Genomic DNA, 41,200 nt, shown 5'->3' with positions numbered 1-41,200 from the left:
TTCCTCGAGGCTCGGGTCATTGAATGTCTGGAGTCCGACATGGGGGAATACATCGTCCAACTCGACCACGAGAAGCCTTCACACATCATTATGCCGGCGATCCACAAGAATGCCGGTCAGGTCGCGTCCTTGTTCCACGACAAACTTGGCGTGGAATACACCAAGGACGTTGACCAACTCATTCAGATCGGTCGCAGAGTCCTGCGGCAGAAATTCTTCGAAGCGGACATCGGCGTCTCCGGTGTCAACTTCGCCGTCGCCGAAACCGGCACCCTGCTGCTGGTGGAAAACGAAGGCAACGGGCGCATGACCACCACCGTGCCGCCGGTGCACATCGCTGTCACCGGCATCGAAAAAGTCGTGGAAAACCTGCGTGACGTGGTGCCGTTGCTGTCACTGCTGACGCGCTCGGCGCTGGGCATTCCGATCACCACCTACGTCAACATGATCTCCGGCCCGCGCAAGGAACATGAACTCGACGGCCCGCAGGAAGTGCATCTGGTCCTGCTCGACAACGGTCGCAGCCAGGCTTTCGCCGACAGCGAATTGCGCCAGACCTTGAACTGCATTCGTTGCGGCGCCTGCATGAACCATTGCCCGGTGTACACCCGAGTCGGTGGCCACACCTATGGCGAGGTGTATCCGGGGCCGATCGGCAAAATCATCACCCCGCACATGGTCGGCCTGGCGAAAGTCCCGGATCACCCGAGCGCATCATCGCTGTGCGGTGCCTGCGGTGAAGTGTGTCCGGTAAAAATTCCGATTCCGGCGATCCTGCGGCGCCTGCGCGAAGAAAACGTCAAAGCCCCTGACAGCCCACATCAAGTGATGCGCGGTCAGGGCAGCAAGTATTCGCGCAAGGAACGCTTCATCTGGAACGCCTGGGCGAAACTCAACAGCTCGCCAACTCTGTATCGATTGTTCGGTTTCTTCGCCACGCGCCTGCGTGCGCTGACCCCGAGCAACGTCGGCCCATGGACGCAGAATCACAGCGCGCCGAAACCCGCCGCGCGCTCACTGCACGACATGGCTCGCGAGCATCTGGCCAAACAGGGAGATCGCTGATGAGCGCCAAGCAAAATATCCTCGGCAAGCTGCGGAAAAGTCTGACCGGCACAACGCCGATTGCCGACGATTTCGATGTCGATCTGGTGACGCAGCCTTACACCTACACTGCCGAACAGCGTATCCCGCAATTGCGTAAATTGATGGAAGCGGTGCACACCGAAATTCACCTGACTTCGGGCGAAGAGTGGCCGGCGCTGCTTGCGCAATTGTTGCGTGATCGTCAGTTGCCGAGTTTGTTGATCGCACCGACAACAGCGCATGGGCAGAAAATCACACAGCACTGGATGAACAATCCTGGTCTGCCTGCACTGAAATCCTACGACCGCCCGATGGAAGAGTGGAAAGCCGAACTGTTCAACGACACGCCGGCCAGTCTCACCGGCACCCTCGGCGCCATTGCCGCCACTGGCAGCCTGATCATGTGGCCAACCCGCGAAGAGCCGCGTTTGATGAGCCTTGTGCCGCCGGTGCATTTCGCTCTGCTCAAGGCCAGTGAAATCCGCGACAACTTCTATCAGGTGCAGCAGGAATTCAATTGGGCGCAAGGCATGCCGACCAACGCGTTGCTGGTGTCCGGCCCGTCGAAAACCGCTGACATCGAGCAAGTGCTGGCTTACGGCGCCCACGGCCCGAAAGACCTGGTGGTGCTGATCCTGGAGGACCAATGACGCTTCCTGTGGACTTCCTGCGTGATGCGCAACAACTGATTCCGGCCGAGCGCCGTTTTGATGACCCGTTATCGACTCTGGCCTTTGGTACGGACGCCAGTTTTTATCGGCTGATTCCGAAACTGGTGATTCGTGTCGAGTCTGAAGATGAAGTGGTGGCGCTGCTGAAACTGGCTCAACGTGACCATGTCCCGGTGACCTTCCGTGCGGCGGGCACCAGCCTTTCCGGTCAGGCGATCAGCGATTCGGTTTTGATCGTCCTTGGGGATAACTGGAACGCGCGCGAGATTCGTGGCCAAGGCATGCAGATTCGCCTGCAACCCGGCGTGATCGGCGCACAGGCCAACGCATGGCTGGCACCGTTTGGGCGCAAGATCGGCCCGGATCCGGCGTCGATCAACGCCTGTAAAATTGGCGGCATTGTTGCCAACAACGCCAGCGGCATGTGCTGCGGTACCGCGCAAAACACCTATCACACGCTGGCAGGGATTCGTCTGGTACTCGCCGATGGCACGCGCCTGGATACCGAAGACGCTGCCAGTGTTGCGGCATTTCACACCAGCCACGGTGATCTGCTCGAACGCCTGGCGACGCTGGGCCGCGAGACCCGCGCCAATGCCGAACTCGCCGCACGAATCCGCCACAAATACCGTCTGAAAAACACCACCGGCCTGTCACTCAACGCCTTGGTGGATTTCGATGAGCCTGTGGATATCTTGAGCCACTTGCTGGTCGGCTCCGAAGGCACGCTGGGTTTCATCAGCGCGGTGACTTACGACACGGTGATTGACCACCCGAACAAAGCCTCGGCGCTGATCGTGTTCCCGGATGTCGAGACTTGCTGCAACGCGGTCACCGTGCTGAAAAGCCAACCGGTTTCCGCCGTGGAACTGCTTGATCGCCGCAGCCTGCGGTCGGTGCAGGACAAACCCGGCATGCCCGCTTTCGTACAACAGCTGTCGAACAACGCCTGCGCGCTGCTCATCGAATCCCGCGCCGCCTCTTCCACTTTGCTGCAGGAACAGCTGGCGCAGATCATGGCGTCGCTCAGCGGTTTCCCGGTGGAGAAGCAGGTCGACTTCACCGAAGACCCCGCCGAGAACGCCAAGCTCTGGGCGATCCGCAAGGACACCTTCCCCGCTGTCGGCGCCGTGCGCAAAACCGGCACCACGGTGATCATCGAAGACGTGACCTTCCCGGTCGAACAACTGGCCATCGGCGTCAATCGCTTGATCGAGCTGTTCGACAAACATGCCTACGACGAAGCGATCCTTTTCGGACACGCGTTGGAAGGCAATCTGCACTTCGTCTTCACCCAAGGCTTCAACAATCCGGAAGAAGTCGCACGCTATCAAGCGTTCATGGATGACGTCGCGCAACTGGTCGCGGTGGAGTTTGGCGGTTCGTTGAAGGCTGAACACGGCACCGGCCGCAACATGGCGCCGTTCGTGGAACTGGAATGGGGCAGCGACGCCTATCAGTTGATGTGGCAGCTCAAACGTCTGCTCGACCCGAACGGCATTCTTAACCCGGACGTGGTGCTCAGCGAAGATCCGCAAATCCATCTCAAGCACTTGAAGCCGCTGCCGGCAGCCGACGAGATTGTCGATAAGTGCATCGAGTGCGGTTTCTGTGAACCGGTCTGTCCGTCGAAAGGCCTGACCCTCAGCCCGCGCCAGCGCATCGTCATCTGGCGCGATATTCAGGCGAAAAAACGCGCCGGCGTCGACACCTCCGAACTGGAAAAAGCCTACGAGTACCAAGGCATCGAAACCTGCGCCGCCACTGGTCTGTGCGCGCAACGTTGCCCCGTAGGAATTAATACCGGTGAGTTGGTGAAAAAGCTGCGTGGCCGACACGCGACGCATCAGAAAACCGCTGACTGGATCGAAGGAAATTTCGCCAGGACCCTGCAAGGCGCACGCTTCACCCTGCACGTGGCCAACGGCGCGCGCATGATGCTCGGCGCACCGCGTCTGGCGAAGCTTTCCGCAACGATTACGCGACTGTCCAAAGGTCAGGTGCCGCTGTGGACGAATGCGATGCCGCAGCCAGAGAAGGCGATTCGCTTCAGCCCCAGCGTCTCGGACGCGCGTCCGCGCGTGGTCTATCTGGCGGCTTGTGTGTCGCGGGTCATGGGCCCGGCGGCGGGCGATAAAGAGCAAATGTCGCTGTACGACAAAACCCGTGGCTTGCTGGAAAAGGCCGGCTACCAAGTCGTCTTCCCGGACAATCTGGACAACCTCTGCTGCGGTCAGCCCTTCGCCTCGAAAGGCTACGCCGAACAGGCCGAACACAAGCGTCAGGAGCTGATCAGCGCATTGCTCCACGCCAGTCGCGGTGGTCTCGATCCGATCTATTGCGACACCAGTCCGTGCACGTTGCGGCTGGTGCAGGACGTAGGAGAAACCCGTCTGGATCTGTACGACCCGGTGCGTTTCATCCGTACGCATCTTCTTGATCGACTGGATTTCACCCCGCAAGACTCACCGATCGCGGTACACGTGACCTGCAGCACGCAACATCTGGGCGAAAGCCAGGCGTTGATTGATCTGGCGCGCAAGTGCAGCAACAACGTGGTGATCCCGGAAGGCATTCATTGCTGTGGATTTGCTGGCGACAAAGGCTTCACCACGCCTGAGCTGAACAGCCACTCGCTGCGCTCGCTCAAGGATGCGGTGCAGCATTGCAGCGAGGGGATTTCCACCAGCCGGACGTGTGAGATCGGTCTGACGCAACATGGCGGAATCGACTACCACGGACTGGTCTATCTGGTGGATCGCGTAACCAGGGCGAAGGCCTACTGAAGAAAAATAGAACCCTTGAGTTCGACTGTAGTCCACAGAATAACCCCGACTGATCGGGGTTTTTCTTCCATACGGTTGCCCGTCCTGACGGCCAGCGAAGTCTGGACCCACTCGGTTCAAGGAGATACACATGAAACGTTCTGTACTGTTAGGTCTGTTCGTTACTGCATCGATGATGGCGTCCACTTCGTTTGCTGACGGCAAGCCTGCCGACTTGTGTGATGCCAATATTCAGACCATTGAAAATGGCAAGGGGCAGCTGTCATCAAATCCGGAACTGACTCAGCGCGCTGAAACCAGTGTGGCCAAGGCCAAGGCGCTCAAGGCTCAAGGCAAAATCGACGATTGCATCGCGGAAACCTCGCAAACCATCGTGGAATTGCGCAAATCCACCGGTACCAACAACTGATCAGCGTCCCGGCCAACCTTCGGGTTGGCCTTGTGGGCTGATTGGCGTACACTGCGCATGCTTGTTGCTCAAACAGATGTACTGAGCAATGAGTTCGGGGCCGTTTAGGATTCGACGCCGGTTGCGAAACTCTAGGTGCATGCCGACTTGGTAACAGAAGTCGTAAATCCACTGTTGCAACTACTTATAGTTGCCAATGACGACCAATACGGTGTTGCTCTCGCTGCTTAATTGCAGCTGACAATGCTCCTGGTACCTTCGGGTCCAGCAATCATCAGGGGATGTCTGTAAACCCAAAATGATTGTCATATAGAACAGAATCGCCGTGCAGTACGTTGTGGACGAAGCGGCTAAAACTTACACAACTCGCCCAAAGCACCCTGCCATTCGGGTCGCTGAGGGTTAACTTAATAGAAACGGCTACGCATGTAGTACCGACAGCGGAGTACTGGCGGACGGGGGTTCAAATCCCCCCGGCTCCACCAAATAGCAATCTAGACCTGTCTCAGACAGTCTACGAAACACCCCAAGAAGCCCGCCCTGTGCGGGCTTTCTTGTTTCTGGCTGCATCTCCTCATCTACCCCTACACGAACCGCCCGTGTATCCTGCCGTGTATCTTCTGTAATAATTGAAACTAGGGGGTACAAGGAGTGAAGCGCAGCGAAATCAAGCGCCGCCCACTGGCCGACACGGTGCTGTCGACCCTTGAGCCAGAGGTAAAGGAATACCGTTAACATGACGGGGACAGCTTGTACCTGCGCGTGCGCCCGGACGGGAACAAGTCATGGCAGCTGCGCTACAAGAAAGCTGACGGCAAATGGTCGTGGCTGGGTTTGGGCAGCTATCCCACAGTCAGCGGCGCTATGGCTCGCAAGAAAGCGGCAGAGTTGCGAGCAGACGCGGCGCAAGGCAGCAATCCAATGGCGACCAAGCGCGCCAGAAAAGCGGCTGAGGACGAAGCCGCCGGCCACACGTTCGAGTCACTTGCTCGTGAGTGGTACGCGGCCAAGCGCAAGAGCTGGACTGACGGCACCGCGGTACGAACCATAGGAGCTCTGGAGCTTCATGTTTTCCCCGTCTTTGGCAAAAGGATCTATCGCGAGATCCTGCCAATGGAATGGATGGAGTTTCTGCGGGCGATGGAGCAGAAAGGAATCATTGAGCAGACCAGTCGTGTCCGCGGTATGTGTCGCGAGATTTACGATCTGGCGCGGGTCACCGGTCGCGCAACACACAACCCACTGGAGGGCCTGCACAAATTCCTCCAAACCAAGGCCGCCGAGAACTATGCCCATGTATCCCCGGAAGAGTTACCGCCCCTCTTACGGGCGATCCGAGCGTACCCAAGCGCGACCGATACCCGCATAGGTCTTCACCTGCTATCCATGCTCGCTTGCCGCCCTTCAGAGTTGCGCGAAGCACGCTGGTCCGAATTCGACCTGGAGAAAGCCCTATGGTCGATCCCGGCCGAGCGCATGAAGCGCCGCCGAGAGCACTTGGTGCCACTGCCAACTCAGGCACTCGAGTTGTTGCGAAATTTGCAAGTGCTCACCGGTGCCTACCCGATGCTATTTCCAGGCCGAAGCGATACAACCAAAGCCCGTTCCAATACGGTATTCCTGATGGCACTGCGCCGTCTCGGGTATGAAGGCCGCCAGACTGGGCACGGTTTCCGCCATATCGCCTCGACGATTCTTAACGAGCACGGATTTGACGAAAACCATATCGAAGCCCAGCTCTCTCACGTCAAAGAGGGCATTGCCGGTGTTTACAACAAAGCGATCTACCTACCCCAGCGTACAACCATGATGCAATGGTATGCAGATCACTTGGACAAGCTGACCAATGGGAATGTTGTCGCGATCAAGAGGGCCTGATCCGGGCCTTCCATTGTTCTCATAGACAGATATAGACTGAGCCCCATTACTGTTCAGATAGCCAGTATCAGCCGTCAGCAGCGCTTACTTTTTTCTAGTCAAAGCATGCAATTCGCACATGGCGACCAGCTATCTATAACTAAAAGGAACGCCAGGGGGGCGGAATGACAAAAAAATCCAGCTATGTCTCTCTGGAGACTTCGTGCTCGTTGCTGAAGACAACGAATCCAGCATTGCTTGGCGCTATAGCTGATCAACTCAGCTCTATAGTGGAGCCAGAGTCTGAATTCAATCCTGAAACCATCTACGTGAATGGCAGTTCTGATCCAGACGGTCGCCCTCCAATCACCTACCTAGACATCTCAAGATATTTCAGAAAAGCCACTGGGAAATTTGTGCCAGTGCTTTTCGAAACTCCATTTGAGATCGTCGAATCGCACACCGTGATGGTTAGTCGTGAGTGGCTCAGAGATAAAGTAGAAGCGGCTAAAGAAAGACTCGGACAAATCCAACCAGCCCAAGTCGAAACCGTCCACAGCTCTCAAATTCTTAAGATGGCCAATGCGAGCTTCATCAGCACTTATGAAGATCAGCCCCCAGCCCTTGACTCTGACGGTTACAGAGATCTTCAAAGAAAGCTAGCCATCCAAAATGATCAAAGAAAGGCTCAGGAAGCGGCTAGCAAGGACGCCATAGCTCGACTTCATGCTGAAAGTCGCTTAGCCGTAGTAGAGGCGTTACTCGCTGAAGCTAGAGCCAAAGAGAAAACGCTGTCTGATGAAAATCGGAGCTTCTATAACGAGCTGACTGCAAAAGATCGAAAAATACAGGACCGGGATTTAGAGATACTAAGCCTTACGGAGAGAATGACGACCTTTGCGGCCTGTTTTAACCCCTACTCACCGCTACACCCTGCTGGCCTGAATGAAGCCTTTGAGTGCTGGACCGAACTTACACAGAGTGGCACCTACAACCCATCGGGACCTGGAGGGCGCGGCGCACTCAGTCTCGTCTTGGACTGGCTCAGAGAGCGCGGTGATCTGGAAGTGGGGACGTTAAGGAATCCAAGCGCGAAGGCCAAACGCCTCTCGGTAATTATTGGCTGGCGCGGGACCGGAAGTGGAGCTATCAGATCAAGATAATAGGTCACCCATTTCAAGCCCGCGTATTCATTGGCTATCAGGTTTTAATGGTGGATAAGAAATACAAAATAGGTGACCTATTACCAATAATGGGTGACCTATTCGTTGGATAACGTGCACATTCATTCTGTCTCCCGTCATCTATACAAAGGGGGATAAACAATATGCACACCACGCTATCCAATACTCAGCCCGCCGCTGCGATCACTCACCAATTCGACCCGGCCACGATCATCATCCGTATCAGTGAACTGTCGGTGATCACCGGATACGCCCGTCCGACGATCTACAAGCGCCTTAAAGACGATCCGACCTTTCCCCGCCCCGTTCCGCTGAGCAATAGCAAATCGCGTGGGGCACCTGTCGGCTGGATTTTGGCTGAGGCGCAAGCCTGGGTGCGCCAGCGCATCGCTTTGCGCGAGGTGGCCGCCTAATGAACAAAAAAAAGGCCGACCAACAGACCAGTCACAAAAACACTCAAGTCGAGAATACCAGCGGCACCGCACAACGCGCTCGCCTTTTGGAGCGCCTGCAGCTGGTCCGATTGATACCTTCACCGCCATCCGCGAGCTGAATATCGTTCGCCCGGGGGCGCGCATCAACGAGCTGCGTGACATGGGCCACAGGATCATGACGGAGCGCCTCACGCTGACCGACGATCAAGGTCGTACCCATCGCGGCATGGCGCTCTACTACCTCAGTACCAACCCGCCGGCGGGGGGCACAGCATGAATATCATTCCACTTACCCATGTGGGAGGCGAGCCTCGCGTGGACAGCCGCCAGCTCGCCAAGCAATTGGGCAATCAGCACAAAAACGCCCTTGCATTGATCGAGCGCTACACAGACAAATTCAAAGAATTCGGATTGCTCGCGTTTCAAACGGAGGCAGTGAAAGAGCCAGGGCAGCGGGGTACCAAGCATCTCAAGTACTTCCTGCTCAATGAGGATCAAGCATTCTTCCTGCTGTCGCTGTCCCGTAACACGGACCACGTCGTGGAACTGAAAGCGAGCCTCATCATGGCTTTTCGCGAAGCCCGATATGGATACGCCTCTCAGACGCTGTTAGCCCGCAGGAACGAAGCCAGCATCAGTGGTCGCCGGCTGGCACACTGGCGTTATGACAAGCCAGGCGTGTACGCCCATGTCGCCCATCTGAGAGAACAGCTGAAGCTGCCGATCGACGTGGAGGACTTGCACCCATGAACGCCTTGCTCATTATCGGGGATGAACAGTCGATAACTTTTCTTGCCAGCAGTCGCGCCCGTCGGTGTGGTTCATCTGTCGCTGAAAATTCAGCGACCGGGCGTAGGAACCCGAGAAGCAAAAGGCGCAACAGCGCCCAGATCACTTCTGCAAGCGTTTTTTTTCGCTTGCAGTTCCGTGTTATGGCGGCTGTGTGCGGGCAGGCTTCGGCCTGGCCGGGCTCCTTTTGCCCCGGTATTCCTACCCCGCGCACAGCTGCCACCCAATCCCGTAGGAAGGATCATGGCAGCTCCTCGTTAGCAGAAGGAGCTTTACAGATGCCGGCCCTCATTCCGTCCGCAATTCGCGCCCTTGCTCACCGCCGTATGGCTCTGAGCGCTCTCCGCGCAAACTCGTCCCTCTCCGTCTCTCGCCCGCTACAAACGAGCTGGCGTCCTGCAAAAGATCGCTGGTGCGGTATTGGTCGTTGTGGGGGCTGTGCTGACGTTTGCTTCTGGAGGGACCGCAACACCGCTCACCTCTGCGATGATGACTATGGGGGCGGCCATGGCATTCGGTGGCGTCATTCAAATGCTGAGCCCGGTGGCTAAGGGAATAAAAACTAGCGCTGCGCCCGAAAACATCCCCGGTTATGCCTTCGGCAGTGCGAAGAACACCACGGCCAGCGGCAACCCGGTGCCGCTCTGTTACGGCAAGAGTCGGGTAGGCGGTGCAATTATCAGCGCCGCGATTTACGCCGAGGACCAGATGTGACTGCGATATGCCAGTGCTACAGTTGCAACCTCATGACAAGGAGTTCCCATGCTGAATATCGCCGCTGCAACTGCCCTGGTCTCCCTGATGACAGGTTGCTCTACCTCTTCCGTATCGTTCGACCAGGCCAAGCCTGTGCCTGGTGACAGGGTTATGGCATACGGGAAAAAGCCTGCCGGTCCATACGGAACAATTCAGGTTGCACGAGACACGGGCTTCGTAGCTGGCGGGTGTTTCGTTGCCGTCCATGTTGACGGTCGGCCAGTTGCACGAATCGACACCGGCGAAGCGGTAAGTTTGTACGTTCCCGCCGGTGACCACCTGGTGGGACTTGGTGCGGATGAGCGCGGATCGGGTTTGTGTAGTTGGTCGGGGCCACTCAAAGAGCAATCAGCGGCATTGAAGGCGAGCCAAGTGAAGCGGTTCCGAATCGGTGGCGATACGAATGTCGGCTTAGATATTCGCCCTAGCTCTATTTAACAATCAACTAACGATCGAAGTGGACGATTTGGTCTGAGTAAGGCGATATCGTCTGCCTCGTCGACCGCCTCGCTGGGGAGCTGGCAACCACACCGGTAATTACCGAAAGCAACCTGCTTGGGGATCTGCGTTCTGGGATCTTTCAGCTATGCACTACTGACTAAAGGTATGAAGGCAATGGATGAAATACTTGATGAACTCGGCCGTGCGCTCTCAGAGCGAATCAAGTTCACAGACGAAGAGGACGAGGAGCTGGCCACGCGGCTTGAGAGTGCAATCGAATGCCTCACCAAGCTCGAGTGCGAGCCCTTCAGAGTCGCTCACGCTCAACTCTCGGGTCTACTCCATAAGCATGGAGAGGTAAGTGTGCCTTTTCTGATTTTCATATTCGAAAAGCATTTTCGATCTCTTTCCCATTTGAATATTTTCGAAGTACCGAAGAGAGAACCCTCTAATTTGAGCGAGGAGGAATTTCAAGCCCTGACCTATCGCTGTATGCAGTTCCAACAAAAAGACGGCATTCGTATTTCAACTTACCGCATGCCAGACATTACACCGCTGTCTGCAGAAGAGGTGCTGCCCTGGGTTGAAGACTTGCTTAACTACGCTGCAATTACTCCTACCGAAAACGCATATTTGACCGCCGAAATGGCAATGATCGGCAATTATCTTGGCATGTCCAGAAGCCTCACACTAAAACTAAATCAAGTCGACGAGACTTACTTACAGTTTGAGTCAATCTTGCAGCGACTATGCCTGGATGGTCACCAGCAACTTGCGAGAGATACCGCTGAGGAAGCGTTCGTCTGCTCGCATGCCGACGGTGTACCAGAGTGTGGGCACTATTGCCGCTTCACACTGTTCACTTCACAAATGAATCCAATCGATGCAGCGCTTCACGCCTGCCTGCTTGCAATGACCCTGCAGTCGCTTGAAAGCGTCACAAATACTTTCTACGCTCGCGTACTGATCGGCGTATTTACGTTTTATCGAACCTTTGGTTTTTTCGAGTTGGCCGACTCTTTGCACGATGACATTCAAGCGTTACCGACTTTGAATGAGTATGATCGACAGAGAATCACGCTGGCTTTCTTGAATATGTTGCTACTCAAGCATGACCCGGATGTTCTAAGCCGTGCCACCTCCTACGTGGAAGTCAACTTCGAAGCCATATCGGCTTTTGGTAAGGCGTCGCTGGTACCGTGGCTAGGCATGATCTGCAATCTAAAGACACTTTATCCTGGAACGTACGCCCACCAAGCCCCACTGATTGCACTGGAGTCGTATATCGAGGAAAATTTAGCGACCGCGCAACTTGAGTCTATTAAGGACCTTGTCCTACGAAACCGCCCCAATGCTAAAGAGCAATTGCGCCAAAGCCTTGAACAGTTGACGAAATCGCGCAATATAAGCGACCACGTGTATGAAGCTAATCTGTTGCAAGTAAGGGCCTCGCGGGTTATTGAGAGCTCGCTAGAGGTGGGGGATATCGAAGGCATCCTATTGGGTCATCAAGCAAAATCCGATGGCAGCTTGGCGTTCGACCTTGCCAAACGATTACCTCGACATGCGCTAATTCGCCATGATGCTGAGACCTTGCAACGTGGTGCCGGGCGATTCGAAGATTACCTGAGCCAGACACGGAGTAAGCTACTTGCCCATCCGGATTACCGCTATGTTTGGCTGGGATTTGAGGGAGAACGCGCCTACTTCCTGATTCACGAAGAAGGAAAATTCATTGCGTACGGGTATATTCCCGGATGCACACAATCATCAGTCAAGGAATGGCTAGCGGATATTTTGCCAGACCTTGGATTCAACGACAGTCCGCCTGGTCAGGGGCCTTTCAAGATTCGCGAAGATATATGGAGAGAGGAAAGCGAACGCATTCAGAGCAGCGTGCCAAAATTTCACCTGCCAAGAAGCAGCAAATGCACTGTCGTATTTTCTGATGTGGAGATGTCTTGTTTTCCCCATAACTTGCTGGTTGATCTAACTAGCGAGGGCCAACGTCAAGCCTTGTGTAGTCCGTTGTCTCTGGATCACTACCTCCGCTGTACTCCAAGCGATCTTAATCTATCTAAAGTTAATGTCTGGGCCCCCCTTGCTGAAGAGGATGGCGCTATCGAGCTAGCCTATAGCCGGTTAAGACAGCACATGGACGATCACCCTGCAGACTACAAAGAAGGACTGTTACCCTCATTCGAGTCGGAGGCGGACGTAAAGCTGTTTATCTGCCACGGTGGGCGTGATCCCGATGGTGGCTTCACTGGTCTGTACCCAAGCGATAACAAGAAGTACACAACACCTAGCATCCTTGGTACTGGCAAAGTAGCCGTGCTATTCGTTTGTCACGGCGGGCATATAGCATCTGACCTCTATGCACGAAGCTTCCAAACATTAGCCAAGACCCTTTTGTTTGCAGGTTATGAGGCGGTAATCGCACCTGCATGGAGTCTCAACGTAACTATCCCTGGGCCTTGGACAGAAGTGTTTCTGCATCAGTTAAAGACGGGGCAGAACATTGTCAGCGCTGCATATGAGGCTAACCAGCGGATCAAACAAATCTATCCGGTAGAAAGCGCCTGGGCTGCCATGCACGTGTTTGGCAACCCTCACCTTAGAGGAGCTGAGCTATCGACTTGATGTACGTAAACTTTATTCGCCCGGCTTAAACTAACCGGGCAAGTGATAATTTTTACGTCCTCAATTATCCACGACGCCAGCACGCCAATCAGGCGCTGACCAGATCACTGGTATCCACTCTAGCATCCACGGTTCAGGGCTAATCCAGCGCGGATACCTTAAGTGATGACCATGCGCGGTGACCACCAATGGTGACCGCTCTCCCCCTGGTCACCGACGCACCATATCCCCCTTTCTGAAACACCCAACTGAAGGCTGGCGCCCAGTTCCGGCCGGCGTGTTTCGCGCAGTTCGTCGCGCACTAGGTCAACACGCGAAGCAATCTCCCGGCAAGTTCTTACGCGCCCTTCACGCAGTGTCTTCACGCACCTGGAGTGCGTGAAGGTGAACGTTCCGATGGTGCGGGGCTTTGTGCCGGCGGGATGCAGCCAGATACGTACTCGCCGATGCCTGCCGGCCGCAGGTTCGCACTTCTGGTTCGCACCCTCCTACGCGAGCTGGTGCGAACCCGGCTAGTGGTTACCACGCTAGTTACCAGTGCAAGCGGCTGCCAGTCGCCATTTTCCAATGTGGTTTCCACGTTATTACATTGGTTTCCACTGGCAACCCGTCGCTCGCGCCCTCCCCCTACGGATGAGCTCCGTAGTAAGCTTTCGGTAGACTCGGCGATGAATCGATTTGGGGTTCAGTTAAGCCATTAGTGCTTACTGACAAGGGCAGGCAGCCGTTCGCAGGAAAACCCCCAGTATTCTTCGCCAACCCCGTGATTGCCAGCCCTATCAATGCGCAGTCACGTCAACGACCTAAAAGGATGAAGTTATGGGTGTGATCAACATCACTCGCGGTGAGCAAGATGCGTTACAAGAAGTTGATACAGACGTGCTGGATGAGCTCATCAAGCAATGTGTAGCTGAAGAGTGCCCAAATCCTCTGCAGTCTCTCCGCCTTGAGAGCTGCGGCGCATACGTTGCGTCAGAACTTCGCACTTTCAAAAAAGCGCTGATTACATATGGAAATGCGAAAACTGCAAAAAAGAGAGATGAGACAAAATGTGATGCCCTACGCGCTGGCGATGACTTGACACACGCGGTGTGGCAGATGAAGCACCGGCTTGAAACGGAAGAGAAGGAAGGGCAGCTATTCTTTGTTGACGACCAGATAATACATCCCTCTTTTTTTAGCGAACGACTAACTTTACGAGTAGGTTATCGCTGGCGCAGGACAGTCGAAGATGAGTGGGTATACGACAGCATCACCTTTTCCCATGTTGCGGATTTGCGAAGTGAACTAGCAAATTCTTCCATCTCGAAAAAGACGACTGCCGCCAAACGGGAACAGAAACAGAGAGAGCTAAGTTATCAGTGGCAGTACCTCGTGAGCCTAGGCCTACAAGCTGTCAGAGACTATTTCAGGGAGGGTCGTGATGGGACGTTGATCCCCGCAACATTCCAGGTGAAAGCCGATCGAGGTTTGAATAACTACAGCGCCCAGTTCTGGTTAGTTCAACCTTAGTTTCTGAGTAATCGCGCATGCTTGTCAGCGTGCCTCAATGCGTCAGCTATCAATGAGGACTGGCTATAAGCACCCGAGTTCGCACATAGGTTCGCAACCACCATTGCGCGCGAACCGCCCGCGCTAACTTTCACAACCAAGCCGTAAAACTCAAAGCAGCGCACACGCCCCCGTGACCACCAGCAATGGCGGGGAACGGAGCTTTCCCACGAGATTCACCCCATAAGCAGTGAGTTTGACTGGAAAGACTCAACTGAACAGAAAATTGTTCTGCGAGTCGTCTTGGGCGACCTCTCTCAATGGGAAACACCCCATGGAAGAGTGACATCTGCATATTCAGCTACATTGATTCGCATCATGCGGAGGGATACGGGTATGCCGTCAATGGAAATAGCGCTCGTGGGCGGAGAGCGCGCTTCGCCGGCGCCAGGCCTCAAAGGCGAGTGTCAACTGTGCGGAAAGCCCGCGCAGGCAAAATGCGGTCCAATCATCCGCTGGCACTGGGCGCACGCAGGCCGGCGGCACTGCGACCCGTGGATGGAGAATGAAGACCCATGGCACCGCGCCTGGAAAGCACTGTTTCCATTTGAATGGCAGGAGGTCGTTGCCCACGACGCCAAGGGTGAGAAACATATCGCGGATGTGAAGCGGCCCGACGGGACGGTGGTAGAGCTTCAAAATTCTCCGATGGGCATCGAGGAAATGAACAGCCGCGAGACGTTCTATAGGGAGCGGATGATCTGGATCGTGAACGGGGAGAAGTTCAAGGAGAAAATCCGAATCGGTGACGCTTTGCCTGATCCTTATAATCCGAAAGTCAGAGAATTCAAATTGGCTATGCCGGTTTACGCCCCATGGACAAACGTATGGCGGAAACCCTGCTTGGATGGAGGTGCCTTCGCATACTTTCGTAGGAGCGATATCGCTGCTGCGACTTCACCACGGCCTATGCTGGAGCTCCTCCACGGCAATGACTTTGATGGAGCGGTTCAGGAGTCTTATCGCGGGCAACATACATGGTCGTGGCGGAAGCCACGCGAAGGCTGGTTTTTATCTCAACGAACCGTAATATTTGATCTCGGGGAGAGTGGGATGTGGGCGATTGGGAATATGACCAAGCTCCATGCCTCCAGCGAATCTCTCGCCGCGCCCTGATGGAGTCGCTGCTGTCTGGCGCAACGCCCGACCTCACTTGGTCACTCGTCCCCTATACCGAGTGGGTAATGCTCGAACCTCTTTGACCACGCTTTGACGGAATGTGAGATAGGCGTGAGACGGAATCCAGGCTGGATGGTCGTCCAAGGCTTATTCCGTGCGGGATACGTCAAAGTAGGACGCTTGGCCGTCTCAAACCCCTTACAACCCCTTTGCGGATTTTGGACAGGCTCTGGACGGATTGACGGGCGCATTTTGTTAGGTGCCGGCCGAACGCCCCAGCCATCAAGGGCAGAAAACCACGGAAGGCTGACTTGGTGCTGAAGCAGTCCAGAATGGATGAGCGAGCATCAGTGAAGGAGCGGCCATAAACCTTGACCAGCCTTGACGGAGCCTTGAAGAAACTCTTGACGGGCTCTAGACGGATTGGCGGTTCCCGATGCTGCAGAAGTGAACTGAGATGCGCGGTACATAAGGGCTACGAGCGTCTAAGACCATCAGAGCACCACCAACAGCATCTAGAGTTTTCAGCGCACTCGTCAAAGTGCACCGTCAAGGAAACAACTGATGAAGACCGACTGACACGGATGCTTTGCATTACGGGCAGGCTCGTGCCTTGCCTATTTTTTATGCATGCCCTTCAGAAGCCAATGTCGGCGACATGAAGTGGCGCACGATCAGATCAGTGGTAGGTACTTCCTTGAACTCCAACTGCTGCAGCAAGCTCATCATAATATTCGATGCAGGCAGGCAACGAACCAGCATCCGACGGTTTCCCTGCGCCAGTTGTGAAACCAACTCATTGACAGCAAAGCGTGCCAACCCGCGACCACGCCACTGAGGATCAATCACTAGTACATTCAGATCCATCACGCTTGCATCGGGAGTAGCCATAAGTATCAGATAACCCACTGGAACATCGTCAACTGTGATTGCAATGAGTGATACACGAACCGGCTTTTCTTCAGCTAACGTCTCAATCTGAGATCGCAGTTCGGCTAAATATTCCTCTATTTCTTCAGAAGTCCTTAGCCCAAAAAAATGAGCATTTTCTGCCTCAAATTGCAGCAGACCACCAAGGGCTTTTAGATCATCTACTCGGCCAGAGCGCAGATTGATGCAAGGCTCAGCCTGCTTAAACAAACGTTGAAATAACTTCATGGGCATCCCTGTTTTCTGAAAGTAAATATCCCGCAGGCCAACGCGTATGTGAATCACATATCAAGACATTCAGACGCACATACATTTACAGCTACCTGAGAGTCGCGTGGGCTGAGAAGACGAGTTAGAGCGCCGGCAGGAGAATTCGGTCGACCGCGAGGCTAGCAAAGTGCCACACCAACCGTCCACCAAGCCGTAAAGGATCGATCAATCTCAAGCGCACATATGTTTTGCCTAACAACGGAAGCATGTCGCGACACCTGCCCTACCGAAATGTGAGCTCAGGTTGACTAAGGCTATCTTGGGATAGCACTCGCTACCCCGAAACGAGGTAGTGGAAAGATCACTGGGCGGCACCTTGACCACGCCCGCACCTATGAAGGGTCTAACCAAATCGGCTCCGCTTGGATTCACCCATGACCCGGCTATACAGATCCCCTTAGGCATCGCTTAAACAATGGCTATACACAACCCTCTAGGCATCGATGATTTTTTCGGGCGCAGAATGGTCTCTTGAGCAGTGAGCAGTGAGCAGTGAGCAGTGAGCAGTGAGCAGTGAGCAGTGAGCAGTGAGCAGTGAGCAGTGAGCAGTGAGCAGTGAGCAGCTTGTGCCATGCGCTGAACGTCAATACCAATAAACCAATGCTGATACGCTTTCGTTTTCACAGATGGAGGAAATCCGATGATTGGCCCTGTTATTGCAGCGGCTTCCATCCGTCAGATAAAGACGAATAGAACCCAAATTTTTCACCAATCTTGTAGCGGATTTGGTCAGACGATATAGAGTCACCGTAAACGACAACTCAAACGCAAGCACCAACACACTGAGAAAACGCCCTAGAGGGCTTCAACCATGAAGCGCGCCCCACACCACCGCCACGACCCTTATTCAAAGGAGGACATGCTTTCTCTTTATTTGCATGTGTCGTCGTCGTGCGCACAAGTTGCCGCAGCTTCGAGCAGCGATCTGGAAGCATCCTCTGATGACGCGAAAATTCGAGTTGCTATCAAAGACGCGATTGTGACTCTCGGTGAGCTAAACGAGCTAGCCACCGAAGCTGGGCGTTCTATGCTCAACAATACACCTCCACGTCATGCTATTGAGGATGAGCCCTTTTCCGATATAGCCAGCGCGCTGCGTACTCTGGAGTCTCTCCTGGACAGTAAAGCTGACGTGTACTCAAATGCCCCTAGCGTCTGCGGCGAGTTCAGCGTACTTCGTAGAAATCTGGCTCTAACCAGGTCTCGTATGGCACAAAACTCTATGGTTTTGAGGCAAATGTCCCATGTGCCTGAGGTCTACGAAAGCGCGGTAGATATGAAAGGGCTGGAGGCCTTGGCTTCTGCTTCAACAGAGCGCCTGCATCAGCTTGTGAACTGACGCTGTATGACAATCACTGTCGAATATAGCTCCGACACATACGACGACCTTTTTAAGGATGTGCTCGACCAGTATCCGACACTGGGGAAAAACCTCCTTGAAGATTTCCGTACTTACATAGCATCCAACAGAAATATTCTTCCAGATTATTTTGGTCGCGATACCTCTTACACCCAACCGTACGAGGCTTTTATTGCCTGTTTGATGCATATTCATATTGCGATCCCCCCGCTAGTGTTCTCCAAAAACAAACCGCAATACGACCGCACATGCCCGGGTGATCCAGCAAAGGACGCAGCGTTAGTGTATGTGAATGGTCTGTTAGATGAGGATCACTATGTTCTCATCGCCCTTCTTCATCCGGGCGCTCATAGCAGAGCTCGCAACGAAAAAGTGATGAAACGACTAGCGGCGGTAGCGAAGGATTTCCGCGATACCCACTGACTTCCCAGGCGCCCTCTTCCTTTCCGAAGCCTTCCTGCAACGTTTTCATTTTCTCGAATGTAGTCGAAGCGATGCCTTCCCCTGGAGTACTCACTTCCTTATGTCCTCGAGCGCACTATCGTGAACCGAGATAATCCGGATGGAATCCCTCTCTGTGGGATTGAACCAGCGTCGCTACTTTTTGTAGTCGCTCGCCCAGTGGAAAATCGGGCAAAGATGTACCAGCAACGAGCACTGTGTATCCCTTGGTGTACCCCTAACACCACCGCATCGCATAAAACCATTTAAAAACAGTCAGTTATCACTCACGCTCAAATGACCCCGGCCCACCAACTCTCAACGACAAAGCCTGCCTAGTGCGGGCTTTGTCGCATCTGGCCGTCCCATCCAGCCCCTACCGCCAAAAACCACCCCGCCCACACACCTTAATGCTCATGCCGATGATGCACATCCGGAAAATGCGCATGGCTATGCCGAATCGGCACATGCACATGCGGATGACTGTGCGGCTCCTTTCCATCCCACTCAAACCCGTGTGCATGCTGATGATGCTCGTCGTGTGTATGACGATGCTCATGCTCGAGCAGTTCGTGCTGATGCTCATGAGCATGGTTCTCCATCAAGTGAATCCATACCCCCACGGCCATCAACGCCGCTGCGAGCAGGAACATCAGCGATACCGACTCGCCCAGTAGCAGAATCGAGATCGCTGCGCCCAGAAACGGCGCGGTGGAAAAGTACGCGCCGGTGCGCGCACTGCCCAGCCCGCGCAGGGCGAGGACGAACATCACCAGGCTGACGCCGTAACCGAGAAACCCGACCAGCAGGATCGGCAGCAGCGAGTCGGCTGCGGGCAGTTGTTTGCCGATAAACAAGGCGAGGCTGCAATTGACCACCCCCGCCACAAGACCTTTGCTGCCCGCGATAAACAGTGCATCCGAGGCAGAGACCTTACGCGTCAGGTTGTTGTCGATGGCCCAGCAAAAGCAGGCGAAAGCGACGGCCAGCGGGCCTGTCCAGTCCTGCGCCGACACAGCCTCCTGCGGCCAGGACAACACGACCCCGCCGGCCACGATGGCGAGCATGCCGATCACGATTCGCCGATCGGCATTTTCCTTGAACACGACCCAGGCCAGCAGTGCCGTGAGCACTGATTCCAGATTGAGCATCAGTGACGCGCTCGCGCCGGACGTTCTGGTCAAACCGAACATCAACGCCACCGGTGCCAGCACGCCGCCGAAGCCGATGGCTCCGATCAGCCACGGCCATTCGCCGGCTCCGAGTCCGGAACGCTGCCAGCCTCGATCGCGGGCAAAACGCAGGACGGTCAAACCCAGCCCGCTGCCCAGACAGAGCAACCCGGCCAATAGAATCGGTGAAATCTGTACACCCAACAGCTTGGCGAGTGGCGTACTGGCGCCAAACAACGCTGCCGCAACCAACGCGTAGAGCACGCTCACATTCATGACGGAATCACTCGCTCGGGCCGATGGAATGCCGGTGATGATCATGGCAGAACTCAGGTGAGCATTATGTGAATCGTTCCGCCCGCTGACTACATGCTTGAGATGGCTTTCCGTGATCACCGCGACTGCCGTCCGGTTTTATCGCCACGCCCTCCTTCCCACAACGAACGTCCTAGGAAAATTCCCGCAACACGCGTCGACTTTGATGAACTGGTGGACAACTCCTCAGGGCGTTACGCTCCACGACCACTGCCAACCAGCGGACGGTTTGGCAGCCGCAATTGAAGTGAATGTTTACTCCACGGAGCTACGTCATGAAAAAAACCCCACAGCTTTCGCTGGTTGGCTCGGCACCGTCCGATGCGCCAACGTCCAGCACCCAACCGCCATCGAATACCAGCGAAGCGCACAAGCGGCGCCGTAGCGTCCCGCTCAATCAGCTCATCAGGGTGCGCGACGATGTCGACACACTGACCCTGCTCACCCACGCCAGCGAAATTCTCGATTCCCTCGCGGCCATCAGCGCAAACTTTGCCGATGAGTTCGACGGTTCGAAACGCCATGTGGCGGTGGCGATGAAGCAATTGAGCGCACTGGCCGAGATCCTGATTTGTCGGGCACGGGACAATCTTGATCCGCAGAAACCACAGAACACTACCGGGCCTGAAACCCGCCATTGACGGGAAAAACCCCGGCGCTCGGTTGTGCATCGAACTGCATTGGGGCCGCCCATCGAGATGAATTTTTCTTCACTGCAGCTGCGCGGCCAACCCTTGTACAGTCCGCTCGCTCATTCAAGAAACTACGGTTCGCCCGCGCTCCTGCGGGCTTTTTTTTGCCTGAAACAAAGTCCCTTCTGCGCCACGACTTGCCGTAACCGGGGTGATTGCGCGACTCTGCCTGCAGATTCCACAAGCCGGAGCGCCCGATGCCGCTGTTGACCCTGCCCTGCCGACGCCTGACGCTCTCGATACTGGCTCCGGACCAGGCCGAACTTGAAAGCGAGTTCTACCGACGCAACCTGCGCCACCTCGCGCCATGGTCGCCCATCCGCACCACCGAATATTTCTCTTCCGAGCAGATTCGCCGGCGTCTCGACGTGCAGGCCAGCGCATTCGAGGCCGGGCTGGCCATGCATTTTGCCCTGCTGACCCCGGACGGCCAGCAAATGATCGGCGCCTGCAACTTCAGCGGCATCATTCGTGGTGCCTTTCAGGCGTGTTATCTGGGTTATCACATCGACGAGGCCCAACAGGGTCAGGGCTTGATGCAGGAAGCGCTGGAGGCTGGTATCTCTTACATGTTCGAGACCCAGAATCTGCACCGGATCATGGCCAACTACATTCCGGGCAACGAACGCAGTGCACGCTTGCTGGAGCGCCTGGGCTTCGAACGTGAGGGTTACGCCAAGGCGTATCTGAACATTGCCGGGCGCTGGCAGGATCATGTGCTGACGGCACTGGTCAATCCGCTGTTCGAAACTCCGGACAAGCGTTGGTCGCGACGACTGGCCTGAGCTTCACAATTTATTCAGGATTGCCGCCGTATGCTCAGGCTCCCGCCCCTTCCGGTTGCCTGAAAGCCATGTCGCGTGCCGCCACTTCGCTGTTTCTGCTTGCTGCCCTGCTGTTTTTCTTCGCGCTGGGTAACCATCAATTGCAAGGCTCCACCGAGGCCCGCGTGGCCGGCATCGCCATGGAGATGCATCTGGACGACGACTGGGTGACGCCGCGCCTGTTCGGTGAACCGTTTCTGGAAAAACCACCACTGAGCCTGTGGCTGGACGCTGGCGCGATGCGCGTATTCGGCGTTTCACCGTGGGCCGTACGACTGGCGTCAGCGGTTGCCGGGTTGCTCAGCGTGATGCTGCTGTATGGCATGTTGCGGCGTTTCGAGCGGCCGAAAATGATTGCCTGGACCGCAGGCATTCTGCTCGCGACCATGGCCAGTTACTGGAGTAATGTGCGCGGCGTCGGTGAAGATGCATTGCTCGCCCTCGGCGTGACCACGGCGCTGCTGGCCTTTTTCCAGGCGCAACGGGCATCGACGCCAGGCAACTCGCTGCTGTTTGTCGTCGGAATTGCCATCGCTACATTGAGCAAAGGTGTGCTGGGGCTTGCCATGCCGGGGGTGGTGATTTTTGCTTATCTGCTGACCGACAACCTGATGGACAAGCGCCTGAAAATCGCCGACTGGCTGCGACCGGGCTTACTGACCCTGATCGGCTTGATTCCGCTGCTGATCTGGCTCGTCATCCTCTTTCAGCACGGCGGCGCGCAGGCCGTCAAAGAGGTGTTGCTGACCAACAGTGTCGGGCGCTTCAGCGGTTCGTTCGTCGAGGCCGGGCACTACGAACCGTTCTATTACTACCTAGCCAAACTGCCGGAAGCCTTCCTGCCGTGGAACATTCTGGTGTATCTGGGGCTCTGGCATTTCCGCAAACAATTGAAGGCCAACCGCTACTTGCTGTTTTTCAGCCTGTGGATCGTTGCGCAGTTCATCATGCTGACGTTGGCATCGAGCAAGCGCACGGTGTACCTGATGTCGATGACGCCAGCTGCAGCGGTGATCGCGGCAGAATATGCAGGCGTGTTGTTCGAACGATTGAAGCAGTACGAATCCGCCAATCGATTCGTAGGCCGAATCGCCCGTCACCGTCAGACATTGGCAGTAACTGTGCTCACGCTGGTGATCGGCAGTTACCTCGCGGCCGCGCAATGGGCACTGCCCCACGCCGACAAAAAGCTTTCATTCCTGCCATTGAGTGCAGAGATTCAGACATTGCAAACAGCCGGGCATCAAGTCGCGCTGTTTCAGGCCAATGAGCGGGTCGGTGGCGCGACGGTCTTCTATACCCAGCAAGTACTCAAAGGGCTGGATACCGAGGCGCAGTTGCGAGACTTCCTCATGGCCTCGCCCTCGCATGTCGTGGTGATGGCCGGCGACAGCGAACCCGCGCCTCCCCTGAAGGTGCTCAAAACCATGCTGGTCGGACGACAGGCGTATTACTTCGTCGGCTATTGAGGCCTGCGCAGCCGCATAAAAAAACCCGCCGGTGATTGGCGGGTTTTTCATTTGATCCGCACGGGCTCAGATAGAGACCTCAGCACTGAAAGCTTTCTGCTCACGCTTGCTCAGCACCGGCACATCCAGCCGCGCCCGGCCGTAGAACGCCAACGCCGTCAGCAAACACGCCAGCCACACGAAGATTCCGGCCCAGAAGGTGTGGGACATGTAATGCCAGCCCTGCAGAACACGAGTAGTGCCGTAAATGAACCCCAACAGCAGCGAGCCCCACAAGATTGCACTGGAAAAACGCCATTGATAGCGCCGCGCCACGAAATACAGCGCCAGCATGGTGAAGCCGCCCGACGCATGACCACCCGGCCAGCACCGGCCACTACCGGCTTCATGGAACAGTTGAAAGTTGCTGTACCACTCAATGTGAGCCATTTTCCCGCCGTACAACGTGGTCTCGATCGGGCAGTAAACGCTGGTGTGGGATTTGAGGAAATGAATCACCCCGGTGCAGACCGCAAACGCGACCACCACAAACAGAAAATCCCTACGATGATCAGCGGCAAATCGCAGCACTGGCGCGACTTTGCTGCGCTCCAGCATCGCAGCGAGGCGCGGACGCTTGTGCGGATTGACCAATGGCCAGACCAGCGACAGCAGCGCGCCGATCAGCGCGATTTCAGCCGTCCAGTTGGGAATGATCCGCGCCCATTTGTGGGTGAGCTTTTCAAAAAAGTGGATTTTGTCGAGCGGGAAGGTCTGGGTCAGCGGATCGAACAGCAGGTTGCTGAAGGCGATGTCGATTTTGGTCATGTCGAACATCAGGAACACCAGCGCCGCACAGGCGAGCGGAATACCAAAATTGTAAGCGTAGAAACGGGATTTCATCGGGTGGTCACCGTGCGCCAGTCGGAAGCTTCAATAAAGCCGAGCATCTTGGGAGCCGCCGGACTGGCAGCGGAAACAAACAATGACGAGCCATAACCCATGTCCGAGACTGGCACTTTGAGGTCTTTCTCGATTTGCGCCATGCATTCGCTGTGGGTCACCAGGACCAGATTGCGACCGGGAACCTTGTGGGCCAACGCGTCCTGCAACATGCGGCCCCGGCAGTTGATCAGCCAGTCGTCGCCGCTGGCGGCATGGTTGAACATGTAACCGGCGGTCTGCACCGTGCGCATCGACGGGCTGTTATAGATGTCGGCGTTGTTCAGGCCCAGTTGCTCGAACCTTGCACCGACCGCCACCGCGACACTGCGCGAGCGATCGGTGATGCCGTCATTGCCACTCAGGCACGCCGCTTTGGAGTGATCGCAGCGTTCGACATGACGCACCAGCACGATCATCTCGCCCTTTGCCCAACCGGCTGCCAACGCCTGCGCACCGGCGACATTGCCGTGCGCGAGATCTGGCACCGCCGCCGGCGCCAGCAACCACAGGGTTACGGGGATCACCCATACCGATGCCGCCAACACCACCCAGGTGTTGCGAAAACGCGCCAAAAAGCTCAGATCGATCGAGCGTTTGACGCCGAACAGACTCAGTCTCAATTCCACAAAAACCGCCTCGCCACTCTGCATCACGGGTTCATTCGATGCGGCGAAAGTACAGAGGCGGGCGTGGGCAGCCAGTGAAACCCATGTGAAAAAAGTCTTGGGATCCGATGTTACAAATTCCGTAGGACAAAATCCTTTCAGCTCTGGGAAATGCGGCCGATACAAACCTGCTAACACCCTTGCTGGCTCAAAAAAACAACAATCTTCCAGCCTAACCGACGACAAGAAACCCAACGTTTCTGGAGGATTTTTGATGAATAGCTGGTTCGGCAACATCAGCGTGAACATGAAATTGGGCCTGGGCTTCGGCCTGGTGCTGGCCTTGACCTGCGTGCTGGCCCTGACGGGCTGGACCAGCCTCGGTGGCCTGATCGACCGCAGCAACTGGATGAGCGACATCACCCAGCTCAATGCCGGTCTAACCAAACTGCGCGTGGTGCGCCTGCAATACATGCTGACCAATGGCGATGAAACTGCCGCGCAAAACGTACAGACCACCCTTGAAAGCTTCGCCGCGCAACAACAGAAGCTGATCAACAGCTTCAAGAGCCCGGAAAACGTCAAACTGCTCAAGGAGCAGGCAGCGACCATTGCTGAATACCAGACCTCGCTGAATAAAATGCGCAATGCCTACCGCACCGGCAACAGCGCCCGCGACAGCATGAGCGTGAGTGCCGAGACCGCGTACAACCAGATCGAATCGATCAGCAAACGCGTGCAGCAGATGGACATGAGCGAGCAGCGTTTCGAACAGTTCCAGGCGATCACCGCCGCCAAGGAAGCGTTCATCCTCGCGCGCTACGAAGTGCGCGGCTACACCGCCACCACCAACGCCGAAACCGAACAAAAAGCCGTCGGCCAACTGGATGTCGCAATCGCCAGCCTCAAACAACTGAACGTGCATTTCGCCGATTCTCAGCAAGACGCGCTGCGTCAGCTGGAAACCGCACTGGTTAACTACCGCAGCGCATTGATGGCCTATAAAAACGCCAACACTGACGCCGTGCAGGCCCGTAAGGAAATGACTGATCAAGGTGCCGCCATCGTCACTACGAGCGAGCAGCTGTATCAGATCCAGCTCGACCGTCGCGACATCGAAAGTGCCCAGGCGCGCACCTTCCAGTTGATCAGCACCCTGCTGGCGCTGCTGGTTGGCGTGATTGCTGCGGTGATCATCACCCGTCAGATCACCCGTCCGCTGCAAGAAACCCTGGCCGTGGTCGAGCGCATCGCCAGCGGCGACCTGACCCAGAACGTCACCGTCACTCGCCGCGACGAACTCGGTGTGCTGCAACAAGGCATCGCCCGCATGGGTGTGACCCTGCGCGACTTGATCAGCGGTATCCGCGACGGCGTCACCCAGATTGCCAGCGCTGCCGAAGAATTGTCGGCGGTGACCGAGCAAACCAGCGCCGGCGTGAACAGCCAGAAGGTCGAGACCGATCAGGTCGCCACCGCCATGCACGAGATGACTGCCACCGTGCAGGAAGTCGCGCGCAATGCCGAAGAAGCTTCGCAAGCCGCTGCCGCCGCTGACGGCGAAGCCCGTGAAGGCGACAAAGTGGTCAACGAAGCCATCGCCCAGATCGAGCGTCTGGCCAGCGAAGTGGTGCGTTCGACCGAAGCCATGAGCGTGCTGCAACAGGAAAGCGACAAAATCGGCAGTGTCATGGACGTGATCAAGGCTGTGGCTGAACAGACCAACCTGCTGGCGCTCAACGCTGCGATCGAAGCCGCCCGTGCCGGTGAAGCGGGTCGTGGTTTTGCCGTGGTTGCCGATGAAGTGCGTGGTCTGGCCCAGCGCACGCAGAAGTCCACCGAAGAAATCGAAGGCCTGGTCGCCGGTCTGCAGAACGGTACCCAGCAAGTCTCGGCCGTGATGAGCAACAGCCGCGCCCTGACCGACAGCAGCGTCGCCCTGACTCGCAAGGCTGGCGCATCGCTGGAAAACATCACCCGCACGGTGTCGAACATCCAGTCGATGAACCAGCAGATCGCCGCAGCGGCTGAGCAGCAGAGCGCCGTGGCTGAAGAGATCAGCCGCAGCATCATCAACGTGCGCGACGTGTCTGAACAGACCGCTGCGGCGAGTGATGAGACGGCAGCGTCGAGTGTTGAACTGGCGCGCCTGGGTGGTCAGTTGCAGCAGATGGTCAGCCACTTCCGCGTTTGATCCTGATTTCGCGCTGAAGCCAAAAACCAATCGTGGGCAAGCCCGCTCCCACAGGGTTTTGAGTCGTTCACAGATGTTGTGTTCGACTCATGACGTGTGGGAGCGGGCTTGCCCGCGATTGCGTTATGGCCTTTCACCGCTTCACGTCAAACCACACCGTGCATAAAAAACTCGACCGGCACTTTAAAGAACTCCGCGAATCCCTTTATCTGGGCAACGGTCATTTTTCGCTTGTTATTCAATATCTCTGAAACAGCACTCTGGGTCGCAATCTCAGACAAGTCCTTCTGTTTGACGCCTCTTTCCGAAAGCAGAAACGCCAGCGCTTCAGATTGAGACGAATAAGCAATCAACACCGTTTCATTCTCGTACTCATAAACCCGATCAGCCACAAACTCCGCAAACCGTGCCGCAGCATGATCCTCGGTGTTCGCGTGGGAATAAAGCTCATCAATCAGGGCCATTCGCACTTGCAGATCGTCATCATTTTTTATCGGATCATGGCAGGCAGACAACAACTTGGACAAAGTCGCTAGCTGATCGCCCAGTCCCTCAAGCATGGGTGAAATATCGGCTATGAAGGAATCCAGTCCTGTCGCTTCGACTTTATTACGCTTCATTGAGATCACCTTTATTTTCGTTAAACATAAATAGCGTATTTCATTCTGGCCAACTACTTGACATCACCCTTCCACCATTTGTCATATCCGGCATGGGGAAGAATGTCCTTGATATAGATAGTGCCAGTCTTCGTGTTGATCCACGTAATGACACGGCACTCGTTTTTCTTGATATCAAAAACGTAAATATCAAGCGGACCTTTCTTGCTCGTCAGCCTCAGCTTCGAGTGAGGGATACGATCAACGTTCCAACCTGAGGCGCTGGCCCAGTCTTGACGAAGCTTCTCAAACGATTCGAAGCGCAGCGATGCTCTGTCGAAGATGGTTAGCCACAATGTGAGAGGATCTCTCCACTGGCCATGAGTCTCAATGGCCCGCGCAACCGCCGCTTTTGTGATCACTCTCATACAATTTTTCGGTTCTGGTATCCCTACATGCGGCCAAATTATCTCAAATACAGATATCTGTAAAGCAGATATTTTTAGCTTCACAGAACAAACCCGAAGCCAGATGTATCAGTGGCTTCGGGCTTTTTCTGTCAGTGGTGGACTTAGACATCAGCCATCACCGCGTCCCACGCTGGCGCAACGCCGACGGCATAAAATACGCATCCTCCGGCACCGGCTGCGCAAAATCCACCGTCTCCGCCTCTTCGTTATCAAGGTTCTGCACGTAGTAACGACGCGCCTGCAAATCGTGGAACACGTCCAGCGCACTCCATATGGTCGGCAGGTCGTAGAAGTTTTTCAGGTAGGCCATCGACACCCGCCACAACTCCCCGCGCCCATCGTACTGATCGACCAGTGCGGCGCCCCAGCTGTCTTCATCGAGAAACAGCACACGCTTGGAATAGATGTGCCGCGAGCCCGGTTTCAAGTTGCCTTCCACCACCCAGACCCGGTGCAGCTCATAGCGGGTGTACTTCGGGTTGAGGTGGCCCGGGGTGAGCAGTTGCGCGTATTTCACCTCGGGGCTGCCGACCTTGTAGTTGTTGTAGGGGATGTAGATTTCCTGTTTGCCCTTGAGCTTCCACTCGTAGCGATCCGGCGAGCCGTTGAACAGGTCGGTGTCGTCGGCGGTGCGCAGGCCATCGGAGGATGCGATCGGCGTGTCGTAGGCGAGGTTCGGTGCGCGGCGCACGCGGCGTTGGCCGGCGTCGTAGATCCAGGCTTGGCGCGCATCTTTGAGTTGATCGAGGGTTTCGTGCACCAGTGCGGCGCCACCGGCCAGGCGCGCCGGGCTTTTCACAAAGGCGAGGTAGTAGAACAGGATGTTTTTCAGGTCGGCGAACTGGCCGTTCGGGCGGTAGTAGTTGAACAGCGCTTCCTGCTGCGAGGTCACCAGCGCGAAGCTGCCATTGCGTTGCACTGGTGCTTCCGAGGCGCGGCGCACGACGTAGATGCCGCGATAGCGAGTGATGTGGTTCCACAATACTTCGACGCCGTCCTTGGGCACCGGGAACGGTACGCCGCCGTAGGCATCGGAGAAGCCGCTGCCGCCTTCGAGCAGCTTGGCCGAGGTCGCGTTTTTCAGGGTGTTGTCGTACAGCCATTGCGGCGCCGAGCCGGAGCGGCGCGACGGGTAGACAGGCATCTGGAACGTGTCGGGGTAGCTGTTGAACAGGGCGATCTGACCGGGGCTGAGGTGCGCTTTGTACTGGTCGAGATTGGCTTTGGTGATGGTGAACAGCGGTTTGTCGGCCGCGTACGGATCCGGGTGATGCTGGCCCGGTTTGTAGCCGGCCGGGGCTTGGACGATGCCGCCGGTCCAGGCGGGAATCGTGCCGGCCGCGTTGCCCGCGCGCTCGGCGCCCATGGGGGTCAGGGTGGTTTTCAGTTGTTCGGCTTGTTGTGGGGTGATGGCGGCCAGTGCGGTGCCTGCGGCCAAGCCTAAAACAAGCCCTAGCGAAGCCTTGGTCAATCTTGAAGTGCGAACCATGATCTTCTCCAAAGTACAAAAACCTGTGGGAGCTGCGGTGCGACGACTCGACTTGCCAGCGATTGCGGTGGGTCAGCCACCATTGATGTCGAATGTGCTGCCGTCATCGCGGGCAAGCCCGCTCCCGCACGGGGACGGGGTGCCGCAAGATTTGCTCCGGCCAATCACAAGAAATACTTGAGGTTGAACCCGACGTTATCGCGGTCGCGAATGCCGTTGTTCTGCCCGCCGCCGTAGAACTCGGTGTACTGCAACTCGGCTTCGAGCTTGTTCTGGTAGTTGGCCTTGATCCCCAGCGTGTAAGCCTTGCGCCCTTCGATGGTGTTGCCGGCCTGATAGCTGTTGCCCTCGAAATCGTCCTTGTAAACGATGTACGGCGAGACGTTGACCCCGGCGTACACGTCGTTCCAGGTGCCGTTGAGCATTGCCGTGTAGCTGTAGGAATTGCGGTTGACCTGATCGTCGCGATCACCGCCGGAGACATAGGAATAGTTGCCCGTGCCGGCGTAGTAACGACGACTGCCGTCGTAGGCGGTGTATTGCAGGCTGCTGCCGCGCAGGTGTTCGGAGGCCAGTTCGAAGATGCCGAACAGTGAGTCGAACGATGCCGTCGGGCCGAAGTTGTAGATGGTGCCGACGGAGGTGTTGAATGCTTCCACACGCTCGGCGTTGTTGATCTCGCTGTTGAGATTGACCATCTGCCCGCCGACGTTGATCGACCGTCCCGTCACCGCCACAGCCGCACCGTTGGCCAAATCGCCAATCAAATCATTAGTGGCCGCGACACCGATCGGCAGATTCGGCCGATAAGCGATTTCACCAAACACCGAGGCCTCGCCCAACGTGGTGTTGAAGCTGAAGCCGTACATGCGGATGTCTTCGGCATAACGCCGATGTGCCTGGATATTGCCCATCACATCAGCCGTGGCCAGACCGTTGGCCAACGCCCCGGCCTGACTGCCGGCGACACCGGACAACAGGTTAGTCAGCGCATCCATGTCGATGCCTTTGTAGCCGCCCAGATCCGCCGCGATGGTCGGCTCCTTGGCGTGGTAATTGACCATGTACAAACCGAACTCGGTGCTGTTGAGCTGTTCGGCGATGTAGCGAAAGGCGAAGCCGAACTGGCCATCGTTGCGTGCGTTGTAGTCCTTGCCGACGCTCGCCACTTTCAGTGTGTTGCCGTAGGCCGGAGTGACGCCGTTGGCGTACAGGCCAGTGGTTTGCAGGGCGGAGTTCAACAACGGGTTGTTGCCCAGCGCGCTGTACAGACCGATGACGTTGCCAAACCCCGGCACCGGCGTATCGAGCGCTGTGCCGCTGAAGTTGTTGTAACCGGTATTGCCGCCGTCGGCGAACAAGTCGGTCTGCGAGTAGAAGGTGCCGACCGGGTCGATGCGGGTTTCTTTCCAGTTGGTCTGGTAGAAACTCTCCATGGTCAGCGAATCGGTCAGGCCGATGTTGAAGCTCAGCGCCTCGACCGGCACCAGCACTTCCTTGACTTCGGCGCCGGGCAAGCGGTACTTGGAGGCGTCCACCGGGTTGGTGGTGTTGACCCCGCCGCGATAGAAAATCCCCTCGCCCCAGTTGAACACCTGACGGCCGACACGCGCCGTTACTGGCATCTGCGCAACGTCCCAACTGCTATGCACATAGGCGTCGAGCATCTCGATGCGGCTGCCGGCGATGTCGCGGGTCTGGCGGGTAAAATGATCGTCCTGCGGGTAGCTCTGGCTCGGTTGCGACGGGCTGTTGTTGTCGTAGTAGTCGTTGCGCTTGTCCATCAGTTGCGTGTCGTAAAACGCGGTGCCGCGCACGAACACACCGTAGTTTTGATAGTTGGCTTCAAGTTCGGAGGTGATCTTGTACACCTCGGAAACCAGTCCGGTGTCGAAGTTGCGATTGCCGTCGTTGGTGTTGACGTCGTCATTGGTTTTGTCGCGGCCCTGCACCCGCCACAAACGACCGTAAGACAAAGTCGTGTCGAGAGAGCCGGTGACTTGTTTGTCCATGAAGCTGAACTCCACCGCGTGCGCCGCATCGACTGCGCACAGTTGCAACAGCCCGGCCAGGCCGACACCGGGGAGCGCGGCGCCCGTCAGGCGCAATCGAGTGTTGATCATGTGTTCCTCCTTCCCTGTGTTTTTATTGTTTTTTTGTCCTGCCGCGAGGGCTAGGGCGCCAATCCCGCGCTGACGTAGATTCGACTGTGCGAGCCGAAATGCCCCAGCAACTTGAACAGTTGCCGGTTAAGTGCCGGATGGTCGAAATTTTCGCGATGCAGCTGATTGCCGCTGCTGAAATCACCGGTCGTCGGTGCTGTCTCAAGCCACTGCCCGATGGCCTCATCGAACGCTGCCGAGTCGTTGACCGATTCGGCACTGACCACTTCGCGCAGGTAGTCGACCGAGTACGGCGGGTAGGTTTTGTCCTGAGCCACATCGGCGTAAGCCGCGAGCATCGGGTGCGGCTGACCGACGCGCAGCAAGCGCCGCAGCCAGGTCGACTGGTACTTCTCCACTTCCATATGCCGAGTGGCGACGCGTTCGATCGAGGCCTGTTTGTCCTCAGCGAAACCAGCGATTGCCTTGCCTTCCAGCAACAGAAGACTGGCGAGATCGACGCCCGGCAATGGCTTGGCGTGATACGGCTGAGTCAGGTCTTGAATGTGGTGCAGGCCCCAGCCAAGAAAGCGATAACCCCAATACGGATGACCGCTGGCAAACGCCAGCCGCGCCAGGCCCATGTATTGATAGGCGCGCCAGTCCGGCCAACTGCGCTCAAGGAAACCGGCAGCGGCGTACACCACCGCGCTTTCATGGAAGAAGCCCATATGAAACGGCGCCTGCGAGCTGTACTGGAAACGCTCGTCACCAAAGGGTTGCGGGCCGAAGCCGTAGCGCGCGCCAGCGTCGCCGGGGTTGTCGCTGAACAGGTTGATGTCGTGGCCGTAATCCGGCTCGTCGGCGGCGCTGGCGAGCACGGCCAGTGGCGCGACTTTTTCGTGATCGGCGATGACGATGAAGCGCTGGCGATTCCACGGTGACAGGGTCTGCTCGACCATGACCTGATTGGCCTGCAGATGCTCACGTTCGGGCAGGTCTTTGCCGGGCAATGGCTGGATGACCATCGCCAGATGAATCTCGGGATTGATGCGCAGCGCAGTGAGAAAGTCGTGGCGCAAATTGTCACTCGGCACCGCCGGCAATTTCAGATTGTCGGGGCGTGGCGGGTACTGAGCGAAGTGCTCGCGGGCGAAGCTTTCCTGCTGCTCCAACAGCGCCAGAACGGCGGGATATTGCTCGGTGAGAAACTGCTCAAGTGGCTCGACTTCAACCGCAGGTGCATCACGCAACGCCGGCAGATCCTGCAACGCCAGATAGCTGCCCACCGTATGGTTCGACCAGCCCCAGGCGCTCGGGGCCGTTGCACAAAGCAGCAACAGGAGGAAAGTCAGCTTCATTGCTTTTCGTTCTTATTGGAGGTGCCGTGGGGGGTGAGCCTAACAACCGACCCCGCTGGTGACACTGTCCGATCTCACCAGAAAAAGTCTCCGATGGCGCCACATCGAATCGCAATACGGTTTCTGTAGGAGCTGCCGAAGGCTGCGATCTTTTGACGTTGATCTTGAAAAACAAGATCAAAAGATCGCAGCCTTCGGCAGCTCCTACAGGGGGATTTGTGGTGTGCTTTTTAGGCGGGGTAGCCGGTGATTTTGCGGATGCTCTGGTACAGCGGTTTAAGCTGGCGGTACATGCGCAGGTACACGTCTTTGTACAGTTGTTCGTAGATTTTTTGCGCTTCGGGCTGCGGGGTGAAAACCGTACCGACGCGAGTCATTGCCGCGATCGCCGAGGGAAAATCCGCATGCAGTCCCAACCCCACCGCACAGCAAATCGCCGCGCCCAGACCCGACGCTTCATACACATGCGGACGCTCCGCCGGCAGGCCAAAAATATTCGCCGTCAGCTGCATCGCCGCATCACTCTGCGAACCACCACCAGCAACGCGCAAACGCTTGACCGAGACCTTCGAACGCCGCTCGATATTCTCCATGCCCTGGCGCAACGCATACGCCAGCCCCTCAAGAATCGCCCGATAAATATGCGCACGAGTATGCACATCACCGAAGCCGATCATCGCGCCTTTCGCCTCGACACCCGGCTCGCGAATCCCCGGCGACCAGTACGGTTGCAGCATCAAACCCATCGAGCCCGGCGGGACCGCCTCAACCAGCGCATCAAACAACTGCTCCGGCTCGATGCCCTGCTCTTTGGCCTGTTGCATCTCGCGCAAACCGAATTCGTTCTTGAACCAGCTGACCATCCAGTAACCGCGATAAATCATCACCTCACAGTTGTACTGATCGGGCACCGCCGAGGGGTACGGCGGGATCAACGGGACGATTTCCAAATAGCGCGAGCGGGTGCTGGTAATCGTCGCCGTAGTGCCGTAGGACAGGCACACCGTGCTCGCATCGACCACGCCGGACCCGACCACTTCGCACGCTTTGTCGGCGCCGGCAGCAATCAGCGGCAAGCCTTCGGGAATGCCCGTATGGCGAGCCGCTTCAGCGGTGATGTAGCCGAGGGTTTCACCGGGTTTGTGCAGGGTCGGCAATTGCTCCGGACGTACCGCCAGCGCCTGCCATTTCCAGTCACTCGGTGCAGCCCATTTCAGCCTTTTGAAGTCGAATGGCAGATAGCCGACGCAGCACCCTACCGAGTCGACAAAGCGCCCGCACAGTCGATGAGTGAGAAACCCCGACAGCAACAAAAACTTGTCGGTCGCCGCCCACACTTCAGGTTGGTGTTTTGCTATCCAGTTCGCCTCAGCCTGGGCACGAAAATAATCCACAGTGGCCTGTGCGCCGACCAGTTTGAACAACCAGCCCCACGGCCCTTTGATGCCGCCTTCGACTTCGCTCTGACGCTGATCGAGCCACAGAATCGCCGGGCGCAATGGCTTGCCCTCGGCATCGACATTGATCACCGTGCCGCGCTGAGTGGTCAGGGAAACGCCGGCAATCTGCGAACGGTCGATGCCGGTCTGCGCCCACACTTGCTGGCAAGCCTCGCCGAGTTTCGCCCAGTAATACTCCGGATCCTGCTCGGCCCAGCCCGGTTGCGTCGAGTAATACGCCTGCAGTTCGACCTTGCCTTTGCCGAGCAGATTGCCCTGCAAATCGAAGAGCAGCGCGCGCACGCTCTGGGTGCCGTTGTCGATGGCCAGCAGGTAACGCTTGTTCGGGTGGTTATCCATGGAGCTCTCTTCAAGGGGCATCAAGGCGTGGCATCCGGCAAACCGTGATGGCGTTGCCACAACGCCCGATAACGCTGAATTTCCTGCTGCCAGTGCTCGTCGCTCCAGGCCAGTCGTGGCTGGCAGAGTGGGCGGATGGCGGCGAAATACTCTTCGCCACCGCGAGGCAACAGCAGGCCCAGACGCGTGCGGCGCAGTAGTAAATCATCCAGGTGCAGAACCATTTCACTCTCGCAGGCGAAGGCCAATTCCGCCCACAACGTATCCGTGGCGCCGACCGTGTCGTGGCCGACGTCTTTGATCAGTTGCGCCAGCCTTGGCAGCTCTCGGCCATGCCTTCCGGCCAGACGTCGCCACTGATAGCTGCTCAACTCAGGAATCGCCAGCGCAGGGACTGCGGCAAACACCGGCGCGGCGTCATCGACAAAGGGACGGTCCAGCATGCTCGCGCAGGCCTTGAGCACTTCGATGGCCTGCGGGCGGAACGTGGTCAGTTTGCCGCCGGCCAGTGTCACGCAACCGGGCTCCTGCCACAGCACATGCTCGCGTGTTTCGTTCGACGGTTTGTCTTGATGCGCACCTGCGCTGCCCACCACCGGACGCACGCCGGACCAGGTCGACAGCACATCATTCGCCGTCACTTCTGCGCCGGGAAATTGTTGCGTGCAGGCGGCCAGCAGATAGTCGAGTTCTCCAGCGCTGATGCTCGCGCTCTGATCCAGATCCTCACGATGATCAAGGTCCGTGGTGCCCACCACCGTCGCGCCTTCCCATGGGAAAACGAACACCGGACGACGATCACGCTGATGCAGAAAAGTAAACGCCTGCGCCACCGGCAAACGCCAACCCGGCAGCAACAAATGGCTGCCACGCAATGGCCGTAATTGCCGTGCTGCCTCAGTCGGCCGCAGACGCTCAGCCCACGCGCCAGTCGCCACAGCGAGAACACCGCAGCGCAATTGAAGTGACGAACCGGCCTCGCAATCCTCGATCTGAACGCCACACACTCGCCCGTTTTCACGCAACAGATGTTCGACGCGCACGCCATTGACCACGACCGCACCCTCGGCCCGCGCCTCGCTCAACACACGCATCACCAGCCGCGCATCATCGGTCAGCGCATCGACAAAACAGGTGCCACCGAGCAAGTCGTTTTCCCTCACGCCCGGCGCCAGATAACGCAGTTGTTGCGCATCATGAAAGCGATGGCTGCTCCGTCCCGCCAAGGCGTCGTACACGCTCAGCAAACCACCCAACACCCGTGGCCCGGGAAAGCCGCCGCGATAGTGCGGCATCAGGAAACTCATCGGCTCGACCAGCCCCGGCGCTTCGTCGAGCAAGCGCTGACGTTCGCGCACCGAATCACGAGTCAGGCGCCACTGGCCCTTGGCGATGTAACGCAAACCGCCATGGACCATTTTCGAAGAACGGCTGGAGGTGCCCCAGGCGAAATCGCGTTGCTCCAGCAGCAGGCAGCGCCAGCCACGACGCGCCGCTTCACGCAGGATTCCGGCGCCGCTGATGCCGCCGCCGATGACGATCAGATCCCAGGTTTCCTCGGCCAGCGTCGGCAGAATCTGCTGGCGCCACGCGGCGTTCCATTGCTGACTCATGGCCGTCACTCCGGCAGCAGCGTGCCGGGATTGAGGCGCCCGGCCGGATCGAAGTGTTTGCTCAACGCCTGCAAGGTGTCCATCGCCAGTGCGCCCTTCTCACGCAACAGGTACGGCGCGTGATCCTTGCCGACGCCATGCTGGTGACTGATGGTGCCGTGGTTGTCGACGATGGTCTGGCTGGCCGCGTGTTTGAGCGCTTTCCAGCGTGCCAGCGTCGCCGGGTAATCCGCCGCTGGGCGAAATACGTAAGTGGTGTAGATGCTCGAACCTTCGCCGTAGACGTGGGACAGGTGGGTGAACACGTGCACGCGTTCGCCTTCGGCGGCCAAGGCCTCGCGCAGACTGTTTTCGATGCGGTTGAGCAGGTTGTCGACGTTTCTCCAGTCGGTGGCGGTTTCGAGGGTGTCGACCACGTAACCGGCGTTCCACAGGTTCTCGCGCAGGTAGGGGAAACGGAAGCGGTTCTGCGCCCATTTCTTGCCGAGCAAAGTACCGGTGAACACGCCGCCGAAGGCCTTCAGATGCTGCCGCGCCTGCGTCAGCGACAATGCATTTTGTCGGCGATTGCCGGTGACGCCGAAGGTCAGCAGGCATTTCCCCTCCGCCGCGCCCCTTAACTTCAGGTACTTTTCCAGCCAGGCGATTTGTTGCGGATGACCGGCCAGCGCCAGTTGCGTTTCGGTTTCCACGGCGTTGGACAGGCGCAGCATCGACAGCGGTACGCGTGCCTGGGCCAATTGGCGGATGGCTTGCAGGGCCTTGGTCCAAGAGGGCAGAAACACGCCATAGAAACGTTCATCGGCAGGCAATGCGCTGACCCGCACCTTGACCTCGGAAATGATCCCGAACCGGCCTTCGCAACCCAGCACCACTTCGCGCAGATCAGGGCCCGCCGCTGAGGCTGGGAACGTTGGAATTTCCAAAGGCCCGGCAAAGGTTTCCAAGGTGCCGCCCGCAAACAATTGCTCGATCCGGCCATAGCGCAACGACTGCTGACCGCTGGAACGGCTGGCCACCCAACCGCCCAACGTCGACAACTCCCACGACTGCGGGAAATGCCCGAGCGTGTAGCCTTTCGCACGCAACTGACTTTCCACCTGCGGGCCACTCGCACCGGGGCCGAACGTTACCAGCAGGCTCTGTTCATCGAGGTCGATCAGGCGATTCATCCGCGCCAGTGACACCGTCACCACTGGCCGCGCTGAATCCGGCGGATTGATGTGCCCGGCCACCGAGGTGCCGCCGCCATACGGGATCAGACACAAGTCCTGTTCATGGGCGAGCGCCAGCAATCGGCGAATATGTTCAGCGGTCTCGGGAAACGCCACCGCGTCGGGATAATTGCCCAGCGCACCTTCGCGCAACGCCAGCCAGTCCGGCAGGCTCTGGCCCCGCGCATGCAACAAACGATCATGAGCATCGATACTGTACAAAGTGTGCGCCGACAACCGCGAGGCCGGCACACGCGCCAATGCTGCTTCAAGGGTCGCATCGGGCAGCGCGCGCCCCTCGCCCAGGCGTTCATGAAGAAACTCCGCGCCCTGGGCCGGCAGTTCGACCACCGTGGTTGCATCTCCCCAGCCGTTCCAGCGTCGCATGCGTGTGTCCTTTTTTGCCGTCGAATCAGTGATATTTCAGGCCTCCATACTAGCCAGCGGCCGCCAAGTGTCACGGTCGTATCCGGCCAGTTCGTGTAGCCAATTGAGTCAAACGTCGCGCAAGCGTCAGCCATTTACTTTAGTCGGGGTTTCAAATTACCTTTCAGGCTATTCGTCCGCCTCCGCCGCCATTGATCAAAGGAATGGGATCATGCAATCGCTCGGCTTCACCTCGGTTCCGCCGCTGCTCAAGTACCTGCGCCATGCCGAACAACTGGGCATGGCCATCGAGCCTGCGTTGGCGGCGGCGGGTTTGCAGGCGCAGCAGTTGAGCGACAACACCCTGCGTTTGCCCGGTGAAGCGCATGAACGCTTGCTGGATTATTTCTGCGAACACTCGGGCGATCCGCTGTTCGGGCTTAACGCGGCGAATTTCGTCCTGCCCAATTCGTGGAGTGTGCTCGGCTACATCACCATGAACTGCGCGACGCTGGGCGATGCGATGAGCCGGATCATGCCGTTCGAGAAACTGGTGGGCGACATGGGCGTCAGTCGCGCCGAGGTGCTGGATGGCCACGTGCATCTGATCTGGACCTGCCGTTATCAGCGTCCACGGATTCGTCGCCACCTGGTGGAAAACGTCCTCGGCTCCTGGCTGCACTATGCACGCTGGATCGCTGATACGCAGATGTCGCCGGCAGCTGTGTGGCTGGAGCACGCCCGCCCGGACGAGGTGACGCTGGCGCAATATGAGCAGTTTTTCGATTGCCCGGTGTTGTTCGATCAGCCGTATTCGGCGCTGGTCGTGCCGCTGGCGTATTTGCAGTTACCGTTGCGTCAGGCAGATGCGCAGTTACTGCGCACACTGGAAGAACATGCGCTGGGATTGATGGCGACGCTGGAGGATGCGTCGCTTGAGCAGCAGGTGAAGAACATCCTGCGCCAGTTGCTCAAGGAAGGCTTGCCGCGCAAGGAGCAGGTCGCCGAACAGCTCGCCGTTTCCGTGCGGACGTTGCAGCGGCAGTTGCATCAGGCGGGGACGTCGTATCAGCAAATTCTCGATGATTTGCGCCAGGAACTGGCTGAGCATTATTTGCTCAATAGCGCCTTGCCGATTCAGGACATTGCGCAGTATCTGGGGTTTACCGAACCGAGGTCGTTTCACCGCACGTTCAAGAGTCGTCGCGGGATGCCGCCGGGGGAGTTTCGGCAGATGCATCGCGGGTGATTGTTCCGGCCTCATCGCTGGCAAGCCAGCTCCCACAGTGTCCGAGTCGTCCACAAAATCGATTGCTTGCACGTAAACCTGTGGGAGCTGGCTTGCCAGCGATGGCGTCAGTTGCAGCCCACAATGCCTACAGGTAAATCTTCGATACTTGAGCGCAATAAACATCCCGCATCACAGGTGTTTAAGGACACTCAGCGTTACGCGAAACAGCCCACAAATCCTTGCGCCGTAACCTACGCCTAAGCCAGAATCCGCCGGCTTGTGCGCCCAGGGCTTGCTGCGTAACTTCAATCGGGTCACTGATTCCCAGTGATCGGGTTTAGTAGCCCGGATTAGTTGACTTACGGTTGCACAAGAATCATCCAGTCGGGCTTTCGCTTGCACTTGATGGTAGCTGTGCGCATGGCATCTTCGGGTGCGCCGGATCTTGAGTCTTCTGCCGGTCTACTAACTTGCGCACAGCTGCCACCCCTCTCGTTTAGTAGCGAGATGGCTGCGGCTCTTCTGGAGAAAGACTCAATGTTCAAAGTAACGCCAAACCCACCGGTCACCGACCCGGGCTCCCCGTACGAATCCCCCGACTCAAAGAAATTCCACGAAGCCGCCGAGCGCGCCCTCGACCATTACCTCGGACCACCAACCGCCGAGATCATGGCCGCGCCCTACAAACCCAACAAGCTGTACATGACCGACCCCGAAGCCGATACCGAGTCGCTGCTGGTCGATGCCAGTGAAACCCTCGGCTCGGCCACCGTGATGCTGCATAACCACGCAGCGATGGTCGAAGGCACGCACCGCAAAACCCTGCAAGGCATCGCTCAAGTGGTGATGCTAGCGGAGCTGGCGGTTAATCGCATACTGGACAAGTTAGTGCCGACCGAGTGACGAAAAAGCCCGCTGTCAGACCTTGGTGGTTCGGCAGCGGGCTTATTTGTCTGGGTTGCGATTTTTCCCCTCACCCCAGCCCTCTCCCGGAGGGAGAGGGGGCCGACCGAAGTGTCTGGCGTTGTACATCGACCTGAACGACCGAGTCGATTATGGATTCAGCAAAGCATATTCAGGTCGACGTAACTCGAAAGCATCCCACAATCAGTCCCCTCTCCCTCCGGGAGAGGGTTAGGGTGAGGGGCTTTTCGCTTCAGAGACAAATCGCATTGGTAAACACCAGCCGATTACCAAACGGATCAACGATCGTCATGTCCTGACTCCCCCACGGCATCGCCTGAATGCCCGGGTGCGAGAATTTGTAATCCTTGGCCACCAACTGCTCCTGAAACGCCTCCAGCTCATCGGTCTCGATGCGCAGCGCCGAACCTGGGCACGCATCGCCGTGATGCTCGGACAAATGCAACACACACTCGCCACGCGACACCTGCAGATACAACGGAAAATTCGCCTCGAAACGATGCTGCCAGTCGATCTTGAAACCCAGAAAATCGACGTAGAACTCGACAGCCTTGGCTTCATCGAAGATCCGCAGAATCGGGGTGGTTTTGCCGAAGCTCATGGGGTGCTCCCTGACTGATTGGCCCCACAGTGTAGACGGGGTGGATGTCAGCAATTCGGCTTGGGCTGGCGTTTCTTTAATTGCACAGTGCCACTATGAGACACAGTTCAAAAGATCGCAGCCTTCGGCAGCTCCTACAGAAGGTCGCATTCCCATGTAGGAGCTGCCGAAGGCTGCGATCTTTTGACGTCAGCAGAATCACTTAAACCCGTCGCGTAAATTCCCATCGCGTGCGAGAAACCGCCCTTTCCTGCGACCATTCGCCTGCCCGTCGCGATAGCTCAGAACACCGTTGATCCAAACACCGTCGATGCCCAACGCCGCACGTTGCGGGTCGTGAAAGTCCGCCACATCACGCACCGTCGCCGGGTCGAACAACACCAGATCCGCCCAATAGCCTTCACGAATTTCACCGCGCTCCTTCAGTCCGAATCGCGCGGCCGACAGCCCAGTCATCTTGTGTACGGCGGTGTGCAGCGGAAACAGCCCGACGTCGCGGCTGAAATGTC

The 41,200-nt window shown here is 57.1% G+C and carries 34 protein-coding genes, 1 other RNA gene and 3 pseudogenes (1 of these 38 running past the window's edge); 24 read left to right on the top strand and 14 right to left on the bottom strand.

What is annotated here, in order from left to right; all coding sequences use genetic code 11:
* From ACIF4X_RS14040 to ACIF4X_RS13970, 15 genes and pseudogenes are all read left to right on the top strand, one after another.
* The coding region (locus ACIF4X_RS14040) for a lactate utilization protein B (protein WP_397482598.1) at window positions 1–1,065 on the top strand (1,065 nt) is incomplete at its 5' end.
* The gene (locus ACIF4X_RS14035; protein ID WP_397482597.1) at window positions 1,065–1,736 is read left to right on the top strand and encodes a lactate utilization protein C; all 672 of its coding nucleotides are present in this window, start codon (window positions 1,065–1,067) and stop codon (window positions 1,734–1,736) included. The genes ACIF4X_RS14040 and ACIF4X_RS14035, both read left to right, overlap by 1 nt.
* Entirely contained in the window at window positions 1,733–4,543 is a 2,811-nt protein-coding gene (locus ACIF4X_RS14030) for an FAD-binding and (Fe-S)-binding domain-containing protein (RefSeq protein ID WP_397482596.1), read from the top strand. The genes ACIF4X_RS14035 and ACIF4X_RS14030 overlap by 4 nt, the downstream gene beginning before the upstream one ends.
* Window positions 4,544–4,673: 130 nt before the next feature.
* Window positions 4,674–4,952 carry a hypothetical protein gene (locus tag ACIF4X_RS14025; RefSeq protein WP_322845855.1) on the top strand — a complete coding sequence of 93 codons (279 nt, stop codon included), beginning with the start codon at window positions 4,674–4,676 and terminating at the stop codon, window positions 4,950–4,952.
* 96 nt (window positions 4,953–5,048) lie between these two features.
* Window positions 5,049–5,437: a transfer-messenger RNA gene (gene ssrA / locus ACIF4X_RS14020) on the top strand.
* A gap of 166 nt (window positions 5,438–5,603) precedes the next feature.
* Window positions 5,604–6,830, top strand: a pseudogene (locus tag ACIF4X_RS14015) (tyrosine-type recombinase/integrase).
* A gap of 164 nt (window positions 6,831–6,994) precedes the next feature.
* On the top strand, window positions 6,995–7,972 hold the full coding sequence (locus ACIF4X_RS14010; protein WP_397482595.1) for a hypothetical protein: 978 nt from the start codon (window positions 6,995–6,997) through the stop codon (window positions 7,970–7,972).
* 164 nt (window positions 7,973–8,136) lie between these two features.
* A complete protein-coding gene (locus ACIF4X_RS14005) occupies window positions 8,137–8,406 on the top strand; it encodes a helix-turn-helix transcriptional regulator (RefSeq protein WP_397482594.1) in 270 nt (89 codons plus the stop codon).
* A complete protein-coding gene (locus ACIF4X_RS14000) occupies window positions 8,324–8,704 on the top strand; it encodes a helix-turn-helix domain-containing protein (RefSeq protein ID WP_397482593.1) in 381 nt (126 codons plus the stop codon). Before ACIF4X_RS14005 ends, ACIF4X_RS14000 begins: the two co-directional genes overlap by 83 nt.
* Window positions 8,701–9,177, top strand: coding sequence for a Rha family transcriptional regulator (locus ACIF4X_RS13995; RefSeq protein ID WP_397482592.1), 477 nt, complete (start codon window positions 8,701–8,703; stop codon window positions 9,175–9,177). The genes ACIF4X_RS14000 and ACIF4X_RS13995 overlap by 4 nt, the downstream gene beginning before the upstream one ends.
* Window positions 9,178–9,564: 387 nt before the next feature.
* Window positions 9,565–9,930: pseudogene (locus ACIF4X_RS13990) on the top strand (tail assembly protein); the annotation flags it as partial.
* A 48-nt stretch (window positions 9,931–9,978) separates the two neighbouring features.
* Window positions 9,979–10,410 (top strand): hypothetical protein, encoded by a 432-nt coding sequence (locus ACIF4X_RS13985; protein ID WP_397482591.1) that lies wholly within the window; start codon window positions 9,979–9,981, stop codon window positions 10,408–10,410.
* Window positions 10,411–10,587: 177 nt separating this feature from the next.
* Window positions 10,588–13,056 carry a hypothetical protein gene (locus tag ACIF4X_RS13980; protein WP_397482590.1) on the top strand — a complete coding sequence of 823 codons (2,469 nt, stop codon included), beginning with the start codon at window positions 10,588–10,590 and terminating at the stop codon, window positions 13,054–13,056.
* Between the two features lie 819 nt (window positions 13,057–13,875).
* Complete coding sequence (locus tag ACIF4X_RS13975; RefSeq protein ID WP_397482589.1) at window positions 13,876–14,568, top strand: hypothetical protein; 693 nt, start codon at window positions 13,876–13,878, stop codon at window positions 14,566–14,568.
* A 375-nt stretch (window positions 14,569–14,943) separates the two neighbouring features.
* Window positions 14,944–15,723: a hypothetical protein gene (locus ACIF4X_RS13970; RefSeq protein ID WP_397482588.1), complete on the top strand. Its 780-nt coding sequence runs from the start codon at window positions 14,944–14,946 to the stop codon at window positions 15,721–15,723.
* 627 nt (window positions 15,724–16,350) lie between these two features.
* On the opposite strand, the gene ACIF4X_RS13965 is transcribed toward ACIF4X_RS13970, so the two are convergent.
* Complete coding sequence (locus tag ACIF4X_RS13965) at window positions 16,351–16,884, bottom strand: GNAT family N-acetyltransferase (RefSeq protein ID WP_397482587.1); 534 nt, start codon at window positions 16,882–16,884, stop codon at window positions 16,351–16,353.
* An 853-nt stretch (window positions 16,885–17,737) separates the two neighbouring features.
* On the opposite strand from ACIF4X_RS13965, the gene ACIF4X_RS13960 reads away from it, so the two are divergent.
* Window positions 17,738–18,265: a hypothetical protein gene (locus tag ACIF4X_RS13960; protein WP_397482586.1), complete on the top strand. Its 528-nt coding sequence runs from the start codon at window positions 17,738–17,740 to the stop codon at window positions 18,263–18,265.
* Between the two features lie 6 nt (window positions 18,266–18,271).
* Window positions 18,272–18,709, top strand: a complete 438-nt coding sequence (locus ACIF4X_RS13955) for a type II toxin-antitoxin system YafO family toxin (RefSeq protein ID WP_397482585.1) — start codon at window positions 18,272–18,274, stop codon at window positions 18,707–18,709.
* Between the two features lie 425 nt (window positions 18,710–19,134).
* On the opposite strand, the gene ACIF4X_RS13950 is transcribed toward ACIF4X_RS13955, so the two are convergent.
* Entirely contained in the window at window positions 19,135–20,175 is a 1,041-nt protein-coding gene (locus ACIF4X_RS13950; RefSeq protein ID WP_397482601.1) for an EamA family transporter, read from the bottom strand.
* A 314-nt stretch (window positions 20,176–20,489) separates the two neighbouring features.
* Here ACIF4X_RS13950 and ACIF4X_RS13945 point away from each other — a divergent pair, with 314 nt between their 5' ends.
* From ACIF4X_RS13945 to ACIF4X_RS13935, 3 genes are all read left to right on the top strand, one after another.
* Window positions 20,490–20,855 carry a DUF6124 family protein gene (locus ACIF4X_RS13945; protein WP_397482584.1) on the top strand — a complete coding sequence of 122 codons (366 nt, stop codon included), beginning with the start codon at window positions 20,490–20,492 and terminating at the stop codon, window positions 20,853–20,855.
* A gap of 248 nt (window positions 20,856–21,103) precedes the next feature.
* A complete protein-coding gene (gene rimJ / locus ACIF4X_RS13940; protein WP_397482583.1) occupies window positions 21,104–21,691 on the top strand; it encodes a ribosomal protein S5-alanine N-acetyltransferase in 588 nt (195 codons plus the stop codon).
* Window positions 21,692–21,759: 68 nt separating this feature from the next.
* Window positions 21,760–23,199 (top strand): ArnT family glycosyltransferase, encoded by a 1,440-nt coding sequence (locus tag ACIF4X_RS13935; RefSeq protein WP_397482582.1) that lies wholly within the window; start codon window positions 21,760–21,762, stop codon window positions 23,197–23,199.
* A gap of 66 nt (window positions 23,200–23,265) precedes the next feature.
* Here ACIF4X_RS13935 and ACIF4X_RS13930 read toward each other — a convergent pair whose 3' ends face one another.
* Together ACIF4X_RS13930 and ACIF4X_RS13925 are read right to left on the bottom strand one after the other, a co-directional pair.
* Entirely contained in the window at window positions 23,266–24,081 is an 816-nt protein-coding gene (locus ACIF4X_RS13930) for a phosphatase PAP2 family protein (protein WP_397482581.1), read from the bottom strand.
* Entirely contained in the window at window positions 24,078–24,749 is a 672-nt protein-coding gene (locus tag ACIF4X_RS13925; RefSeq protein WP_397482580.1) for a histidine phosphatase family protein, read from the bottom strand. The genes ACIF4X_RS13930 and ACIF4X_RS13925 overlap by 4 nt, the downstream gene beginning before the upstream one ends.
* A gap of 253 nt (window positions 24,750–25,002) precedes the next feature.
* On the opposite strand from ACIF4X_RS13925, the pseudogene ACIF4X_RS13920 reads away from it, so the two are divergent.
* Both ACIF4X_RS13920 and ACIF4X_RS13915 read left to right on the top strand, forming a co-directional pair.
* Window positions 25,003–26,064: pseudogene (locus ACIF4X_RS13920) on the top strand (methyl-accepting chemotaxis protein); the annotation flags it as partial.
* Complete coding sequence (locus tag ACIF4X_RS13915) at window positions 26,059–26,922, top strand: methyl-accepting chemotaxis protein (protein WP_371748303.1); 864 nt, start codon at window positions 26,059–26,061, stop codon at window positions 26,920–26,922. The pseudogene ACIF4X_RS13920 and the gene ACIF4X_RS13915, both read left to right, overlap by 6 nt.
* 146 nt (window positions 26,923–27,068) lie before the next feature.
* Here ACIF4X_RS13915 and ACIF4X_RS13910 read toward each other — a convergent pair whose 3' ends face one another.
* The 8 genes from ACIF4X_RS13910 to ACIF4X_RS13875 all read right to left on the bottom strand — a co-directional run bounded on the left by ACIF4X_RS13910 (window position 27,069) and on the right by ACIF4X_RS13875 (window position 37,956).
* Complete coding sequence (locus ACIF4X_RS13910) at window positions 27,069–27,542, bottom strand: type II toxin-antitoxin system HigA family antitoxin (RefSeq protein ID WP_007911534.1); 474 nt, start codon at window positions 27,540–27,542, stop codon at window positions 27,069–27,071.
* A 53-nt stretch (window positions 27,543–27,595) separates the two neighbouring features.
* Window positions 27,596–27,949 carry a type II toxin-antitoxin system HigB family toxin gene (locus tag ACIF4X_RS13905; RefSeq protein WP_228759094.1) on the bottom strand — a complete coding sequence of 118 codons (354 nt, stop codon included), beginning with the start codon at window positions 27,947–27,949 and terminating at the stop codon, window positions 27,596–27,598.
* Between the two features lie 157 nt (window positions 27,950–28,106).
* A complete protein-coding gene (locus ACIF4X_RS13900) occupies window positions 28,107–29,480 on the bottom strand; it encodes a DUF1329 domain-containing protein (RefSeq protein ID WP_397482579.1) in 1,374 nt (457 codons plus the stop codon).
* Window positions 29,481–29,644: 164 nt separating this feature from the next.
* Entirely contained in the window at window positions 29,645–31,603 is a 1,959-nt protein-coding gene (locus ACIF4X_RS13895) for a DUF1302 domain-containing protein (protein ID WP_397482578.1), read from the bottom strand.
* A 50-nt stretch (window positions 31,604–31,653) separates the two neighbouring features.
* Complete coding sequence (locus tag ACIF4X_RS13890; RefSeq protein ID WP_397482577.1) at window positions 31,654–32,943, bottom strand: phospholipase; 1,290 nt, start codon at window positions 32,941–32,943, stop codon at window positions 31,654–31,656.
* Between the two features lie 230 nt (window positions 32,944–33,173).
* Window positions 33,174–34,742: an FGGY-family carbohydrate kinase gene (locus tag ACIF4X_RS13885; RefSeq protein ID WP_397482576.1), complete on the bottom strand. Its 1,569-nt coding sequence runs from the start codon at window positions 34,740–34,742 to the stop codon at window positions 33,174–33,176.
* A gap of 20 nt (window positions 34,743–34,762) precedes the next feature.
* A complete protein-coding gene (locus ACIF4X_RS13880) occupies window positions 34,763–36,355 on the bottom strand; it encodes a glycerol-3-phosphate dehydrogenase/oxidase (protein WP_397482575.1) in 1,593 nt (530 codons plus the stop codon).
* Between the two features lie 5 nt (window positions 36,356–36,360).
* Window positions 36,361–37,956 carry an FAD-binding oxidoreductase gene (locus ACIF4X_RS13875; RefSeq protein ID WP_397482574.1) on the bottom strand — a complete coding sequence of 532 codons (1,596 nt, stop codon included), beginning with the start codon at window positions 37,954–37,956 and terminating at the stop codon, window positions 36,361–36,363.
* A gap of 211 nt (window positions 37,957–38,167) precedes the next feature.
* Here ACIF4X_RS13875 and ACIF4X_RS13870 point away from each other — a divergent pair, with 211 nt between their 5' ends.
* The gene (locus ACIF4X_RS13870; protein WP_397482573.1) at window positions 38,168–39,184 is read left to right on the top strand and encodes an AraC family transcriptional regulator; all 1,017 of its coding nucleotides are present in this window, start codon (window positions 38,168–38,170) and stop codon (window positions 39,182–39,184) included.
* 519 nt (window positions 39,185–39,703) lie between these two features.
* Window positions 39,704–40,069, top strand: a complete 366-nt coding sequence (locus ACIF4X_RS13865; protein WP_322845836.1) for a DUF6124 family protein — start codon at window positions 39,704–39,706, stop codon at window positions 40,067–40,069.
* A 253-nt stretch (window positions 40,070–40,322) separates the two neighbouring features.
* Here ACIF4X_RS13865 and ACIF4X_RS13860 read toward each other — a convergent pair whose 3' ends face one another.
* Both ACIF4X_RS13860 and ACIF4X_RS13855 read right to left on the bottom strand, forming a co-directional pair.
* Entirely contained in the window at window positions 40,323–40,691 is a 369-nt protein-coding gene (locus tag ACIF4X_RS13860) for a glyoxalase superfamily protein (protein ID WP_397482572.1), read from the bottom strand.
* 198 nt (window positions 40,692–40,889) lie between these two features.
* Window positions 40,890–41,200: the final stretch of an amidohydrolase family protein gene (locus ACIF4X_RS13855; protein WP_397482571.1), read on the bottom strand. 1,147 nt of this gene lie beyond the right edge of the window; only the last 311 of its 1,458 coding nucleotides appear in the window; its start codon lies off the right edge, out of view; it ends in the stop codon at window positions 40,890–40,892.

Origin of the sequence: Pseudomonas sp. NPDC085632, from assembly GCF_044541255.1 — a bacterium.
Taxonomy (GTDB): Bacteria; Pseudomonadota; Gammaproteobacteria; order Pseudomonadales; family Pseudomonadaceae; genus Aquipseudomonas.
The sequence above is the reverse complement of the archived record's forward strand: the minus strand, read 5'-3'. Positions and strand labels throughout refer to the sequence as shown.

Excerpts from the sequence above, each read along its gene's own strand:
- ACIF4X_RS13980 (WP_397482590.1), top strand. The coding sequence starts at position 10,588 with ATGGATGAAATACTTGATGAACTCGGCCGTGCGCTCTCAGAGCGAATC.
- ACIF4X_RS13865 (WP_322845836.1), top strand. The coding sequence starts at position 39,704 with ATGTTCAAAGTAACGCCAAACCCACCGGTCACCGACCCGGGCTCCCCG.
- ACIF4X_RS13950 (WP_397482601.1), bottom strand. The coding sequence starts at position 20,175 with ATGAATGTGAGCGTGCTCTACGCGTTGGTTGCGGCAGCGTTGTTTGGC.
- ACIF4X_RS14010 (WP_397482595.1), top strand. The coding sequence starts at position 6,995 with ATGACAAAAAAATCCAGCTATGTCTCTCTGGAGACTTCGTGCTCGTTG.
- ACIF4X_RS13885 (WP_397482576.1), bottom strand. The coding sequence starts at position 34,742 with ATGGATAACCACCCGAACAAGCGTTACCTGCTGGCCATCGACAACGGC.
- ACIF4X_RS13905 (WP_228759094.1), bottom strand. The coding sequence starts at position 27,949 with ATGAGAGTGATCACAAAAGCGGCGGTTGCGCGGGCCATTGAGACTCAT.
- ACIF4X_RS13985 (WP_397482591.1), top strand. The coding sequence starts at position 9,979 with ATGCTGAATATCGCCGCTGCAACTGCCCTGGTCTCCCTGATGACAGGT.
- ACIF4X_RS13995 (WP_397482592.1), top strand. The coding sequence starts at position 8,701 with ATGAATATCATTCCACTTACCCATGTGGGAGGCGAGCCTCGCGTGGAC.
- ACIF4X_RS13860 (WP_397482572.1), bottom strand. The coding sequence starts at position 40,691 with ATGAGCTTCGGCAAAACCACCCCGATTCTGCGGATCTTCGATGAAGCC.
- ACIF4X_RS13960 (WP_397482586.1), top strand. The coding sequence starts at position 17,738 with ATGAAGCGCGCCCCACACCACCGCCACGACCCTTATTCAAAGGAGGAC.
- ACIF4X_RS13880 (WP_397482575.1), bottom strand. The coding sequence starts at position 36,355 with ATGAGTCAGCAATGGAACGCCGCGTGGCGCCAGCAGATTCTGCCGACG.
- ACIF4X_RS14030 (WP_397482596.1), top strand. The coding sequence starts at position 1,733 with ATGACGCTTCCTGTGGACTTCCTGCGTGATGCGCAACAACTGATTCCG.
- ACIF4X_RS13945 (WP_397482584.1), top strand. The coding sequence starts at position 20,490 with ATGAAAAAAACCCCACAGCTTTCGCTGGTTGGCTCGGCACCGTCCGAT.
- ACIF4X_RS13955 (WP_397482585.1), top strand. The coding sequence starts at position 18,272 with ATGACAATCACTGTCGAATATAGCTCCGACACATACGACGACCTTTTT.
- ACIF4X_RS13930 (WP_397482581.1), bottom strand. The coding sequence starts at position 24,081 with ATGAAATCCCGTTTCTACGCTTACAATTTTGGTATTCCGCTCGCCTGT.
- ACIF4X_RS13965 (WP_397482587.1), bottom strand. The coding sequence starts at position 16,884 with ATGAAGTTATTTCAACGTTTGTTTAAGCAGGCTGAGCCTTGCATCAAT.
- ACIF4X_RS13970 (WP_397482588.1), top strand. The coding sequence starts at position 14,944 with ATGCCGTCAATGGAAATAGCGCTCGTGGGCGGAGAGCGCGCTTCGCCG.
- ACIF4X_RS13910 (WP_007911534.1), bottom strand. The coding sequence starts at position 27,542 with ATGAAGCGTAATAAAGTCGAAGCGACAGGACTGGATTCCTTCATAGCC.
- ACIF4X_RS13975 (WP_397482589.1), top strand. The coding sequence starts at position 13,876 with ATGGGTGTGATCAACATCACTCGCGGTGAGCAAGATGCGTTACAAGAA.
- ACIF4X_RS14025 (WP_322845855.1), top strand. The coding sequence starts at position 4,674 with ATGAAACGTTCTGTACTGTTAGGTCTGTTCGTTACTGCATCGATGATG.
- rimJ (WP_397482583.1), top strand. The coding sequence starts at position 21,104 with ATGCCGCTGTTGACCCTGCCCTGCCGACGCCTGACGCTCTCGATACTG.
- ACIF4X_RS14005 (WP_397482594.1), top strand. The coding sequence starts at position 8,137 with ATGCACACCACGCTATCCAATACTCAGCCCGCCGCTGCGATCACTCAC.
- ACIF4X_RS14035 (WP_397482597.1), top strand. The coding sequence starts at position 1,065 with ATGAGCGCCAAGCAAAATATCCTCGGCAAGCTGCGGAAAAGTCTGACC.
- ACIF4X_RS13875 (WP_397482574.1), bottom strand. The coding sequence starts at position 37,956 with ATGCGACGCTGGAACGGCTGGGGAGATGCAACCACGGTGGTCGAACTG.
- ACIF4X_RS13900 (WP_397482579.1), bottom strand. The coding sequence starts at position 29,480 with ATGGTTCGCACTTCAAGATTGACCAAGGCTTCGCTAGGGCTTGTTTTA.
- ACIF4X_RS13935 (WP_397482582.1), top strand. The coding sequence starts at position 21,760 with ATGTCGCGTGCCGCCACTTCGCTGTTTCTGCTTGCTGCCCTGCTGTTT.
- ACIF4X_RS13870 (WP_397482573.1), top strand. The coding sequence starts at position 38,168 with ATGCAATCGCTCGGCTTCACCTCGGTTCCGCCGCTGCTCAAGTACCTG.
- ACIF4X_RS13895 (WP_397482578.1), bottom strand. The coding sequence starts at position 31,603 with ATGATCAACACTCGATTGCGCCTGACGGGCGCCGCGCTCCCCGGTGTC.
- ACIF4X_RS13890 (WP_397482577.1), bottom strand. The coding sequence starts at position 32,943 with ATGAAGCTGACTTTCCTCCTGTTGCTGCTTTGTGCAACGGCCCCGAGC.
- ACIF4X_RS13915 (WP_371748303.1), top strand. The coding sequence starts at position 26,059 with ATGGGTGTGACCCTGCGCGACTTGATCAGCGGTATCCGCGACGGCGTC.